The sequence below is a fragment of the Streptomyces daliensis genome (assembly GCF_054782395.1).
Genome location: NZ_BAAGSO010000009.1, coordinates 1 through 57,671, shown reverse-complemented (window position 1 = coordinate 57,671; position 57,671 = coordinate 1). Strand labels below are relative to the sequence as shown.

The window sequence follows — 57,671 nt, the reverse complement described above, 5'->3', positions numbered from 1 at the left end:
ACGACCAAGCCGAGCGATCCGGTGACCGCCACCTAGCCGCGACCGCGGGCCGACCGGTCACCGCCCGGAGAAACGCGGGCAATCCCACCCAACTCGCGGGTGGACGAGGCGCTTTGACGCCCCGTCCACCCGCCTTTTCGTGTGAGGGATATCCCAATGAGGCCCATGGGTCAGCCGGTGCGCTTTTAGTGCAAATGGCTGCAATAGTGGTCAGAAGGATCGTTCGACTCGCCGTTGGTGCCCTCCTGGCGTGTATGTTCCGGGCCGAACAGCCACGGAAGGGACCGATCCGGTGAACAAGAAGCTTGCGGCTGCACTCTCCGGCTGTGCGGCACTCGTACTCGCGCTGTCCGGTTGCAGCGACGACAGCGACAAGAAGACGGACGAGTGGGCCAAGAAGGTCTGCGACCAGGTGCAGCCACAGGTCAGCAAGATCCAGAAGGCCAATGCCTCCATCGACGACGCCTCCCAGCAGAAGAAGTCGTCCGAGGAGGTCCAGAAGACCGACGCGGCTGCCTTCCAGCAGATCTCCGACGCCTACGGGTCCCTCGCCGACGCGGTCGACGACGCGGGCGCCCCGCCCGTCGACGACGGCGAGAAGACCCAGAAGGACGCGGTCAAGGAACTGAGGAGCATCTCGAAGAAGTACAAGGGCCTGAAGACGACCGTCGACGGGCTCGACACCAAGGACCAGGCGAAGTTCGCCGAGGGACTCAAGGGCATCGCCACCAAGCTCGACTCGCTGGGCAAGAGCGGCGACGAGGCGCTCAGCAAGCTCCAGTCCGGTGACCTGGGCAAGGCGATGGCCAACCAGAAGGGCTGCAAGAAGCCCTCGCCCAACGCGTCCCAGAGCTCGTAGGGCCGGACGGCCCCCGTGGCGGCCCGGGCCCCCCCGGGCCCCCGCCCCCCGTCCGCCCCCCTCCCGTCACGACCCACCCGCCCCTCCCGTCACGCCCTGGTCCGCACCGCACCACCCCGTACCGCACCGGCCCGCGACGCCTGCGCGCCCCCGCACCCGCGCGGGCCACGCCTCGGACACAATGGCCGCGTGAGTACCAGTCAGAACCCGAGCCAGGACGCCCGTCAGAGCCGCAGCCAGGGCCAGGCCCAGGCCCCAGGCCACAGCCAGGACCAGAGCCGGCCCCGGAACGGGACCGGAAGCGGGCGGCTCCCGCGCGTCGACGACCCCGGGCGCACCGCGCGCCTGCGCGAGTCGCTGCTGGCCGCCGGGTTCACCGCCGACGGACTGCTGGAACTGCTCGGCGCGCCCGCCTACGCGGCCCTCGCGCGCAGCGAGACCGTCCCCGCGCTGCGCGCCACGCGCGGCGAAGGGCCGCTGGAGTCCCTGGTGCGGCTCTTCCTGCTCCAGCAGCCCGTGCCCCACGAACGCGCCCGCGTCGCGCTGCCCGTCGAGGACGCGCTGGAGGACGGCTGGCTGCTGCGGGCCCCGGCGGGGAACGTACGGGCCAGCGTCGACGTCCGCCCGTACGGCGGCCCCGAGGGCCAGGACTGGTGGATCGTCGCCGACCTCGGCTGCGCCGTCGGCGGCGCGTCCGGGATCGGGCAGCGTGCCGAGGACATCGTGCTCGGCATCGGCGGAGCCTCCACGACGCTCGCCGGGATCACCGTCCGCACCCCTGTCGCACGCGCCCTCGACCTCGGTACCGGGTCCGGCATCCAGGCGCTGCACGCCGCCCAGCACGCGACGCGGGTCACCGCGACCGACGTGAACCCGCGTGCCCTGGAGTGCGCGGCGCTCTCCCTCGCGCTGTCCGGGGCGCAGGCGGCGGAACTGCGCGAGGGGTCGCTGTTCGACCCCGTCGCCGACGAGGAGCCGTATGACCTGATCGTGTCCAACCCGCCCTTCGTCATCTCGCCCGGGGCCCGGCTCACCTACCGGGACGGCGGCATGAGCGGCGACGATCTGTGCCGCACGCTCGTCGAGCGCTCGGCCGCCCACCTGGCGGCCGACGGCTACTGCCAGCTTCTCGCCAACTGGGAGCACAGGGGCGACGAGGACTGGCGCGAGCGCGTGACGTCCTGGGTACCGGCGGGCTGCGACGCGTGGATCGTGCAGCGCGAGGTGCAGGACGTCACCCAGTACGCGGAGCTGTGGCTCAGGGACGCGGGGGACCACCGCACAGATCCGGCCGAGTACGCGGCGCGCTACGACGCGTGGCTGGACGAGTTCGAGCGCCGCGGTACCAAGGCGGTGGGCTTCGGCTGGATCACCCTGCGCAAGTCGGGCGCCGAGAGCCCCTCCGTCGTCGCCGAGGAGTGGCCGCACCCGGTCGAGCAGCCGCTCGGCGAGGAGATCAGGTCGCACTTCACGCGCCAGGACTTCCTGCGCTCCGTGGACGACGCCGCCCTGCTCAAGTACCGCTTCGTGCTCGCCGACGAGGTGGTGCAGGAGCAGGTCGGGCTGCCGGGGGCCGAGGACCCCGAACACGTCGTGCTGCGCCAGAACCGCGGGATGCGGCGCGCCACGAAGGTGGACACGGTCGGCGCCGGGTTCGCCGGGGTGTGTGACGGCTCACTGCCGGCCGACCGGATTCTGGACGCCATCGCACAGCTTGTGGACGAGGACCCGGTGGTGCTGCGCGACCGCACGCCGGAGGCCATCCGCCTCCTGGTGGAGCAGGGCTTCCTGCTTCCTGTCGAGGGCAGTGGGGAGAGCGCAGGGGACGCGGTGGCCGACGGGGCGTAGCGGCGTCGCGCTCCGGCGCGGCTCCCGGGCGCAGTCCGTGCGGCGTTCACCTGGCGTTCGTACAGGGGACCGCTCCCGGTGAAAGGGTGCCCGCCATGGAAAGTGGACCCGCTGTCTTCGCCGGAGCCGCCCTCGCCGTGTTCGGGGCCGGACTGCTGCTGTGGACCTCGGTGCGCGTGCTGTCGCGCCAGCCGGTGGCCGAGGCCGACCACCCGGCCGCCGCGGCAGCGCTCACCGGACTTTTCGGCGTGATTTCGCTCATCACCGGCGTCTGGGTGCTGCTCTCGGGGTGAGGGTCCGGTGAGCATCGGGCGGCAGGATGGATGGTTGTCGGGTTACCGTTCGAGTGGCGTTGCGGACTTTTCCCGTTTGACATGGAGGCGGGAGGTACCGTCACACTCCGCAGCGACACCGATGCCGTACGCCAACTGCCAACCGGAGAGAAGAGCAGAAGTTGTCCCCGACCAGCGAGACCGCAAACGGCGGGCGCCGACTCGTGATCGTCGAGTCGCCTGCCAAGGCTAAGACGATCAAGGGCTATCTCGGTCCTGGCTACGTGGTCGAGGCCAGCGTCGGGCACATCCGCGACCTTCCGAACGGCGCGGCGGAGGTCCCCGCCAAGTACAAGGGCGAGTCCTGGGCGCGCCTCGGCGTCAATGTGGATCATGACTTCGAGCCGCTGTACGTCGTCAACAGCGACAAGAAGGACCAGGTCAAGAAGCTGAAGGAGCTGCTCGCCGAGTCGGACGAGCTGTACCTCGCCACGGATGAGGACCGCGAGGGCGAGGCCATCGCCTGGCATCTGCGCGAGGTCCTCAAGCCGAAGGTTCCGGTCCGCCGGATGGTTTTCCACGAGATCACCAAGGACGCCATCCGCGACGCGGTCAGCAACCCCCGCGATCTGAACCAGCGCCTCGTCGACGCCCAGGAGACCCGCCGCATCCTCGACCGCCTCTACGGCTACGAGGTCTCGCCGGTCCTGTGGAAGAAGGTCATGCCCCGGCTCTCGGCGGGGCGTGTCCAGTCGGTCGCGACGCGGCTGGTCGTCGAGCGGGAGCGCGAGCGCATGGCGTTCCGCTCCGCCGAGTACTGGGACCTGACGGGCACCTTCGCGACGGGGCGGGCGGGGGACGCCTCGGACCCGGGCACGTTCGGCGCCAGGCTCACCTCCGTCGACGGCAAGCGCGTCGCACAGGGCCGCGATTTCGGCTCCGACGGGCAGCTCAAGAGCCCGGACCAGGTCCTCCACCTGGACGAGGCCAACGCCCGCGCGCTGGCAGCGGCCCTCGAGGACACGCGGTTCTCGGTGCGCTCCGTCGAGTCGAAGCCGTACCGCCGCTCCCCGTACGCGCCCTTCCGTACGACGACGCTCCAGCAGGAGGCGAGCCGGAAGCTGGGATTCGGCGCGAAGTCGACGATGCAGGTGGCGCAGAAGCTGTACGAGAACGGCTTCATCACCTACATGCGTACGGACTCCACGACCCTCTCCGACACCGCGGTCTCGGCCGCGCGTGCCCAGGTCACGCAGCTCTACGGCGCCGATTACCTGCCGGACAAGCCGCGCACGTACGCGGGCAAGGTCAAGAACGCGCAGGAGGCGCACGAGGCGATCCGCCCCTCCGGCGACCGCTTCCGCACCCCGGCCGAGACGGGCCTGACGGGCGACCAGTTCCGGCTGTACGAGCTGATCTGGAAGCGGACCGTCGCCTCCCAGATGAAGGACGCCGTCGGCCAGTCCGTGACTGTGAAGGTCGGCGGGCGCTCGGCGGACGGCCGGGACGCCGAGTTCAGCGCGACGGGCAAGATCATCACCTTCCACGGCTTCCTGAAGGCGTACGTCGAGGGCTCCGACGACCCGAACGCCGAGCTGGACGACCGCGAGCGCCGCCTGCCGCAGGTCAGCGAGGGCGACGCGCTCACGGCCGAGGAGATCTCCGTCGACGGCCACGCCACCAAGCCGCCCGCCCGGTACACCGAGGCCACGCTCGTCAAGGAACTGGAAGAGCGCGAGATCGGGCGCCCCTCCACGTACGCGTCGATCATCAGCACCATCCTCGACCGGCGCTACGTGTTCAAGAAGGGCACCGCGCTCGTCCCCTCGTTCCTCTCCTTCGCCGTGGTCGGCCTCCTGGAGAAGCACTTCGGGCGCCTCGTCGACTACGACTTCACCGCCAAGATGGAGGACGACCTCGACCGCATCGCCACGGGCAACGCGGAGGCGGTGCCGTGGCTGCGCCGGTTCTACTTCGGCGAGGGCGGCGGCGCGGCCGACGGCTCCGCCGCCGACTCGGGCAACGGTGACGGCGACCACCTCGGCGGCCTCAAGGAACTCGTCTCGGACCTGGGCGCCATCGACGCCAAGGGCATCTCCTCCTTCCCCGTGGGCGAGGGCATCGTCCTGCGCGTCGGGCGCTACGGCCCCTACGTGGAGGGCCCCGCCGAGACGGAGGGGGAGACCGGACCGCGCGCCGACGTGCCGGACGACCTGCCTCCGGACGAGCTGACCGTCGATCTCGCCAAGGAACTGCTGGCCAAGCCCAGCGGCGACTTCGAGCTGGGCACCGATCCTGATTCGGGCCGCCCGATCGTGGCGCGGGACGGGCGCTACGGCCCGTACGTCACCGAGGTCCTGCCCGAGGGCACCCCGAAGAGCGGCAAGAACGCGGTCAAGCCGCGCACGGCCTCGCTGCTGCGCTCCATGTCGCTCGACACGGTGACGCTGGAGCAGGCGCTCAAGCTGCTGTCGCTGCCGCGCGTCGTGGGGACCGACCCGGAGTCGGGCGAGGAGATCACCGCGCAGAACGGGCGCTACGGCCCGTACATGAAGAAGGGCACGGACTCGCGCTCCCTGGAGAGCGAGGACCAGATCTTCACGATCACGCTGCCGGAGGCCCTGGAGATCTACTCCAAGCCCAAGCAGCGCGGCAGGGCCGCGGCCAAGCCCCCGCTCAAGGAGCTGGGCACGGACCCGCAGACCGAGAAGCCGGTGGTCGTGAAGGACGGCCGCTTCGGCCCGTACGTCACCGACGGCGAGACCAACGCGACGCTCCGCCGGGACGACGACGTCGAGACGATCACCCCTGAGCGGGGCTTCGAGCTGCTCGCGGAGAAGCGGGCGAAGGCCCCCGCGAAGAAGACGGCGGCGAAGAAGTCGGCCGCCAAGAAGACGACGGCCAAGAAAACGACCGCCAAGAAGACCTCGGCTTCCACGGCCAAGAAAACGGCCGCCAAGAAGACGACGGCGAAGAAGGCTCCGGCCAAGAAGACGGCGGCTTCCACCGCGAAGAAGTCGACGACGGCCAAGTAGCGGCGGCGGCTGAGCAGCAAGGCCCGCCAAGAGCAAGGCCCGCCAAGAGCAAGGACAGGCCCCTCGCGTTCCTGCCCCCTTCGGGGTGGGGCGGGGGCGCTCCGGGGGGTGTGCGCCGGGGCTCGCGCGCTCCGGGCGGAGTCGGGTGTACTCCGGCCCAAAGGGTCGGAAGGTTCGGATGGGGCGAGGGAGAACACTTCCTCCCCACAAGCCTCACCTCGCCCGCCCATTTGTTCGGGCGGCGGCACAAGGGGTCCCCCGCTCGCTATACGCTGGCGGGATGACGCGTGCAGAGCAGCCAACGGGCGTGAACCCCCCACCCCCCGACGACGCACTCGCCGCACAGTCCCGCGACAGCGCCGTAGGGGCGCTGCTGCGCTATCCGCCGCTACGACGGCTGTGGAGCGCGCAGTTGACCGGCGGGATCGGCGATGCGCTGGCACTGCTGGTGCTGTTGCTGCTTGCCCTCCAGGCGGCGACGGTGCAGGCAACGGGCGGCAGTCCCCTCTTCGGCGGCGGTTATCGGGGGCTGGCGCTGGTCGTCACCTCCGTGTTCGCCGTGCGGCTGCTGGCCACGTTGCTGTTCGGCGCCGTGCTCCTCGGCCCCCTCTCCGCGCTGGTCACCCCCGCGCGGGGCACCGGCAGGGCGGCCTCGCCGCGCGCCGGTGCCAAGGCCACGGACGGTACGGGCGGCGCGACGATCTCGCTGGAGAAGGGCGAGGGCGACGGCAAGGGCGCCGACGGTGCGAAGGGCGGCGTCGACGCCAAGGGCGGTACGGGCGCCAAGAGTGCCAAGGGCGGCAAGGCCCCCGGAACCGGCGGCACCGGCTCGGCCTCCGTCAGGGGACTGCTCGACCGGCGCTGGACCATGTTCGGCGTCGACGTCGTGCGGGCCCTCGCGCTGATCGTCGCCCCTATGTGGATCGACTGGACCCCGGCCAACGCCTTCGTCCTCGTCCTTGTCACCGTCTTCGTGCTCGGCGTCGGCGAGCGCCTGTGGACCATCGCCAAGGACAGCGCGGCGCCCGCGCTGCTGCCCTCGCCGCCGCCCGAGGGCGCGGCCGTGCGGCCCCTGCCCGACCACCAGGACGCGCTGCGCCGCCTCTGGCTGCGCACGGGCTTCGTCTCGCTGCCCGTCGCCGCGGCCGGGCTGGTCCTCGTCACGCTGATCAGCAACCTGTTCGGCGCGGGCATCGACTGGTTCCACACCCACCAGGCGGCTCTCGCGTCCTACGTCGCGGCCGGACTCTTCGCCGCCGCGGTCTCGATCGTGTACTTCCTCCAGTTCCCCGACACGGCGACCCCGCGTCCCCGCTCGCCCCTGGAGGGCCTGCGCCGTCCCCGTAAGGGTGACGGCACCGACAAGGGGCGCACGGGCGCGATCCCGCTCCTCGTGCTGGCGTCGGCCGCCGTCGGCGGCGCCGTCGCCGCAGCCGTCGCGCTCGCGCCGCTGCGCGCCGCCGACCTCGGCGGCGGCCCGGTCGGCTTCGGACTGCTCGTCCTCGCGCTGACGGGCGGCACGGTCGCCGGTATCCGGCTCGCGCCACGCGTGCTGGAAGGACTCTCGCGCAGGCGCCTGCTCGCGCTGGCCATCGCGCTGACGGGCGTCGCACTGCTCGCCGCGGGCATCGTGTCCGACCCGACGAGCGTGCTGCTGCTCGCCGTGCTGGCCGGCCTCTCGGCGGGCGTCGCGGCCAACACCGGGCACACCCTGCTGGACCAGGAGACGGAGGACTTCCGCCGTGCCCGTACGACCGAGCACCTCCAGGCCGTGGTGCGCCTGGCCATCGCCGTCTGCGCGCTGGCCGGGCCCGCGCTCGCCGCGCTGATCGGGCCGCACCGCGTCGAGCAGGGCGCCTTCGTCATCGACCACGGCGGCGCCGCCTTCACGCTGATGCTGGTCGGCGCGCTGCTGCTGCCCGTCGCCGCGCTCGTGCTCGGCCGCGCCGACGACCGCCAGGGCGTGCCGCTGCGGCGCGACCTGCGCGAGGCGTTCGGCGGTGGCCAGCCGCGCCAGGCCCCGGCCGCCAGCGGCTTCTTCATCGCGCTGGAGGGCGGCGACGGAGCGGGCAAGTCCACGCAGGTCGAGGTGCTCGCCGAGTGGATCCGCGCCAAGGGGCACGAGGTCGTCGTCACCAAGGAGCCCGGCTCGACGCCGATCGGCAAGCGCCTGCGCTCGATCCTGCTCGACGTCTCCTCAGCGGGGCTCTCGCACCGCTCCGAGGCCCTGCTGTACGCGGCGGACCGCGCCGAACACGTCGACACCGTCGTCCGTCCCGCACTGGAGCGCGGAGCCGTCGTCATCTCGGACCGCTACATCGACTCGTCCGTCGCCTACCAGGGCGCGGGCCGCGATCTGTCGCCGACGGAGATCGCCCGCATCTCGCGCTGGGCGACGGACGGGCTCGTTCCGCACCTCACCGTCCTGCTGGACGTCTCGCCCGAGACGGCCCGCGAGCGGTTCACGGAGGCGCCCGACCGGCTGGAGTCCGAGCCCGCCGAGTTCCACGAGCGCGTACGGTCCGGCTTCCTGACCCTCGCAGCCGCCGACCCCGCGCGCTATCTCGTCGTCGACGCGGGCCAGGAGCCCGAGGCCGTCAGCACTGTTGTACGCCACCGGCTCGACGAGGTGCTTCCGCTCTCCGAGGCCGAGATCAAGGCCCGCGAGGAGGCCCGTAAGGCCGCCATCGAGGAGGCGCGCAGGAAGGCCGAGGAAGAAGCCGCGCGCAAGGCGGAGGAAGAGCGCCTGGAGCGCGAGCGCCAGGCGCAGATGGCCCGGCTGCGCGCCGAGGAGGAAGAGCGCAAGCGGCGCGAGGCCGAGCTGGAGAAGGAGCGCGAAGAGGCGCGCCGCGCCGAGGAGGCCCGGCAGCGGGCCGAGGAGGCACGGCGCATCGCCGAGGAGGAGCGCCGTCGGCGCGAGGCCGAGGAGCAGGCGCGCAAGGACGAGATCGAGCGGCAGCGGCGGCTGGCCGAGGAGGAGGCCCGGCTGCGGGCCGAGGCCGAGGAGCGCCGTCTCGACAAGCAGCGCAAGGCCGAGGAGGCGCTGCTGCGCGCGGAGCAGGCGCGCGCGGCGGAGCAGTCGCGGACGGCCGAGCACCCGCTGCCGGGGGACGTACGCGACCCCGACGGTTCGGACGCGGACACGGCGCAGATCCCGCGGGTGGATCCGGAGGCGGCGTCCGGGCACGGCGGCTCGGGCGGTTCTGGTGGTTCTGCTGGTTCTGGTGGTTCTGGCGTGCGGCACTCGATGACCAAGGAGGGTGCCCACGGAGGCTCCCACGGCGCGGAGGAGTCCGACGCGGAGCGTACGGCGCTGCTCCCGCAGGCGGGGCACGCCGGACAGCCCGGACAGCCGGGACGGCCCGCGGCCGAGGACGACGAGACGGCGCTGCTCCCCCAGGTGAACCCCGGCGGCCCGGACGACGGGCCCGAGGGCGAGGACCGCACCCGGGAGATGCCGCAGATCGACCCCGAGACGGGCCGCCCCACGAGGCCGCGCCCCGACTGGGCCGAGGAGACCCCCCTCGACGACGTGCCCACGCTGGCCGACGAACTGCTCGGCGGTCGCGAGTACGGGGACTACGACGAGGACAACGGGAAGAAGCGGCGCCGGGGGCGCTGACCGGTTCTCCGCCGACGGCGGCGGGTGCGGCGCGAAGGCGCGGCGCCCGCCGCCGTCGGCGTTCGGGAGGCGGGGCCGTTGCCGTCGGCGGAGCCGGGGCCGAGGTCAGAGCCGGTGCGTCCGTGGTTGTCAGTGCCGTGCCCCACAATGGACGGCGGCGTGACAGAAGCCGAGGACACGGCGAGCACGGGCACGAGGGAAGATCACGAGGGAAGAAGGGGGCGCTGGCGGACATGGCGGTCTGGGACGACGTGGTCGGCCAGGAGCGGGTGACGGAGCAGTTGAGCGCCGCGGCCCGCGATGCCGACGCCTTTGTCACGGCCGAGGCCCGGGGGAAGGGCTCGGCCGTGCTCTCCGGCTCGTCCATGACCCATGCCTGGCTCTTCACCGGACCGCCCGGCTCCGGCCGCGCCGCCGCGGCCCGCGCCTTCGCCGCGGCCCTCCAGTGCGTGAGCCCGGACCGCGCGCTGGGCGGGCAGCCGGGGTGCGGGTTCTGCGAGGCGTGCCACACGACGATGGTGGGCACCCACGCCGACGTCGAGATCATCCGCACCGATCTGCTCACGATCGGCGTCAAGGAGACCCGGGATCTGGTGCGCAGGGCGCAGATGTCGCCGGCGGGCGGACGCTGGCAGGTCATCGTCCTGGAGGATGCCGACCGCCTCACGGAGGGGGCGGGCAACGTCCTGCTCAAGGCCGTGGAGGAGCCCGCTCCGCGCACGGTCTGGCTGCTCTGCGCGCCCTCGACGGAGGACGTGCTGCCCACGATCCGCTCCCGCTGCCGCCACCTCTCCCTCCGTACGCCCCCGGTGGAGGCCGTCGCCGACGTGCTGATGCGGCGCGACGGCATCGAGCCGGACATGGCGGCGTACGCCGCCCGCGCCACCCAGGGCCACATCGGCCACGCCCGCCGCCTCGCCACGGACCCCCGCGCGCGCACGCGCAGGGAGGCCGTGCTGAAGCTGCCCGCGCGCGTGGACGACGTGGGCGGCGCGCTGAAGGCCGCCCAGGAGCTGATCGACGCGGCGGCCGAGGACGCGAAGGAGGTCGCCGAAGAACTGGACTCCAAGGAGACCGAGGCGCTGCGCGCCGCGCTCGGCGGCGCCGAGGGCAAGCGGATGCCGCGCGGCACGGCCGGGGCGATGAAGGAGCTGGAGGACAAGCAGAAGCGCCGCGCCACCCGCACCCAGCGCGATTCGCTCGACCTCGCGCTGACGGACCTCACCAGCTTCTACCGCGACGTGCTGGCCCAGCAGCTCGGCTCCGACGTCGCCCTCGCCAACGCCGAGGTCCGCGACGTCGTGACGCGCCTCGCCTCCGCCTCCCGCCCCGAGCAGACGCTGCGCCGGATAGAAGCGGTGCTGGAGTGCCGTCGCGCGCTGGACCGCAACGTGGCGCCGTTGCTGGCCGTCGAGTCGATGGCGATGGCACTGCGCGCGGGCTGAGCCCGTACCCCTGGCCTTTTTCGCCGCCCGCGCCCGCTCACTCGTACGGGCCGGGAGCCGCGCATGTCCCGCGCCTGCCCGGATACGCTCCCCTGACGTGCCGAAAACCGAGGGATGGGTTCATGGACTCCAGGCGTCGTCTGCTCCTCCGCACCTCCTGTGCCGCGATCGTGGCAGCCACGCTGCTGGTGTCGGGCTGCTCGTCGGGGGGCTCGGACACGGAGGACCAGGGTGAGAAGTCCGCGAGCCCGGACAAGAGCCAGGGCCAGGGCCAGGGCCGCGAGGCGATCGGCGACGCGGGCGCCAAGCCGCTCGAACCGCTGCCGCGCGCGGTGCCCGAGGAGCTGAAGCCGTACTACGAGCAGAAGCTCTCGTGGCGGAGCTGCGGCGTCCAGGGCTTCGAGTGCGCCACGATGAGGGCGCCGCTGGACTACGACAAGCCCGACTCCGGCAAGGACCTCAAGCTGGCCGTCGCCCGTAAGAAGGCGTCGGGAAGCGGCGAGAAGACCGGTTCGCTGATGGTCAACCCGGGCGGCCCCGGCGGCTCGGCCATCGAGTACGTGCAGCAGGCCGCCGGAATCGGCTATCCGGCGCAGGTGCGCGACCGCTACGACATCGTCGGCATGGACCCGCGCGGCGTCGCCCGCAGCGAGCCGGTGAAGTGCCTGGACGACAAGCGGATGGACCGCTACACCCAGGTCGACCAGACGCCGGACGACCAGAAGGAGAAGGACGCGCTGGTCAAGGCGTACAAGGACTTCGCGGCGAGCTGCGAGAAGGAGTCCGGCGACATCCTCGGGCACGTCTCGACCGTCGAGGCCGCGCGCGACATGGACGTCCTGCGCGGGGTACTGGGCGACAAGAAGCTGCACTACGTAGGGGCCTCGTACGGCACGTTCCTCGGCGCCACCTACGCCGGCCTCTACCCGCAGAACTCCGGCCGCCTGGTCCTCGACGGCGCCATGGACCCCTCCCTGTCGATGCTGCGGGTCAACCGCGACCAGACGGGGGGCTTCGAGACGGCGTTCCAGGCGTTCGCGAAGGACTGCGTGCGGAAGTCCGGCTGTCCCCTGGGCAGCGGGAGCGTCGAGGACGCGAGCAAGCGGATGAGCGCCCTCTTCGAGAAGCTGGACGCGAAACCCGCTCGAACGGGGGAGTCCCGCAAGCTCACCGAGTCCCTGGCGACGACCGGTGTCATCCGTGCGATGTACGACGAGGGCTCCTGGCCCAGGCTGCGCGACGCGCTCAAGCAGGCGGTGAAGGGGGACGGGGCGCAACTGCTGGGCCTGGCCGACGAGTACTACGAGCGCGACCCGGACGGCTCCTACGGCAACATCATGTTCGCCAACCCGGCCGTCAACTGCCTCGACCTCCCGGCGGCCTTCTCCGGCCCGGAGGACGTCGAGAAGGCCGTGCCGGACTTCGAGAAGGCGTCTCCCGTCTTCGGGCGGGGCTTCGCGTGGGCGGCGCTGAACTGCGGCTACTGGAAGCAGCAGCCCACCGGTGAGCCCCACCGCATCACGGCCGAGGGCGCCGACCCGATCCTGGTCGTCGGCACGACCCGCGACCCGGCCACCCCGTACGCCTGGTCCCAGGGCCTCGCGGCCCAGCTCTCCCCGGCCCACCTCCTCACCTACGACGGCGACGGCCACACCGCCTACCTCCGCGGCGGCCAATGCGTCGACGACAAGGTCAACACCTACCTCCTCACGGGCAAGGCTCCGTCGGACGGCACGAAGTGCGGCGCGGGGGAGTGAGGGGCTGAGCCCTGGTGCGGGGCGAGCGGCGCGTGACCGGGGGCTGGGCGGTGGGGGGCCCGGCCCTGGCGGGGCCCTGGTGAGGGGCCTGCCACCGGCTCCCGCACCCCGTTCGGAGCACCCCTGGAAACTGTGTAGACTTATCAGCGCTGCGGCTGCCACGCTGGTCGCCCGCGGCGCTGCCGCCTTAGCTCAGTCGGCCAGAGCGACGCACTCGTAATGCGTAGGTCAAGGGTTCGATTCCCTTAGGCGGCTCGGACGAAGCCCAGGTCACATAGCCCGTGACCTGGGCTTTTTCATGCTCTGGAGAGGGAGGGGCTGGGGGGTGTCGCCCCTGCTCGTGACACCGAATCCACGGAGTGCGCGAAGGGAGCGCATGAGCGCAGAGCTTGTGTGGGGCCAGGGCTGGGCAGGCTCCGGAGCGCGGTTGGGTGAAACTAGCGAACGTCCCCGGCCGACTTGTAGAAACGCTGCAATTTGCTACCAACGGAGCGAGACGGGCGAGGAACCGAGGCCGTGGCTCTATGCTCCGCCGTGTCCTTGTCAGAGATGTTGATCAGTGGTGGCGATCTGCCCGTTCCCCCGGGCCGGGCATCGCCATCCAGCCGAGCGGGACGCAGGGTGGGCAGTTATTCTGACCCCGAAGCGGAGAGGGGGATGATGTGCTGCTGCGACTCCGCGTAGCGAACGTACGGTCGCTACGTGACGAACACGAGCTGTCCTTTGTCGCATCCGGCGAAGAGCCCAGTGCGGCGGCGCGTCCACTGACACTTGCCGGCGGCCAGTCGGTCAGAGTGTTCCCCCTGATCGGCGTCTTCGGAGCCAACGCATCGGGCAAGTCGAACGTACTGGCCGCTCTGACGGATATGCGCAGTGCGGTAGTGAACTCGTACGCGCGCTGGGCGTCGTACGACGGCACAGTGCGCGCCCCCTTCGCGCTGGACGCGAAAGGCGACAACGAGCCAAGCTTCTTCGAGCTGGACCTCGTGCTCGACGGTGTGCGCTGGACCTACGGCTTCGAACTCGGCTCGGAGCGCATCGAGGCAGAGTGGCTGCACAGCTACCCCCGTGGACATCGGCAGGTGTGGCTGGACCGGGATGCTTCGCGGCCCAAGGCCTACGACTGGCCGGGCGCCCGGGTGAAGGACCGGTCTCAACTGGAACGGCGCACCCGCCCCAACGCTCTGCTGCTGTCTACGGCTGGCACGGACAATCACCCCCAGCTCTCTCCGCTCTTTCACTGGTTCCGCCGCAACCTGTGGCTCATCAACCCGGAGGACGAGCGCGCGGAGCGTGAGGCATTCACCACGAGAGAGCTGTCAGGAAAGCGCGCGCGCCGCATCAATGAACTGTTGCGGATCGCCGACCTCGGGCTCACCGGCGCCGAGGTCGCCCAGGAGGGCAAGGAACGGGCGACGGTCAAGCTCATCCATCGCTCTGCCGCGGGGGACGTGGCCTTCGACTGGCGGCACGAGTCGTTCGGCACCCGCTCCTGGTTCGCGCTGCTCGGACCGCTCCTGCTTGCGCTGGACGAGGGCGCCGTGTTGCTCGTCGACGAGCTGGACGCGAGCCTGCACCCGCGGTTCGCGGCGGAGGTCATCCGGCTCTTTCACGATCCGCAGGCCAATCCGAAGGGTGCGCAACTCGTCTTCACCTCGCACGACCCGTCCATGCTGACCACCCCGAGCGGTGGCCGTCTGCTGGAGCCCGGACAGGTATGGCTGACGGAGAAGGACAAGGACGGTGCTACGGAGCTGTATCCGCTGACCGCTGCCTCTCCGGGGGAGGACGAGGACCTCATGAAGTCCTATCTGGCCGGCGCTTTCGGTGCCGTTCCCTCGCTCTTGGAGGGGCAGATCGCCCGGCGGCTGCTGGCAGCCGAGACACAGGAACGGGAGTACGAGGGGGGGCGGAGCTGATGGCACATACGAAGGGGAAGGATTCGCTGGGCCCCGCGCACAAGCCTGGGCGGCGCCGCAAGGTCGTACATGTCTTCACCGAGGGCAAGGTGACCGAGCCCGAGTACATCAAGATCGTCCGGGACCGGGCCGGAGTGACCGGTGTGGAGGTCCGCATCGCGAACGCCTCGGCGCCGGGGTCGCAGCGCAAGCCGGTCAAGCTGGTGGAGGCGGCGGTGCGGCTGATGTGTGAGGAGACCCGGAACGCGAAGCGCAGCAAACTGGAGAAGAAGTTCTGGCCTGCGGTCTGGTGCCTGTTCGACCGTGACCAGCACGACTCCATCGAGTCGGCCATGAAGCAGGCCGACGAGGCGGGGGTACGGGTCGCGTTTTCCCACCCTTGCTTCGAGGTATGGCGGCTGCTGCACCACAAGCATGTGACCGGCACCTTCGGTGGCGTCTGCGACATGGCGGCGGCGCGACTGCCGTTCGCCAACAGTGTGGCGAACCTCAAAGCGGTACTGCCCGAACAGATCCCTGAGGGCAGTTACGCGGAGGCGAAGCAGCGTGCCCTGAAGATGAATGCCGGCCACGAGGAGCATGTGCCGAAGGTGCTGCGTGATCCGTACACGGACGTCTTCGACTTTGTCGAACAGGGGATGGGCGTGACGTCCTACTGACGTGAGCTGACTGGTTCGGGCGAACGGTTTCCGCTGCACCTGGCAGCGGCCGTAAGGTGCCTACGTCGATTCGGGTCGTAGGGAGTCATAGGGTGGCCAAGCTCACGCTCGCGCAGTTGGAGCGGCATCTGTTCGCCGCTGCGGACATTCTCCGGGGCACGATGGATGCCTCCGAGTACAAGGACTACATCTTCGGGCTGCTCTTCCTGAAGCGGGCCAACGACGAGTTCGAGGCCGCCCGCGAGCAGATCAGGGCGGGAGCCGCGGAAGAGCTGGGCCTCTCGGGAGAGGTGCTGGAGGGCTACCTGGAGCAGGAGTCCGCCTACAGCGATCGCGATGTGCTGTTCGTCCCCAAGAACGCCCGATGGAAGTGGATCTCCTCCGCCACCCACAACATCACCGAGGACCGGCTGCGACCGGCGCTCCAGGCGCTGGAAGGGCAGAACAGCAAACTCAAGGGCCTCTTCGACCATCTCGACTTCAACCGGATCGGTGGCTCTGGTACCGCATCGGGCGCGGCGAAACTCGCCGACCAGCGACTGAAGCTACTCATCGCGCACTTCGGCCGCATCCGGCTGGGTACCGACGACTTCGAGTTCCCCGACCTGATCGGTGCCGCGTACGAGTACCTGATCAAGGAGTTCGCGGACTCGGCGGGCCGCAAGGGCGGAGAGTTCTACACCCCTCGTGCCGTGGTCCGCATGATGGTCGAGCTCCTCGCCCCCCGCACGGGCATGCGCATCTACGACCCCTGCGTCGGCTCGGGCGGCATGCTCATCCATGCCAAGGAGTACGTGGAGGAGCACGGCGGCGATACCTCCGACATGTTCTTCGCGGGCCAGGACGCCAACAGCGGCTCCTGGATCATGTCGACGATGAACATGGTGCTTCACGGAGTACGCCGCTTCGACCTGAGTACCGGCGACACCCTCGCCGAGCCTGCGCACGTACCGAGGTCCGACGCGGACCGTTTCGACGGGGTGCTCAGCAACCCGCCGTTCTCCATGGACTACACGCTCAGCGACCTCATGCACGGCGCACAGCGCACCACTTACGGGGTGACGAGCGAGCGCGGCAAGGCCGACCTGATGTTCCTCCAGCACATGCTTTGGGAGACCAAACGGGAAGGGCCCGGCGGCACGGTCATCACGGTCATGCCACATGGCGTGCTCTTCCGTGGCGGCGGTGAGCAGGAGATCCGTACGAAGCTGCTGGACGACGACGCGATCGAGGCGGTCATCGGCCTCGCCCCCAACCTCTTCTATGGCACCGGCATCCCCGCCTGCATCCTGCTGCTGCGTCCGCCAGGCAAGAAGGACCCGGCGCGGGCGGGCAAGGTCCTGTTCATCAACGCGGACCGGGAGTACCACTCCGAGCGGGCCCAGAACGTGCTCCTCCCCGAGCACGCCGAGAAGATCACGTCGACGTATCACGCGTACGCGGAGGTGCCCGGGTTCTCGCGGGTGGTGAGCCGCGAGGAACTCGCCGACAACGACGACAACCTCAACATCCGCCGCTACGTGGACAACACGCCGCCGCCGGAGCCGCAGGACGTGCGGGCACACCTGGTGGGCGGTATGCCGCGCGCGGAGATCGAGGCGAAGAAGGAGCTGCTCGACGCGTACGGGGTGGGGCTGACCGATCTTTTCGCGGAGCGCGAGCCAGTGGACCCCGAGTACGTCGACTTCCTGCCCGAGGGGAAGCGCCCGGACGCGGCCCGGCTCGCCGAACTGGCCCGCCCGCGCGAGGACGCTCTGTGGACGGCGTTCACGGAGTGGTGGGAGGCGGAGGCCCGGCACCTGGAGGAGGTTGCGGCGACTGACGAGCGGCTCGCTGAGCTGACGGCGTCTCAGCGCAAGGCCGCGTTGATGGCGGTGCGTGGGTCGCTGATCAAGTCGTTCGAGGAGCGGCTGAGCAAGGTGGGACTGCTGGACTCGCACGCGCTGGCCGGAGCGGTGGCGGGGTGGTGGTACGAGGCCAAGTACGACCTGCTCGCACTGTCGGAGAACGGGTTCGCGGGAGTGGTGGACGGCTGGATCGAGAACGTCGACACGCTGCTCGCCCCCGAACAGGACCCGAAGACCCGGAAGCTGCGGAAACGGACGACGGCGGAGCGCCGTCAGGCGTACGACCACAAGATCGTCGCCGCGATCGCGCCGGACTTCCTGGAGGAGCTGGCAGACGCGGACGCGCGCAAGGCGGAGCTGGACGCGCGGTGGAAGGAACTGAACGCCGAGCCGTCGGACGACGGGGAGGGCGACGGCGAAGGTGACGAGGGCTCTGTCACACGCGAGGCCGTAACGCTGAGTGCCGAGCAGCTCGCGGAACTCGCCAAGGTGAAGAGGGACCGCGCCAAGGCGGGTGCGGAGATCAAGCGCCTTGAGGCGGACTTCTGGTTCGAGTGGACGCCGGACGCCCAACTGAAGTTGGGTGAGGAGAAGCCCCGGCTGTTCCGAGCGCGCGAGGCGCTGGCGGGAGAGGACGAGCAGCGGGTGGTGCTGGACCTGCTGCGGGGGGACCTCGCGTGCAAGCTGGATGGGCATGTGGTGCGAAAGCGGCGGGAGTTGGTGGACGGGTACGAGGTGTGGGCGGACAAATACGCGGTGTCGTTGACGGAGATTCGGGCGGGGAGGGAGCGTGCGGTGGCGACGCTGGACGGGTTCCTGAAGGAGCTGGGTTATGCGTGAGGCCGCTATTGGTATCAGCCGTGACTCAAGGTGGGTCGAAAGGTCACTTTCCGATGTGACGGAACTATTGCGGCGCGGTACTGCTCCTTCGTATGTGAGTAGCAGCACTGTTCGGGTTATTGGTCAGCGGTGCGTGCAAATTAGTGGATTCCAGGCTGAAGCGGCGCGGTCACATGATCCCGGAAAAATGAGTAGGTCTCTAATCGCTGAGCACGGGGATGTACTGCTCAACTCGACTGGGACGGGGACAATCGGTCGAAGTTGCCTGTTCGACGATAAAGGCATATTTGTCGTTGATTCGCATGTTACGGTTTTGCGGGCTAGGCGGGATCTAGTGGAACCGCGCTGGATCGATCTGATTTTGCGTTCCCCCTGGGGGCAGAGCCGCCTTGAATCTCACTGTTTTGTGGGTTCAACCAACCAGGTGGAACTTTCCCGAGTGGAGCTTGCAGGTACAGTGATTCCGGTTCCCCCTCTGGATGAACAGCGCCGGATCGTCGAGGTGATCGACGCCGTATCTGCTCAGGAGCGTGCTATCGAGGCATCGGTTGCGAAACTTCGGGAAACGAGACGTGCTGCTCTTGACGCGATGCTGGGGGCGCTAAGTTGGGACCACACCTTGGCGGATGTTGCCGATGGTGCTATCCGCAACGGGTTCTCCCCTGTAGAGACTGAGGAATGGACCGGGGTGCAGATGTTGGGACTTGGCTGCCTCTCCGCCTCGGGTTTTGCGCCTCTGCAACTCAAGAATGCTCCGTCAACTGTTACCGCCGATCACAAGGCGGTATTGCAAGACGGGGATCTTCTGATGAGTCGTGCGAATACGCGGGAACTAGTAGGGATGGTCGGCGTATTCCGCGATGTAGGAACTCCGTGTATTTATCCGGACCTCATGATGAGGATTCGCCCGATGAAGGGGTGCTCCACTCGTTTTCTGGCTGCTTCACTGATGTCGACGCGCGGGCGTCGTTACATTCAGTCTATGGCTCAGGGGACCTCTGGAAGTATGGTGAAGATTTCGGCGAGGACTGTCCGAGAGATTCCAGTCCCGCTGCCCAGCCTTGAGGAGCAGAGGAGAGTTCTTTCTGCTCTTGCTTCATTCGATACGTCAGTCGAGACAGAAACAGCGGAGTTGGCTAAGCTGCGCACGCTTAGGCGGGGAATCGTTGACGATCTCTTGGCGGGAAGTGTCTGAGTGCTGCTGAACCGCGGCGACGGCCCTCACCGCGCGGTGAGGGCCGTCGCCGCGGTTCAGCAGCTGGGAGTCAGGCGGAGAGTTCTCCGCTCTTGATGGCCGCGATGAACGATGACCAACCATTCGCTGGGATCACCAACGCGAGGCCGTTCTGGTGCGAGATCCAGGTCGCGTCCATCGGCGGCTCCACGTCCGCCCCCTGATTCTCTCGCCCCCGCCCCGCCCAAGGCGCAGAATGGTTCGTCTGGAGAGAGTGGGCTACGGGCGGGAGGCACGGGACGTGGTGGCGCAGGTGGAGCGGGACGAGGTGGAGCGGCCTATCGTCGCGCAGCTTGAGGCGATGGGGTGGACGCACGTCCCCGGCAAGGAGATCGGCACGCTAGACGCCACGGCGCCGGTGCTCCGCGACAAGCTGGGCGCCGCGTTGCGGCGTATCAACCTCCGCGCGGCCGACAACGAGCCGTGGATGGATGCCACCGACGTGGACCGCTCCATCGCCGAGCTGACCTCCGTCTCGCTCGGGCGGGGCATCGCGCAGGCCAACTTCGATGCCACCGAAATGCTGCTCAGCGGCTACGTTCTCACGGGCCCGTCCGCCGGGCACGGCGGGGCTTCCGCCACGGTGCAGTACGTCGAGTGGCGCCCGGAGGCCGACCGGCTCGCGCTCAATGACTTCACCGTCGTCGATCAGCTCCGTGTCGAGAACCGGTCCGGCGAGGTGTCGATACTGGACCTCGCCCTGTTCGTGAACGGTATCCCGCTCGTCGCCGTCGAGTGCAAGAGCCCCGACCTCGCCGACCCCATCCGCAGCGCCGTACTCGACCTGCGGCATTATGCGGGCGATCCGGTCGTGGAGGACGAGCGTGACGACACCGGCTTGCCCGTGCCCGCCGGCGTCCCGGAACTGTTCCGGACCGTGCAGCTGCTGGTGGCCGCGACGGCTGAGACCGCGTACCTCGGAACCGTCACCTCCGTGCCCGAACACTTCCACCCCTGGCGGAGTATCGAGCCGGAGAGCAAGAGCACGCTCAGGGCAGAGCTGCCCGGCAATGTCAAGAAACTGAACGAGCGCCACAAGCTCGTCGGCGTCGTCCTGCGGCCTGCCGCGCTGCTCAATGTCGTACGTCACTACATCATCCCGCTCCCCGTCGAGACCGAGTCCGGCGGGACGCGGACCGTCAAGGCGATGGCCCGGCACCAGCAGTACCGGGCCGCGGAGAAGGCCGTGAACCGGCTGCTCACCGGCCGGACGCGCGGGGCGCTCGTGCCGGACGACGAGCGTGGCGGGGTCATCTGGCACACCCAGGGCTCCGGCAAGAGCCTGACCATGACGTTCCTCGTGCGACGTGTCCATCTGCATCCCCGGCTCAGCGAGTTCATGGTCGTGGTGGTCACCGACCGGACCCAGTTGCAGGACCAGTTGTCCGCGACCCTCAAGCTGAGCGAGTCCGACGTCGAGACGGCCGAGACCCGCACCCAGATGGAGGGGCTGCTGCGGGACGGTGGACGCCGGGTCGTCTTCGCGATGATCCAGAAATACGGGGGCGGCTTCACCTTCGCCGCCGAGGCTGGAGGCGACGGGGACGACCGGGACCTGCCCGGGGAGTACGCGGAGGCCGAGCGGGCCAGGGCGGCGGGGGAGGCCGAGGTGCCGCCGCCCGTGCCGAAATTCCCCGAGTGCAACACGTCCCCGGACATCCTCGTCCTCGTCGACGAGGCCCACCGCTCGCATACGAACACACTGCACGCCGCCCTGCGCAGGGCCATCCCCAACGCGGCGAAGATCGGCTTCACCGGCACCCCGATCATGACGGGCCAGTTGGACGACACCCGCCGGATCTTCGGGGCCGGATCGGACCGAACGTTCCTCGACGAGTACCGGATGGCGGAAGCCGAGCACGACGGTGTCGTCGTCCGTATCCGATACGAAGGCCGTACCGGTAAGGGCAAGGTTTTCGACAAGGACGGCCTCGACCGGAATTTCGCGGACCTGATCCACGGCCTCACGGACGACGAGAAGCAGAAGCTGCTGCGGAAGTCGCCCACCGCACGCGATGTCGCCGAGTCACAGCCGATGATCCGGGCCAAGGCCGAGGACATGCTGGAGCACTGGGTGACCTGGGTGCTGCCAGGCGGCGGCTTCAAGGCCCAGGTCGCGGCGGTCAGCCGGAAGGCGGCCGTGGAGTATCACCACGCGCTGCGACGGGCCCGCGACGCCCTCATGGTCGACCTCGCGGCTTTCCGGCCGGAGTCGGTGGCGGGGATACCACTGGAGAAGCTGGCCCGGCGAACGCGCTACCTCTACCAGGCGCACCAGTACCGTGCCCTGCTGCGCCGCATTGACTTCGTGCCGATCGTGTCCCCGGGCGAGGAGCGCAAGCGACGCGAGTGGCTGCACTGGACCGACGCGGACTGGCAGAAGGCGTACATCGAACGTTTCCACCAGGCGTTTCCGCATCTGCCGCCCGAGCCCGACTGGGTCACCACCACGCCCTTCAACACGCTGCCGCAGGGCGTACCGGAAGACGCCGTTGCCGATCACCCCTGGTCCCAGGAGCCGGTCGGACAGCCGGAAGGCTCCAGAGCGGCCGGGCCCGATCCCGTACATCCCGAGAGCCCGGTCGCTTTCCTCATCGTGAAGTCCATGCTGTTGACGGGCTTCGACGCTCCGCGTGAACAGGCGCTCTACCTGGACCGGCCGATCCGCGATGCCGAGCTGCTCCAGGCCGTTGCCCGGGTCAACCGGCCCATGGAGGGCAAGGACGTCGGGTACGTCGTGGACTACTACGGTGTCTTCGAGCATCTGGCCGGGGCATTGGCCGAGTACCGGGACGCCGATGTCGACGACACCATGCGGAGCCTCTCCGAGGAGATCAAGGGGCTGGAGCCCGCCGCCCAGGCGGTCCGCGAGTACCTGCGTCGGCACGGGGTCACGGAAGCGGATCTCTCCGATCCCGCCAGGCTGGGTTCCGCCGCGCAGGCTTTCGAGGACGAGACAGTGCGCTTCGGGTACGACGAGGTGCTGCACCAGTTCCTCGCCGTACTGGAACGCGTACTGCCGCACGAGAGCGGCCTAGACCATGTGGCCGACGCCCGGCGGTGGGGGATGCTTCAGAAGCGTGTCCGGCGGCTCTACCGGGACGCACCCGGCGGTACGTTCACCCTGCGCCAGTACGGGCGCAAGGTCCGGGCGATGATCGCCGAGCACCTGGAGGGGCCGGAGATCGAGCAGGTCATTCCGCCCGTCTCGCTCGCCTCGCCCGTCTTCGACGAGAAGGTGCGCGCCTTGCCTCCGCGTGAGGCCGCCGCCGAGATGGGACACGCGCTGCGCTTCCACCTGGAGGAGCGGGTCAAGCGGGAGGACCCCGAGAAGTACGCGCGGCTCTCGGAGCGGCTTGAAGAGATCCTGCGGGAGCTGCCCGAACGCTTCGAGGAGCAGATCGCGGAGTTCGGCACACTGATCGACGAGGCCAGGCAGGAGGACGAGGGCGACCCGGCGCTCGCGGGACTCAGCCCGTTGGAGCAGAGGGTGTACCGGCTGCTCGACCAGCTCCTGGAAGAGAACCCGGGGATCGTACGCAAGCAGCAGGACGCGCGCCGGCTGGTCGTCGCGGTGTGCGACACGGCCACGCAGACCATGGCCAAGGCGTCCTACCAGGGGCAGCACCAGGACATCAGCGCGCTGGCGAACAGCATCCAGAACCAGCTGCTCAAAGGTGGTGTGCAGCCCTCGACCAGCACGGACTGGGCGTCACTACAGGGCATGGCGCAGAGACTCGCGGCGCATGCCGCCGACAACCGACGGCAGTTCATCAGCAGAGACAGGGGAGAATGGGAAGGGTGACCCCACTCGCCGCAGAACGTGCTTACATGTCCCGTCAAGTCTTGACCGAGGGGGATCGGCTCACGGTCGACGGCCTGGTCCTGCGGGTACGGGTCAGCGCCCGCCGCAAGCGGTTCGCGCTGAGTGTGGAACCGGATGCCGGACTCGCCCTGCACACGCCCGAGGGGCGCCCGGCGGCCGACGCGGAGGATTTCGTGCGCGCGCACCGGTCGTGGCTGGTGAGGAAGGCCGGGGTGCGCGAGCGGACCCGCCCGCTGAACCCGCCGAAGCGGCTGATCGATGGTGAGGTCTTCCGCTACCTGGGGCGTACGTATCGGCTCGCGATCTCGCCGGACGCGCCCGCTGAAGGAAGGGTCCGGTTGGTTGCCGGGCGTCTGGTCGTGAGCGAGGAACAGGCCGAGGACCCGGAGCGGGGGCGGGCCGCGCTGGTCGACTGGTACTGCCGTGCCGGACGCGCCTGGACGGCTGGGCGGCTTCAGCCCTGGGCCGCCCGGATGGGGGTGCCCGAGCCTGAACTGGAGGTACGTGATCTCGGGCAGCGCTGGGGACTGTATCGGCCCGGGGAGGATGGCCGGAGACCGGGCCGGATGAGTCTGGGGTGGCCGCTCTTCCAGCTGCCGATGCACCTCGTGGACTATGTCTCCGCACACGAACTCGCTCATGTCCGGGTGCCTGGCCATCGTGCGAACTTCTGGCGGTTGCTGGGGCAGGCGTTGCCTGAGTACGAGGAACGCCGTGTCGAACTCGATGAGCTGGGTCGCCGGATGTGGATGGGGGAGATCGCATAGTCCAGGGCAGAGCGTACGACCCGTTCGTATACCTCGTACGTGGCAGTTGATGGCCGGGCCCCGGGTCTCGGATTCAGCGGACGTTGCTCCTTGTTGCGTTGAAGTGCCGCGCCGAGCACTGGTTGTCCAGGGAGGGGAGGCGCCGCGTGCGACTCGCAGGCGGCGCCTCACACCAATGGTGGGGCCACTAAACAATGGGTGGGTGCGTGGCGGGTGGAGAGCTAACGTGTCGGACGACGGTGGCGCGACCGGTCATTCGGCCTGAGCCCGCGCTTGGTCAGCGATCTCGACCAGTGAGCCCCGTTCCGGCACAAACCACCGGCGCGTGCCCTGCACGGCCTTCGGCGCCTTCTTGTTGGCGCGGCGGAAGATTTCCATTACCAAGGCGGTGGGAGAGTAGCGCAGGCTGTCCAGCTCCCATAGCAGCGGTTTGCTCTTATCCCTGGCCCAAGTGGCCCGGCCTCTGCGCGGGTCCTCGGCGACCCAGGCGGCTAGCGCGGACCGTTCCGGCCCGGTAACTGGCCGGAACTCCAACGTGGTCCCCTCCTCGATCGCCTCCGCCTCCACGATCACGCTGACTGCTCTGGCCTTCCGCGCCCGACCTTCGCTTTCGGATACCTGGTAGTTCTCCGCAAGTTCTGGAACTGGTTTGCCAGCGCGGATTGCCTCGGCCGCCGCTCTCGCTACGGTCTCGTATCGCTCGCTCGATCGGAAGAGGGAGCTGATATGGCTACTGGGCCCAACCTCGGTGTCCACGGTGTAGATGGCTCGCCGGAAGGCATCTGCGGTCACCTGCTCAACTGACCCCCGCAACCGGGCCCACTCCTCTTCGTCGACTTTGTGCCAGCCCGGCAGCGACTGGAACACCAGGTGCGCGATGAGATGAGCGCCCTGGTCAGCGAGTTGCTCGGCCCGGCCCTCGCGTTCCTCGCGTGATTCCCGCAGTTTGTCCTCGACCCCGCGATGCAGCTGGACGCAACGCCAGACAGTCTTCGCTTCGCGACCCTTGAAGATTTCGAAGTACGTATCGTTGTCCCACAGCCTCCGGCTGTCGGACGTGGCGCGGTACGAGATACGGGAATCGGGGTGCGCGCACGCGAGTGCCATGGCAGCTTCTGCCATGTCGCAGCCTTCCCGACTGTCGCGCAGCTTCTCACCGCGCTTGATCACGTATTGCTTGTCCAGCGAGATCTGGAAGCCGTAGCGGAGACGCTCCTGAATACGGTCGAGGGCTCGGAAGTCTTGCTGGATCACGCCATTTTGGGTGTTGGTCGCGATCGTGACCCTACTGTCGAACCCGGCCGGCGTCCCTTGGAGCGGGATGATGCGAATGCCGAGGGATGCCTTCTTCAATGCCTCCGGCGCACGACTGTGCGCCTCCTGGATCGAAGCCACGGTTTGCGCACCGTTGACCACGCTGGCGTCGTCGAGGCGCAGATCGCCCAGCGGCCCCATCATGGGCACCGCGTCGCAGAGCACAGTAATGCCATTGTGGAAATACCAGAAGAGTTCGGGAGTCTTCACCAGGCATTCAACGATCTCGGAGTTAACGGGCGTCAGACCCAGCGGATGGCGAATGTTTCGCTTGAAAAGCCGGTGACGATACTGCGTGTGCCAAGCGGCGATCTGGTCCGCCGTGATGGTGCCGTGGTACGCAGGAAAGGGATCCCTGTGAACCTTAAGGTCCTCGATGCGGGCCTCAAGCTCGACACGCGTGTCGGAACGCACAACGCGTACGAAGTCTCGGAGCCGCATCACTTCGATCTTCATGAAGTCGCGGTTGATCTCGTTGTACTCGCGGGTGAGGTCCGCGCATCGCAGCTGCAGGTTCGGTGAGAGGTCTTCCTCTCCGGCCAGTGCCAAAATCACGGTCAGCCGTACGCCCGGGTTCGCAAGTGCGGTGGCAAGGTCGTCTACCAGCGGCTGGAGTTTATTATTGAACCGGTGGTATTCGCCGTGCTTGACCAGGAGGTCGAGGCCCGCCTTGAGGGAGAACATGGCCTGCTGGTCGAACCCGGCCGTGCCAGCGCTGCTGTACTTCGCTTGCACGATCCACACATGGGGCGATTCGATGTCGACGGCGATGGCATCGATGCCTTCGTCGTCGAACCCGTCGATGACACAACGGGCAGCGCGCTCCGGGTCGCACCCGGTCGCGTCGACTACTGTCAGTGCGGCCAGGGCTCGGGAAAGCCACGTGGAGTCCGGATCGGCAGCGCGCTGCGCCGCCGGATCGCTCATATCGATGAGTCCCGCGAAGCGCTCGCGGAGCTGTGCCTCCACCTGCTTGATGTAGAGATCCCTCACGCGCCGCTCCCCTGTAATCGTGACTCCACGCTGCGGGATCGTATCAATGGGCGGAGTGTGTCCTACGAGTCCGGTATCTGCTTTCACGGGGAGAGAGACTCGGTCAACGTCCGGGGGCACCCCAGCCAGACGTGACGGCCCACCTCGTCCAACTCGGCTCTGTGCGCGTCGCCATTCAGGCGTAGCCCGGCGCAGCAGCCTCCAGCGCTCCGGTCCGTGACCGAGATTCCGAATGTATGCGAACTCGTGCGCGATCACGTAGTCGGCCAGATGGGGAGGCAGTCGGAATGCCGCCCAGCAGCGCCAACTGTCCCCAGGCTCCGCGTCGGTGAAAGATCGGCAGGTACCCCCATCGGCGGCCGACATCGTGTACTACTAGCCTGAACCTTGGTCCGCAGCACGTGGTCTTCGCCAATGCGGGCGGCAGCGGCAACTTGATGCTTAACCATGCCGTCCTGAGCGAATTGGGGTGCAGCGCCACGCCGTCTCTGACGAGGAGTTCGGCAAGGCAGACAGCGAGGCAATGGCCAAGACTGCCATGGACAACAGCGGCCTGCTTCGCTTCTCGGAGAACCGTGCACGCCGTGGTCGACGAGTCGTTATCCACTCACACCGTCTTCGAACGGGACCGGGAGCGCCACGTTGAGCAGTTACTGGCCGTCCTGGGAGGGCATGCGGCAGGGGTTCGTCGCGACCGGACAGTGGTGCGACGGCAAGGACATGGCGACCTACACGGAAGCGACGCTTACGGCAGCCTCGGAACCGCCGGACCTGCTGCACGCCCTGCTGGAGAACGTACGCAGGTGCACGTTGGCGTAAGGTTGCCGCTGAAGAAGCGACGGATTGTAGAGCTCCGACAAGCTGAGCAGGATCGCATCGCGGAAGGCGGCGACGCAGTCAGCTCTACGCGTCCGCGTCCGGATGGGAGCGCAAGGGGAGCGCGGACGCCTTTGGACGCTGCAACACGGCGTACGAACAGCGGCACCGTCACGAGTGCACGACCTGCGCATTCGGCATCACACGCCACCGCGAAACAGCGGCTGGCACGACCGCAACCGTGCTCGTAATGCGTAGGTCAGGGGTTCGATTCCCTTAGGCGGCTCATTTAGAGCCCAGGTCACACGAAGTGTGACCTGGGCTTTTTCGTGTTCCAGCGCCGGGCGGAGGTTCGGCTGCGTGGAACCCGGACAAGGAACCGTCCGTTCCCGGTCTGTTGATCCGAGCCGGTGGTACTGACCCGTACACGGACTGGGGTGGCGAATGAGCCAGGCAGAGCAACTGCAAGACCAGCTCGCGATCGACCTCGCCTGGATGATGGGGGATGCCATCTACGGCCTGCTGGTCGCAACGACATTGGTGCGGTGGGCCTACATGATGTACGTGCGGGTGGTGCCGTGGCGGCGACGTCGCCGTGGTGCCCCGCGCACTCGGAGGCCGGTTGCGGATGCGGCCCCGGCTGGAGGAGGCCATGGCAGAGTTCCGGCTGCCCTTCGCTCTTCGCGCAGCGCTGCAAGAGCGCCTGCTGAAGGCGCAGGTGCTCGCTACGGCAACAGCCGTCGTCATCGGCTGTCCCGCGCTCATCCTCTTCAACCTCACCGTCCTGGACGCGCATGTTGCGGACGGGGAGATCCCAGGGCTGGCCGTGCTGATCACGACCGTTGCCGCAGTTCTGCTCTTCTCCCTGACTGCCGTCGGTGGCGTTGCGCGGAGCCCGAAGAACGTCAGCCAGCTCTCGCCCATCGTGAGTAGGGGCGCCGTTAACGAACGGCGAACCAACCGACGTGTAGCTGATAGTGACGCTCGGGTCTCTGGTTGGGTGTGGCAGCTGTCGAGCGGACTGGGGGTCTGTTTCATAGGCAGTCGCTCATGAAACAGGGGCCCGTCCGCAGGTCGACCTTCAACGGCGTCCAGTGCTCGACCAGGTCGTCCAGGTCCGAAGGAGTACGCGCCACGGTCGTCGATCGTCCTCTCGGGACCTCACCCCGCGCACTTGTACGACCCCGGACTCACCTTGACGAAACGGGCCGAGTGCCCGGCTGCCATGGAGAGTTCCGATGCCTCCCTGTCGAGCCGACCAGGTTGCCATCCAGGCTCGAACTTGGGTCCGAACAAGTTCCGTGCCTGGAGCGTCTGCGCAGCGGCCCTGGCGTGCTGTGAACGGCCAACCGTCGCAACCTGAAGCCATTCACCGGCCTCAGCCACCCGCGATGAACCCGACTGGCGCGAGGGTCGTTTGTGAGTTATAGCCCGGTCATGTTCTTGACCCGCCTAGATGTTCAGGTCAGGGCCGCGTAGTCAATCGAAGGAGTGGTACCGATGCTCGAGGACTCGAAAAGAATGGAGTTCTTGGATGCTCTTGACGATCCCTCAATCAAGTGGCACGCAGTCCAGTCCATGGACTTTGGGGTTCTGGATAAAATCCTACATGAGGGTCTGCCGGCCTCGTATCAGACCGGGGACGGTGAGTGGTGGCAGGTATGCGTGTCAAGGTCCCCCAGTTCAACCGCCAAGGATGGCAAGCTTTATAACTCATTCTTGAGGTATACGATGGAGCCTTCCCGCTTTGCGGTCGCGATACGCACTGACAAGAGCCATCGTCCAGAAAGGTGGTTCTTTCAGGATGAACAGATCACCACACAGCGAACTCCTCCGGCCGACATAGTAGCGGTAGCGGTCAACGATAGAACACTCGCTTCGCCGTTGTCGGCAGTCGAAGTGGACGGCCTTCAGATAAATACCGGCAACCGCGAGTACTTTGAAGGAAATCTTGAATGGATGCACAGTGTCTGCGGTGAAGTGATTGCAAAAGAATTTCGGGAAAAGTGGGCCGGTGCCGGCGTAGGAAATGACCGAGTCCAAAGGGTAATGCTTCGCGAAATCGAATCATATATGCGCACGTCAGGTGGTGGCATTTCCACCGTGGCCGACGCCGTCAAAGACTGCATCGTTCGATCCGGAAGCTCCGCCACCCTTCTTTCCTGGGACGACCAGACCAAAAAAGCCCTAGAGTCCATCACCGAGCGGCTTTCAGCCGGTCAGGCAATCACCTCGTCCCTAAAGGAATTGGTCCAAAGTCGAAGGTCACAGCAAGCGATTGCTGCGGCAGCAAGGCTGCCCACCTCTACTAGCAACATCAGCAATCAGGCCGCCGCTTTCTCCGGTTCTTCAGCGGCGCCCGTCGCAAGGCTGGGCGATCGCCTCAAGTCTTTTGTGAGGAAACCGGCACGAAGACTGTAGTTCCGGTGTCTGTGCCGGCCGGCAGCTCGTGAGGGTGGGGCCGTTCTTCGCACGGCGCACCCACGGCACACTGTTCCTCACCGACCGCATGGCCCCGGCTGGGACACCCACAGCGTTCTTACCGGCACTCCAAGACCGGCGCCACCCGGCTCGGGTTAACGGTGCAGATGAAGTTCCTGCTCTGGCGCGGCCGGTTCCCGAAGATGCGGCTGGAGCTGCTGCGAGTTGGCCGGCTGGCAGGAGTGCAGCCGCACCCACATGGTGAAGCTCACCTCCTGGCTGATCGATGAGATCTGGCACGACGAGGCCGAGGACGTCGAGGCGGTCCTGTCGCAGATCAAGGCCCACCCCGGCAACGTCAGCCTGAACTCGCTGCTGGACGAGAACGCCGAGCTGAAGCAGGTCCGGGCGCTTGCGGTGCCGGCCGATGCCTTCGCCCGGATCGGGCCGCAGGTCATCGACGCCCTGAAGCTGATCGAGCGGCACAAGGACTTCGGGCTCGTCACCCGGCCTCGCGGCCCCCGTCCGTCACGTCCCCGTCCCCGTCCCCGTTCCCGTGGCCATCCCCGTTCTCCTCCGCGTCCCGCAGTGTCTCCGCGTCAAGGACGAAGGGGTGGGGGTCCAGGGGGTTGACCAGGGCGCGGACCCCGTCCGGGAGGAGGGTCACCAGGTCGGTGGCTGTGGTGGAGGCCCAGGGGCAGGGTCCCGCGAAGAGGGCCAGGCGGTCCCAGGAGGTGAAGACCGGGACCACCGGGCCCTCCACCGTTTCTGAGACGAGGAAGCCCGGGTTCTCGGGGCGCTGGAAGTAGAGGCGGGCGTCGCGCAGGGCCGCCAGGTGGGCGGGGGTGGGGCCTGATGGCTGGGCCTCGGCGTCTATCAGATCGCGCAACGACATTGCTTCTCCTCCCCCGTGGTTCCTCGCGGCATGATCGCACAACCGTCCGACGCCCGCGCTGTGAGTTTCCCCGCAGAGGGCCGTGCGGCAGGGGAGGGGGGCCGCTGGGCTCGTTTCTGGCAGGCTCGAAATGGCCGCTGGAGGAAGTCGGTCAGCGGCTTTTCGGCCCCACCGTTCTCGTGCGGCGCGATCAGTTCGCGAGGAGCGGGACGGTGGCGGTATTCGTCTTGCCGGAGCTTCGCGGATGTCAGGGGCGGCGGTTCGGCGAGGTCAGAACGGTGCTTCCATTCCCTGCGCAGGGCTTCTTCTCGGAAGTGCGTCCCCTTTGTGCGGCCGTTACGGAATGGCCTGCCCGGGGCCTCTATGGACACAGTTCCGCCAGAGAGGTGTCCGGGGCGGAGGCGGCCCTTTGCAAGGTGGTGCGCCATGTCGTGATGAGGCGGTCCAGGCGGGGCTTGTCCGGGGTGCCCGTGGATTCGGCGTGGAGGCGGTAGTGGCCCGCCGAGGTACCGAGGGTGAAGTGGATGGCCTCCGTGACGGGGTACGACCACGACAGCAGGAGCCAACCGGCGGGGACGAGCGGGGGGCCGACGTAGCTGAAGGCGAAAGCCGGTTCCGGGGCCGGCGCGGTGCCGCCCGGGTGGCCGGTTCCGGTGCCGGTGCCGGTGCCGGTGACTGGGGACGTGAGGGCCTCGCGCCATGTCGTCGCGGGGGAGAAGGCGCGGGCGAAGGGGTCGGCGAGAACGCGGGGTCTTGGCCGTGTCCGGGCGGGGTCGGCGGCGGCGTCCCGGCCGTCGGACAGGACCGCCAGCGGCGCCGCGGGCTCCCACGCGCCGAACATGGCCCGCAGCGCGAGGTGGGCGACCTCGGCCGGGGTGCGGTCGGTGTCGCGCGGCCACAGGCGCGTCGGCACGGGGTACGAGGAGGAGGCGTGTCTGCGCCGCAGCGGCGAGGGGCCGGTGGCGGCGGGGGAGAGGGCCGCGCCGTGTGCCCGGTGCGCCCTCGCGGGGTGGAGCTGGGGGGAGGGCTCGGGCGGCACGCCGTCGCGGAGCCGCCGCGCGACCTCCGCCAGCAGGTGGCTGACCGTCAGCGGGTCGGCGACGGAGATGTCGCAGCGGATGTCGAGTTCGGGCCCGTCCCAGGGGATCTTCAGCACGGCCCGCAGCCCGCCCACCGTCAGGGCCCATGAGCCGGAACGTGTCCGGTACCAGTCGTCCTCCGGTGCTTGTGCGGGTGGCGGGGGCGCGGGTGTGTGTCCGGGGCCGCTGCCCGCCGGGGTCGTGGCGGGCGCCGTGGTCAGTACGGGCATGGCCCGCAGCGTGGCGCGCAGAGCGTGCCGCAGTTCGCCCGGCTGTACGGCGGGGATGTGCACCCGTACGGCCAGTGTGCGGGGCACGCAGGGGTGTTCCGCGGCCGTCGCACGGGGCATCGGGCCGGGGCCGGGGGAGGTGCGGGGCAGTTCCCGGGCCGACAGGCCCACGGGTAAGTCGGTGGGGTTCATGCGTCGCTTCTCCTCAGCTTCCGCTTGCTCAAGTCCGTCCAGCCTCCGTGACAGCGGACAGAGGGCGCTGAAGGTGCCCGAGGCGCGATCCATTGCCGGGCACCTGGAATTCACGTGCACGGGAAAATCTTCGGTGGAGCACGGTACCGGTCTCGTTCCCTGATCTCGTTCGGTCCTGTTCTCGATCTCGGCCTGATCCGGATGGAAAAGGCCGGAATCCGTCCTCGAATCGCCAGCGACGGTCGGTTATCGGGAATTCCGCGATGCGGGAACGCGGAGGTTACGTGCTGGTCCTGGGCCTGCGGAAGGTCCGGACGCGTACCGTTCCGGGGGCGGGAGACTGCGGTGGCATATGCATTCCAGCGTCACGGTCGGTTTTTTCGGCGACCGCGCGGTACTTAGCAGCCTCGGTGGGAGCGGTGAAGACGCATTCCGGACTCTTTGTCCAACGCAAAACCTCCTTTCGTCCAGGAGTACGGTGACTTCTCGGCAAGCGTAACTATCCTTGCCGCTCCTGACCAGAACTCCCTCCAATGCGCTGGATTCCGCTCGGAAAGTGATTGAAATAGGCACAGAAGAGTACGGTGATTGTTTCGTCGATGTGTCGGCGTAAAGAACGGAACGCCGTGGTGGCGGACGCCGGGCGCACCGCGGAGGCGGCGGACCGCCCGTTCCGGCGACGGCTCCGGCCCGCCGGTCGGGTACGAGGGGTACGGGCACGAGGGTCAGGCGTACGGGGAACGTTGGTAGCGTGGGGTAATCCACGCCCGCGCCGCAGCCCGTGCGCGGCCCTGATGAGGAGCCCCTCCTGTGACCCAGCTCGCGCTAGGACCCTCCTGGCTGGACCCGGACTACCTGATCCAGACATTCGGCCTGATCGGGATCCTGGTCATTGTCTTCGCGGAGTCCGGTCTCCTGATCGGTTTCTTCCTTCCCGGTGACTCGCTGCTCTTCACCACGGGACTTCTCGTCGCGACCGACCAGTATCTGCACTACCCGCTGTGGCTGGTGTGCACTCTGGTCGTGATCGCCGCGGTCCTCGGTGACCAGGTGGGCTATCTGTTCGGGCGGAAGGTCGGGCCCGCGCTCTTCAAGCGGCCGGATTCGCGGCTGTTCAAGCAGGAGAACGTCGAGAAGGCGCACGACTTCTTCGAGAAGCACGGTGCGAAGTCGCTGGTGCTGGCGCGCTTCGTGCCGATCGTGCGGACGTTCACGCCGATCATCGCGGGCGTGAGCCGGATGCAGTACCGCGTGTTCGTCACGTACAACATCATCGGTGGCGTGCTGTGGGGGGCGGGCGTCACGCTGCTGGGGGCCGGGCTCGGGCAGATCGCGTTCGTACGCGACAACATCGAGGCGATGCTCGTCGGGATCGTGCTGCTGTCCGTGGTGCCGATCGTGATCGAGTACCTGCGGGCGCGGCGCGGCTCGAAGAAGGCCGCCGCGGCAGCCGCCGCGGGCGCGGGGCCCGTGCCGGGTGCGCCGGGTGTTCCGGGTGCGCCGGGTGTTCCTGGCGCGGGCGATGCTCCGGGTGCACCTGGTGTTCCGGGTGCGCCGGGTGCGGTGCCTCCGCCCGTTGACCCCTCGCGGGGACGCGGCGGCCGTCACGCCCGCCGCTGACCCTCCGCCACAGTTCTCGGGCCCGCCCCCTCACGGGGAGCGGGCCCTTCTCTTTGCCCCGCCCTAAGGGGTGGACTTGGCCAGGGCCTCGTCTTCCGGCGAGAGTGCCCTCGGGGGTTCCTGGTCGCCGCGGCCACCGGGGAGGATCCGGGCCAGCCAGTGGGAGCGCCCCGCGATGAGCGGAGCGATCACGGCGAGGATCAGGACGTAGCCCGCGATGAACGGCGAGAGCCGGTCGTCGAGCCCGGCCGCCGCCGCCATCGTCGCGAGGATCAGCGCGAATTCGCCCCGCGCCAGCAGGGTGGTCGAGATGTTGGCCGTCGGCTGAGCGCCGAACCCGTACAGCCGTGCCGCCGCCAGCCCCGCCAGGACGTTCATCATCAGCGTGACCACCACGGCGATCAGGACGGGCCACAGCACCGTCGGCAGATCGCCGGGGTCGATCGAGAGGCCGAAGCCGAAGAAGAAGATCGCGCCGAACGCGTCGCGCAGGGGGTGGACCAGTTCGCGGATGCGCTCCCCGGACGCGGTGTTGCCCAGCATGAGGCCGACCATGAACGCGCCGATCGCGTCGGCGACCCCGAACTCCTCTGCGATGCCCGCGACCAGGACCGCCGCGCCGAGGAAGGAGATGACCAGCAGCTCGTTGTCCTTGGTGGCGAAGAGCCTGCCGATGACCTTCGTCCCGTACCGCGCCGCGATGGCCAGCACCAGCAGGAAGCCGAACGCCTTGCCTATCTGGAGCGCGGCCGCCGCGAGGTCCTCCGCGCCGGACAGGACGGGCTGGAGCGCGGCGAGATAGAGCGCCAGGAAGATGTCCTCGACCACGATGATGCCGAGGATCGGCTTCGTCTCTGGATTGCCGATGCGTCCGAGGTCGACGAGGACCTTCGTGACGATCGCCGAGGACGATATGCCCAGCACGCCCGCGAGGACCAGCGCCTCCGACGTCCCCCAGCCGAGCAGGAAGCCGAAGGCCAGGCCCGCTCCGACGTTGAGCGCCAGATAAGCGCCGCCCGCCAGGGCCATCTTGCGCCCGCCGGTCTTCAGATCGTCCATGTGGAATTCGAGGCCGAGATAGAAGAGCAGCAGCACGAGGCCCAGCGCGGAGAGCATCTCCAGGTCGTGCGGGTCCTTGAGCAGGACGAAGCCGGGCGTGTTCGGGCCGAGGAGTATCCCGGCGAGGATGAACAGCGGGATCGTCGGCAGACCTATTCGGTTGCCGAGGCGGGCGAGGACGGCGGCGGCGACGAAGGCGCCGCCCATGGCGAGCAGGGTGTCAGCGTGTCCCATCGGTCACTCACCGCCGAGGGGTGAGGACGGGCGGGGGCCGGGCCGGGCGGGCGTCAGCGAGCGGATGGTTCCTCCTTGGCTTGGCGTCCGGACAACTCCGGTCTGGCGCGACTTCGGGCACTATGTCTCGGTCAAGTGTGCGTCAAGACGGCGTCAATACTTAGTTTAACAAAGGACCCTTCGCTGCAACCCTGCCCTGTGGAAAACATGCGAAGGCCCAGGTCACGGCAGGTGACCTGGGCCTCGTGCGCCTCATGACGCGACGGGGAGACGCGGCAAGGAACGGCAAAGTGCGGGCCCCCGCCCCCGCCCCCGCCCTCGCCGCCCGTGCCGCTCCCGCCCCCTCCGCCCCGTGCTCAGTCCTTCCGCGCCCCCTCCCCGTTCCCCCGCCCCGCCAGCGCCAGCGCCCCCCGCTTCAGCCACGGCCAGGCGAGCAGCACGACGATCACGGCGTACACCGTCACCGCGAACGGGGTGTTCACCAGCCCCGTCACGCTGCCGTCGCTGATCTGGAGCGCGCGCCGAAGCTGCTGTTCCGCCGACGGGCCGAGGATGACGCCGATCACGGCGGGCAGCACGGGCAGCCCGAAGCGCCGCATCATCAGCCCGATGAGGCCGATGACGAGGAGGATCACCAGGTCGATGGCCTCGCCGCCGACCGCGTAGGCGCCGACGCCCGCGAAGAAGAGGATGCCCGCGTAGAGGTACGGGCGCGGGATGCGCAGCAGCTTGGCCCAGACAGGGGCCAGCGGCAGGTTGAGGACGAGCAGCAGCACCATGCCGACGAACAGCGAGGCGATCAGGCCCCACACCAGCTCCGGCTCCCGCTCGAAGAGCAGCGGGCCCGGCTGGATGCCGTACTGCTGGAACGCGGCCAGCATGACCGCCGCGACGGCCGTCGTCGGCAGCCCGAGCGTGAGCATCGAGACCAGCGTCCCGGCCGCCGAGGCGGAGGCCGCCGACTCCGGTCCCGCGACGCCCTCGATGGCGCCCTTGCCGAACTGGTCCTTGTGCTTGGAGAGGCGCTTCTCCGTCACATACGACAGGAACGTCGGGATCTCCGCGCCGCCCGCCGGGATCGCGCCGAACGGGAAGCCGATCAGCGGCCCGCGCAGCCACGGCCGCCAGGTGCGCCGCAGGTCGGAGCGGCCCAGCCAGGGCTGGCCCACGGGGATCGACTCGCCCTGCCCGCGCCGCAGATGGGCCGCGACCCACAGCGCCTCGCCGATGGCGAAGAGGCCGACGGCGACGATGACCACGTCGATGCCGTCCGAGAGCTGGAGGCTGCCGAAGGTCAGCCGCTGCTGGCCCGTCATCTGATCGAGCCCGACCAGGCCCAGGGTGAGGCCGATGAGCAGGGAGGCGAAGCCGCGTACCCGCGAGGAGCCGAGCACCGAGGTGACGGCGATGAAGGCCAGCACCATGATCGCGAAGTAGTCGGGCGCGCCGATGTCCACGGCGAGCGAGGCGACCGTCGGCGCCAGCGCCACCAGCAGCACCGTGCCGATGATGCCGCCCGCGAAGTGGCCGATGGCGGCGGCGGCCAGCGCCTGGGAGCCGCGCCCGGCCTTGGCCATCGGGTTGCCCTCGATGGCGGCGACGACGGCGGCGCTCTCACCCGGGGTGTTGAGCAGGATCGAGGTGGTCGAGCCGCCGAACATGCCGCCGTAGTAGATGCCGGCGAACATGATGAAAGCGCCCGTCGGGTCCAGCCCGTACGTCACGGGCAGCAGCAGCGCGACGGCCATGGCCGGGCCGATGCCCGGCAGGACGCCGATGGCGGTGCCCAGCAGCACGCCGACGGCCGCCCACAGCAGGTTGAGCGGGGTCAGCGCGGTGCCGAAACCGTCGAGGAGTGAGTTCAGCGAATCCACTCAGATCACCCCCATCAGCGGGCCGCCCGGCAGCGGGACGCCCAGCGCGGTGTTGAAGAGCGCGTACGTGGCGAAGGCCAGCACGGCGGCGATCAGCGGGTCGCGGACCGGGTTGCGGGAGCCCAGCGCGTAGGCCGAGCCCCAGAAGAGCAGCGCCCCGGAGAGGGGGAAGCCGAGCGGGTCGATGAGCGCGGCGAAGGCGAGGAAGACGCCCGCGAGGAGGGCGACGGTGCGCCAGTCGCCCGGCTCGTCCAGGTCCACGTCCTCGCCGCCCTCGGCCTCGCCGCGACCGCCGCGCAGCACGTCGACGGCGAGCACGGCGGCGACGAGCAGCAGCGCGCAGCCCACGACGAGGGGCACGGTCCTGGGGCCGACGGGTCCGCGCTGCGAGGAGACGGTGTCCATGGTGACCGCGTCCGTGAGGACGAGGACGCCGACGGCCAGCAGCAAGACGCTGACGCCGAGTTCGGAGCGCCCGCGCAGCTTGGCGCGCAGTCCGCCCGGCGCACTTCCGGGTCCGGGTTCGGGCCGCTCTTGGGTGCCGCTCACTGGCCCAGTCCCTTCAGTACCGTGTCGACGCGCTTGTCCTGGCCCTTCAGGAAGCGGCCGTACTTCTCGCCCGTCAGATACGCGTCGTCCCAGCCGTTCTTGGCCAGCGACTCCTTCCACTCGGGGGACTTGTGGAGCGCGTCGAAGAAGTGGATGAGCTTGTCGCGCTCGGCGTCGGAGAGCCCCGGCGGGGCCATCACGCCGCGCCAGTTGGTGAACTCCACGTCCACGCCCGCCTCTTTGAGCGTCGGCGCGTCGAAACCCTTGATGCGCTCGGGGCCCGTCACGGCGAGCATCCGCAGCTCGCCGGATTCGATCTGGTCGCGGTACTCGCCGATCCCGGAGACGCCGAAGGCGACCTTGCCGCCCAGGACCGAGGCCAGCAGCTCGCCGCCGCCGTCGAAGGGCACGTAGTTGACGGACTTGGTGTCGATGCCCGCCTTGCCCGCCATGAGCATCGGCGCGAGGTGGTCGGGCCCGCCGGCGGAGGAGCCGCCGCCCACGGCCAGCTTGCGCGGGTTCTTCTTCCAGTCCGCGAGGAGCTGCTCGAACGTCTTGTACTTGGAGTCCTTGGCGACGACCACGATGTCCGGCTCCTCGACGAGCCGCGCGATGGGTGTCGCGTCGGCCAGCCCGGAGGGGGAGTGGTTGGTGTGCACGGCGCCGACGACGCCCAGGCCCATGGACATGGCCAGCTTGCCGTTGCCGCGCTCGTTGACCAGCCGGGAGAGCCCGACGGTGCCGCCCGCGCCGGGCAGGTTGAACACCTCGACGTTGTGGCTCAGCCCGGCGTCCTCCGCGTTCTTGGCCGCGGTACGGGCGGTGATGTCGTAACCGCCGCCGGGGGTGTTGGGCACCATGAACTGGAGCCCGGGGATGTTCGTCCCGGTCTCGGCGCCGCTGCCCGTGGTGATCAGCGGGGGGCCGATCAGCAGGAGCAGCGCCGCCCCGAGCGGGGAAAGATAGGTGCGCAGGCGCACGCGGGGGCACCGCCTTCCGGTAATGCGAGGAGCGTGTGGGACGGGCCACATGCTGCACACCCCTTACGGCGGTGTCGCCCCCTGTGCAGCTAAGGAATCTTGTGTTCGTTGTGGTCCTTTTGTTCACGGCATCCCGGCGCGGGCCTCCGCGCGGGCCCCGTAGGGTTCCGCCATGCTCCATCTGCGGATGATCACCCCACGGGACCGTACGGAAACGGTCGTGGAACTGCTGCGTACGACCGTCGGCACGGCGCACCTCGCGGTGCTGGCCGGTGCCGCGCGCGATCCCGAGGGCGACGTCGTCATGTGCGACGTCGCACGGGAGGCGGCGGACGACCTGATCGGCGAGCTGCGCGGTCTCGGGCTGCCCGCCGACGGCTGCATCACCGTCGAGAACATCGACCTGTCCCTCTCCGAACGCGCCGACCAGGCCGAGATCGACGCGCCCGGCGAGGGCGTGGACGCGGTGCTGTGGGACTCGCTGACCGACGCGACGCACGAGGAGTCGCGGCTCTCGGTCACCTACCTGGCCTTCCTCACTCTCGCGACGATGCTCGCGGCCTGCGGTGTGATGCTCGACAGCGAGATCCTGATCGTCGGCGCGATGGTCGTCGGGCCCGAGTTCGGGCCGCTCGCCGGGGTGTGCACGGGGCTGGTGCGACGGGCCTGGTGGCTGGCGTGGCGCTCGCTGGGGGCGCTGCTCGTGGGCTTTCCGCTGGCGATGGTGGCGACGGGCGTGTTCGGCATGGTGATGGATGTGACCGGGGTCTTCTCGGAGGAGCAGTACCACGCGCCGCACCCCGCGACGGAGTTCATCTGGCAGCCCGACCTCTCGTCGTTCGTCGTCGCCCTGCTGGCCGGGGTCGCCGGGATCCTCTCACTCACCTCGTCCAAGTCCGGGGCGCTGGTGGGCGTCGCGATCTCGGTGACCACGGTGCCGGCCGCCGCGAACGCGGCCCTCGCGCTGAGTTACGGGGACCTCGGCGAGACGTGGGGCTCCGCCGTACAGCTCGGCGTCAACATCGCGGGGATTCTGCTGGCCGGAACGGTCACTTTGCTGGCGCAGAAGGCGTTCTGGGCGCGCCAGCGCGCTAAGCGGCCGGCGGTGTCCGGCTGAGGTCACCCCCCCTTGGCGTGGGCCGTCGGCCCCTGGGCCCTGGCCCCTGCGACGCGAAAGCGCCCCGTCACGAAGTGCTCGTGACAGGGCGCTTTTTCGTCCCGGGCCGCGCGGGCTTCCCGGGTCCCGCGGGCTAGTCGTCCAGGCGGGTGGCTGTGACCTTCGGGGCGCTGCCGTGGTCGCCGTCGGCCGGACCTTCGGACTCGGACCCGTCCTCGTCGGACCCGGTGGTGGGGCCGATCCGGATCTCGAAGTCGCCGCCGTACTGCTCGTGACCTGCGACGACGGCCGTCTCGATGGCCTCCTCGCCGCGCTCGCCGATCACGATGAGACGGTCCTGGCGCAGGTCACGCATGAGCGCGACACAGAGCCCGATCATCACGACCGTGAACGGCACGGCGACAAGGATCGTGAGGTTCTTCAACCCCGTGAGTGCCGTATCCCCGCCGCCTCCGATCAGCAGCATGATCGCGGCGACCGCACCGGTCAGCACACCCCAGATGATCACGACGGGCCTGGTCGGCTCCAGCGTGCCCTTCTGGGAGAGGGTGCCCATGACGATCGACGCGGCGTCCGCGCCGGAGACGAAGAAGATGCCGACCAGGATCATCACGACGAGGGTCGTGACGCTCACGATCGGGTACTCCCGCAGCACCGCGAAGAGCTGGCCCTCGGCCGTCGCCTCGTCGGTGAGCTTCGCGCCGTGCTCCTCCAGGTGGATGGCCGTGCCGCCGAAGATCGCGAACCAGACGAGGCTCACGACGCTCGGCACCAGGATGACGCCGCCGACGAACTGGCGGATCGTACGGCCGCGGCTGATGCGTGCGATGAACATGCCGACGAAGGGCGTCCAGGAGATCCACCACGCCCAGTAGAAGACGGTCCAGCCCGAGAGCCAGTCCGCGACGTTCTTGCCGCCGGTCGCCTCCGTGCGGGCCGCGAGCTGCGGCAGGTCGCCGATGAACGAGCCGACCGAGGTGGGCAGCAGGTTCAGCATCAGGATCGTCGGACCCGCGATGAAGATGAACAGCACCAGCAGACCGGCGAGCACCATGTTGATGTTGGACAGCCACTGGATGCCCTTGGCGATGCCGGAGACCGCGGAGGCGACGAACGCCGCCGTCAGCACCACGATGATCAGGACCAGCAGGCCCTCGCTGACGCCGTCGGCCCAGCCGACCTCCTTCACACCGCTGCTGATCTGGAGGGCGCCGAGGCCCAGCGAGGCGGCGGAGCCGAAGAGGGTGGCGAAGATGGCGAGGATGTCGATGACCTTGCCGACGCCGCCGTTGGCGTGCCGCTCGCCGATCAGCGGGGTGAAGACCGCGCTGATCGTCTGCCGCCGTCCGCGCCGGAAGCAGCTATAGGCGATGGCCAGGCCCACCACCGCGTAGATCGACCACGGGTGCAGCGTCCAGTGGAAGAGCGTCGTGGCCATGGAGTGCTCCATGGCCTCGGAGTTGCCGGACGGGTTGGTACCGGGCGGCGGGTCCGCGAAGTGGGTGAGCGGCTCGTTCACCCCGTAGAACATCAGGCCGATGCCCATGCCCGCGCTGAACATCATCGCGACCCATGAGACGGTCTTGAACTCGGGTTCCTCTCCCTCCTTGCCGAGGGTGATCTTTCCGTAACGGCTGAACGCCAGCCAGAGAGCGAAGACGACGAACCCGGAGGCGGCGAGCACGAAGGCCCAACCGCCGTTGTGCATGGTCCAGGTGAGCATCTTCGTCGAGATGTCTTCCAGGGAGCCGCTCGCGACGCCTCCCCAGATGACGAACGCGAGGGTCAGCAGCGCCGTGACGCCGAAGACCACGCGGTCGGTCTGCGGGACCAGGGAGGTCCGCAGGCTCGGTGAGGCGCCCGGCGGCGACTCCTTCTCTGGTGCGTTCCGTTCCACCCGTTCCTCCGGCACGCTGGGACCTTTCATCTTTTGGACAGGGCAAGCACGGGAAGCGGCTACCCGACTTCACGCGCGGCATGTGCTGATGAAGAGTCAACAATACGCAAAGGGACAGCCGTTCGAGGTTTAAGCGCCGAAACCGTGCCGTGGCCCGCCAGCGGGTCCGGTTTCCGCAGCTCAAGAGGGTAATAACCGGCGAGCGGGCGGCTCGGCAACCCCCGTCCTGTACGGGTTCGGATGGGCCGTTCGAATGACCCGGCACCGTCTTCGGGACCTGAAGGGATACGGGTCGAGGGGCGAGGGGAGGCCGCGCGGGCGCGGGGCGCTCAGGTGCCGCGGGTGCCGCGGACCTCCAGCGAGGACAGCAACTCCTCGGTGGCCGCGGCGATCCGGTCGACGGCCAGCTCGAACGCCTCCGCGTTGTGCGCGGCGGGCTGACGGAAGCCGGACACCTTGCGCACGTACTGGAGCGCGGCGGCGCGGACGTCCTCGTCGGTGACGGCCTCCGCGTACGGGGGGCGCAGGGTCTTGATGCTTCGGCACATGCCGTCGACCGTACGCCGACGGCTCGGTGCAGGGGGCGGTTCGGCGGGGAGTAGGGCCGTTCGGCCCCCTCCGGGAGCAGGTCCGCGCGGTCATGATGGAGAAGTGGGGGAGGGGGAGGACCGGGCTGGACGAGCCAACCCCCGGTGCGGCTCGTCCAGCCCGCAGGGCACCCCGGTGGCCATCCCGGTGAGCACCCCGGTCACCTCTCCATCGCACCCGCTCTGACCTGCGGTTATGCTCTCGCTCGCCACTCGAATGGCGGCGAGGTACCGTGAACGGGAGGAGGCGGTTATGCGCACTATGTCTGGAGTGCTCGGCACTCTTCCACCGGATCAGCGGGAGCAGCTCCGTGCGCTCGGCCGGGACGTGGCCTTCGCCGCCGGAGACCGGATGTTCGAGGAGGGCGGCCGGGCCGACCGCTTCTGGATCATCCACACCGGTTCCGTCACGCTCGACATGCATGTCCCTGGGCGGCGTGCGGTGGTCATCGACAGCCTGGGGCACGGCGAACTCGTCGGCTGGTCCTGGATGTTCCCGCCCTTCACCTGGCAGATGGGCGGCGAGGCCGCGAGCCCCGTGCGCGCGCTCCAGTTCGAGGCGGACACGGTGCGCGCCCTCTGCGAGCGGGACAGGGAGCTGGGGCACGCGCTCACCCACTCCGTCGCCGGGGTCATCGGGCAGCGCCTCCAGCGCTCCCGCACCCGGCTGATCGACCTCTTCGGCCCGTACGCGCTCCCGTCGGAGTGAGCCGCGCTCCCGTCGGAGCGGGCCGCGCGCGCACCTTCCGCGCGCGGCCCGCGAGCCGCGCCGCCCGCTCCTGAGCGCGCCCGTCGCGGCCCCGCCGCGTACGGGTGGGCTACTGGGCACCGACCCTCAGCGGGGAGACGCGGCCCTCCACCAGGGCCGCCAGTCCGTTGACGGCGCTCAGCTCGGGCTGGTCTGCGATGTGCACGGCCATGCCCGTGACCTGGCGCAGCCACTCGTCGAGCCCGGGGAGCCGCGAGCTGCCCCCGGCCAGCACCATGCCGCGCTCGGCGAGGTCGGCGACGAGGTCGGGCGGGCAGCGGTGGAGCACGTCGCGGATCGCGTCGGAGAGCGCGGTCAGCGGGATCTGGACCGCGGCCCGTACATCGGACGCGTCGATGCTCACGGTGCGGGCGAGGCCCGTCGTCACATCGCGGCCCAGCACCTCGGACGCCTGGCCCGTCGTGCCGCCGCCGTTGAGCGCGAGGTGCAGGGGGCGGACGGCCTGGCTGGGCAGCAGCAGTTCGTGGTGGTTGCGCAGGTGCTGGACCATGGCGCGCTGGATGGTGTCGCCGCCCATGGCGACGCTGGACGCGGCCACGATCGAGCCCAGCGAGAGCACGGCGACCTGCGTGCTCGTCGCGCCGCAGACCAGGATCATCGTGGCCTCGGGCTGCTCGACGGGCAGCCCGCAGCCGACGCCGGCGGCCGTCGGCGCGTCCACCAGCTCGACGCGGCGCGCGCCCACGCCCGTCAGGGTCTCGACGAGGGCGCGGCGCGCGAGCGGGTCCGCGTCGTACGGGGTGGTGACGGCGGTGCGCAGCATGGCGCCCCAGCGTCGCCAGGCCCGGCGCACCGAGGTGCCCACGAGGGCCCGCAGCATGCGCTGGGCCATCTCGGTGTCGATGACGGTGCCGTTGGAGACGGGGCGGACGACCCGGATGTAGTCGGGCGTGCGGCGGTCCATCTCGTCGGCCGAGGTGCCGACGGCGAAGAGCGCCCCGGTGAAGGTGTTCACGGCGACGACGGACGGCTCGTCGACGACGAGCCCCGCCTGCTTGATGTAGACGCGCGTCCGGCTCGACCCGAGGTCGACGGCCACGGAGCAGCGGCGCAGGTTGTCGAGGCTGTAGGTCACTGAGGTTCCGGTCCTTCCCGATGGGCGGAGAGCGGCCGGGCCGAGCGCGGAGCGTGGCCCGATCATCATCCTGCGTGCACGGGAACGGCCCCGCGCGCCGGGCTGAGCCGGACGGGCGAGGCCGTTTCTGGCGGAGTGTCAGCGGACGGTTCTGGCGGGGCGTCAGCCGACGGTTCTGACGGCCCTGGCGGGTGTCAGCCGACGGGACGGGGCCGCGCCTTCGGAGCCCCCGGTCCCTTCGGTCCCTCCGGCGCCTCCGTCCCCTCCGCCCCGTCCTGCCGCCCGTCGTCCTCGCTGAACTGGGTGCGGTAGAGCTGCTCGTAGCGCCCGCCGAGCGTCAGCAGGTCCTCGTGGGTGCCGCGTTCCACGATGCGGCCCTCCTCCAGCACGAGGATGGTGTCGGCTGCCCGCACCGTCGAGAGCCGGTGGGCGATGACGATCGAGGTGCGCCCGGCCAGTGCCTCGGCCAGCGCCTCCTGGACGGCCGCCTCCGAGGTGGAGTCGAGGTGCGCCGTCGCCTCGTCCAGGATGACGACGCGCGGCCTGGCCAGCAGCAGCCGCGCGATCGTCAGCCGCTGCCGTTCGCCGCCCGAGAGGCGGTAGCCGCGTTCGCCGACGAGGGTTTCGAGGCCGTCGGGGAGCGAGGCGACGAGCCCGTCGAGGCGTGAGCGGCGCAGCGCGTCCCACACCTCCTCGTCCGTGGCCTCGGGGTGGGGCAGCAGCAGGTTGGCGCGGATGGTGTCGTGGAAGAGGTGGCCGTCCTGAGTGACCATGCCGAGGGTGTGGCGCAGGGATTCCGCGGTCAGGTCGCGTACGTCGGTGCCGCCGATCCGCACGGTGCCGGTGTCGGCGTCGTAGAGGCGCGGCGCCAGCGAGGCGATGGTGGACTTGCCCGCGCCCGACGAGCCGACGAGGGCGACCATCTGGCCCGGCTCGGCGCGGAACGAGATGCCGTGCAGCACCGTCTCGCCGCCACGCGTGTCCAGCGTGGCGACCTCCTCCAGGGAGGCGAGGGACACCTTGTCGGGCGAGGGGTAGGCGAAGCCGACGTCCTCGAACTCCACCCCGACCGGGCCCTCGGGCACCTCGACCGCGTCCGGCTTCTCGGTGATCAGCGGCTTGAGGTCCAGCACCTCGAAGACCCGCTGGAAGCTGACCAGCGCGCTCATCACCTCGACGCGGGCGCTGGCCAGCGAGGTCAGCGGGGCGTAGAGGCGGGTGAGCAGCAGGGCGAGGGAGACGACGGCACCGGCGTCGAGGGAACCGCGCAGCGCGAAGACGCCGCCGAGCCCGTAGACGAGGGCGAGCGCGAGGGCCGCGACGAGGGTGAGCGCGGTGAAGAAGACCTCCTGGAGCATGGCCGTACGGACCCCGATGTCCCGCACGCGCCCGGCCCGCTCGGCGAACTCGGCCGACTCCTCGTCGGGCCTGCCGAAGAGCTTGATGAGGGTGGCGCCCGGCGCGGAGAAGCGCTCGGTCATCTGGGTGCTCATCACGGCGTTGTGGTTGGCGCGCTCCCGCTCCAGCCTGGCCAGCCGGGTGCCCATGCGCCGCGCGGGCAGCACGAACAGCGGCAGCAGCACGAGCGCGAGGAGCGTGATCTGCCAGGACAGGCGCAGCATCACCGCGAGCGTGAGCAGCAGCGTCACCAGATTGCTGACGACCCCGGAGAGCGTGTTGCTGAACGCGCGCTGCGCGCCGATGACGTCGTTGTTGAGGCGGCTGACCAGCGCGCCCGTGCGGGTGCGGGTGAAGAAGGCGACGGGCATCCGCTGCACGTGGTCGTAGACGGCGGTGCGCAGATCGAGGATCAGACCCTCGCCGATACGGGCCGAGAGCCAGCGGGTCAGGATCCCGGTCCCGGCCTCGGCGACGGCTATCACCGCGATCAGCACGGCCAGCGTGACGACGGTGCCGGACGCGGCGCCGTCGACGATCGCGTTCATGACCTTGCCCGCGAGGAGCGGGGTGGCGACGGCGAGGAGCGCGAGGACGCTGCTCAGGAGGAGGAAGGCCACCAGTTTGCGGCGGTGGCCGCTCGCGAACCTGAGGATGCGGGCGACGGCGGCGCGCGAGAAAGGGTGTGCGTCCTCCAGTGCGTGGCGCGAGTTGTACAGCGCGTTCCACGCGGTCATCTCCATGCTCATGGCGCTCTCCGGTCCGCTCGGTTCGGTTGTGGTGGTGCGGTGCTTGTGCGGTGCGTCGTCCACGACCGTAGAAGTTGAAGGAAGCTTCAAGTCAAGGCTTCTGTCCGGAGCATGGCACCGAAGCGGGAGCGGCGGTACATAAAAAGGAGGTACATAAAAGGGGAGAGCGCCCGGACCGCTGGTGCCGTGGCCCGTGCCACGGCACCAGTCCGGGACGGGTCCGGTTCAGGTGCGGCTCACCAGCTCGACTTGCGCACCCCCGGCAGATATCCGGCGTGCGCCTGCTCGCGGACGTTGATCCGCGAGAGCCCGAACGCGCGCAGGTGCCCGCGCGGGCGGCCGTCGACGCTGTCCCGGTTGCGCACGCGGGTGGCGCTCGCGTCGCGCGGCTGGCGGCCCAGCTCGCGCTGCGCGGCGAGCCGTTCGTCCTCCGGTGTCCGCGGGTTCCGGATGACGGCCTTGAGTGCGGCGCGACGTGCGGCGTAGCGGGCGACGACGAGCCGCCGCTTCTCGTTCTTCGCGATCTTGCTCTGCTTCGCCATCAGACCCGGCCTCCCCGTGCGCGGATACGGGCGACCGCGGCCTCGATGCCGATGACGTCCACGGTCTTGATGCCCTTCGTGCTGAGCGTGAGCCGCACGTGGCGGCCCTCGCTGGGCAGCCAGTAGCGCTTGCGCTGCACGTTGGGGTCGAAGCGGCGGCTGGTGCGGCGGTGGGAGTGCGAGATGTTCTTGCCGAACCCGGGCTGGCGTCCGGTGAGCTGGCAGTGCGCGGACAAGGGCCGGCCTCCTCTCTTATTGAAAACGATTGTCGTTTGTGTAGAGTAGCCCATATGGCACGCAACGAACTACGGCCCCTGATCAAGCTCCGCTCCACGGCAGGCACCGGCTACACCTACGTGACCCGCAAGAACCGCAGGAACGACCCCGACCGCCTGGAACTGCGCAAGTACGACCCCGTCGCGCGGCGCCACGTCGCCTTCCGCGAAACCCGCTGACCCGCTGCCCCCGCTCACCCGCTCGACCCGCCGACCGGCGAGGAGAACCCCCATGAAGCCCGGAATCCACCCCACGTACCAGCCCGTCGTCTTCCGTGACCGCGCCGGCGACTTCGCCTTCCTCACCCGGTCGACGGCCACCAGCGACAAGACCGTCGAGTGGGAGGACGGCCGTACCTACCCGGTGATCGACGTCGAGATCTCCTCGGCGAGCCACCCCTTCTACACGGGCACGGCCCGCGTCATGGATACCGCGGGCCGCGTCGAGCGCTTCGAGCGCCGCTACGGCAAGCGCGAGCGCGGAGAAGACCTCTGATGGCGGGCGCGGAAGAGGCGGGCGCCCCGCACGCGGGCCCGGGCCTGATGCCCGTCGTCCTCGTCGCCGGGCTGCACGCCGAGGCCAGGCAGGCGGCCGTCGAACGGCTGCTGACCACGGTGCCCACGAGCGTCGCGCTCCACCACGACCTGACGGCAGCGGCGGCGGCCGGAGCCGTGCGCCGCACCGTGCGCTCGGCGCGGGGCGTACTGGACGAGGGCGAGGCGCCGCTCGTCAACGACTGCGCCTGCTGCGCCCTGCGCGAGGACCTGGTGCCCGAGCTGGAACGGCTGGCGGACACGGGCGCGTGCGGGCTGGCCGTCGTCGAGCTGTGGGACTCGGTGGAGCCGCGCGCGATGGCCGAGGTCATCGACGCGCACGGCGGGCCCGGGATGCGTCTGACCGGGGTCGTCACGGCGGTCGATCCCGCGCTGCTGCTCCCGTACCTCGGCAACGGCGACGACCTCGCCGAGGCCGGGCTCGCCGCGGCGCCCTCCGACCAGCGCACGGTGGGCGACACCTTCGCGCGGCAACTGGAGTACGCGCCCGTGCTCGCCCTCGCCGACGGTGCGGAGGAGGCCGAGGGCGCGGACATGGCGCTGCTGGCGCAACTGCACCCCGTCGCCGACCAGGTGCGCGTGGACGCGCCGGACTTCGCCCGCGCCGCGACCGTCGGCTTCGACGTCGCCGCCGCCGCTGCCCGTCAGCACCCCGCCTGCGCGCTGCTGCCGCAGGAGGCGGACGCGGAGGGCGTGGCCACGCTCGTCTGGGAGCGGCGCAGGCCCTTCCACCCGGAGCGGCTGTACGCGGCGCTGGAGGACCTGACCTGCGCGGCAGTCCGCAGCCGTGGCCGCTTCTGGCTCGCCGACCGCCCCGACACGCTGCTCTCCTGGGACGCGGCCGGCGGCGCGCTGTGCGTCGAGAACGCCGGGCCCTGGCTCGCCTCGCTGCCGGACGCGGCCTGGGAGCTGGTGCCGCCGGTACGCCGCGCCGCCGCGGCCCTCGACTGGCACCCCGAGCACGGCGACCGCGGCCAGCACCTGGTCTTCACGGCGCCAGGGCTCGACGTGGACGGGCTGCGCGAGCTGCTCGACTCGTGCGTGCTCACCGACGCCGAGTACGCGGGCGGGCCCGACGCGTGGCGCCGCCTCCCCGCGGCCTTCGACGAACTGCTCGACCCCGTCTCGTAGCGCCGCCCCGGCCGCCCGCCCCCTCACCCCCCCCCGCAAAGGAACAAAGGAACGCACGCGCATGGCCCGTCGAACCCCGCACCACAAGCCCGTCAAGAGCCGCAGGAACCCGCTCGACGCGGCCGGGATCACCTACATCGACTACAAGGACACCGAACTGCTGCGGAAGTTCATCTCCGACCGCGGCAAGATCCGCAGCCGTCGCGTCACCCGCGTCACGGCCCAGCAGCAGCGGCAGTTGGCCCGCGCGATCAAGAACGCCCGCGAGATGGCGCTGCTCCCGTACGCCTCCCGCTGAACGCGGGGGCCGCGCCGACAGGTGAGCCGCAGGCACGCCGCGGGCCCCTCGGGGCGCCGTCCGGAGCATGGTCCGGGCGGCGCCCCTTTTCGTACTCGATCCGCGTCCTTCGCCGCCCTTCCGGCCTTTCCTCCGGGGTGCGTGATGGACCCCGTGTGACGGGTGGTCACCTGTGTGCGACCCGCTTTGACCGGCTGTGATGAGGCCGCGACAGGGTGTCGTGCACGTGCATTGGCACATGCAGAGGCACGTGAACGACGTTATGATCCCCGTCAGTTGGGCGGTTCGGCACTGCCCTGCGCCGCCCCCCACAGCACTAGTCCCGGGAGATCCAAGTGCCTCACGCGTACAACGGCATGGCCGCCAGGGACCTCCCCGAGGTCGCGTGGCAGAAGAGCCGTCACAGCAACTCGCAGGGGACCTGTGTGGAGTTCGCCAAGCTCCCCGGCGGGGACATCGCGGTGCGCAACTCGCGCTTCCCCGACGGTCCCGCGCTCGTCTACACGCCCGCCGAGATGGAGGCGATGCTCCTGGGCGTGAAGGACGGCGAGTTCGACCACCTCGTGCGGGACTGATCCGCTCCGCTCCACCGCGTCGCGCGGAACGCGGTCAGTTCCGTACGTGTGCCCGTGCGGCTGCCCGTAAGCGTGCTCGGGCGTCCTGGAGGACGCCTTTTCCGCGTACGGGGTTGCTCCGGGGCGCGGAATCGCGCCAGAGCGAGGAGGGTGACGGGGAAGGCGACGGGGCGGAGAACCCCGTCACGGATGTCACGGGTCGAGCCGGGCCGTCACGGGTTGAGCCGGAACAGGGCCCAGACGACCTTGCCCGCGAGGGCTCCGGACAGCGGGTGCCAGCCCCAGCTGTCGCTGAACGAGCCGACGAGATAGAGGCCGCGCCCCGACTCGGCGGAGAAGTCCACCAGTTCGTCGTCGCCGCAGGCGCGCGTCTCCGGCGCCTTGTCGCTGGGGTCGCGCACCGCGCACACCAGCCGCGCCGACCAGCGCATCAGATGCAGCCGCACCTGCGGCTCCTGCTCGGGCCGCGCCCCGGCGGGCCCCTCCTCGGCGGGCAGCGCGTGGCGCAGCGCGTTCGTCACCAGTTCCGAGACGACGAGCGCCACGCTGTCGAACTCGGTCACCAGGTCCCATCTCAGGAGCGTCGTCCGCGTGAACTCGCGGGCGCTCTTGACCGCTTCGTAGCGTGGGGGAAGTGCACAGGACGCCGAGCCGGAGACGGCTGTCGGGTCGAGAGGCGGGAGCCCTTGCCATAAAGGCTCTAGCACGGTCGATCCTTCGGTCCCCATGACGAGCCACTCCTGGCGTTCGCGGCAGTGTCGATCCTGTGTGGATCCTGTCGGCTGTGCTCCTCCGGACGGGTCTCGCTGCACAGTGCTGAACGCGTCGCCAACGTGCCTGGCACCGAGTGCACTTGTGCTTTCCCCCATGGTTCCCAATGCCCACAGCAGATGCAAGGGCAGATGCACGTGCACGCGATACTTTCGATCGTCTGTAACCGCACGGGCACGCAACGGAGCGCATTGATGGCACACTGCCCTTCAGGCAGGGGCGGAGGGCTGATCGAAATGGAAACGAAAGCGGCAAGCGGTGTGAATAGCGGCGTCAATGGGGCGAGTAGCTCAAGTGGGTCGATGGTGCGACGCATCCTGCTCGGGTCCCAGTTGCGGCGGCTCCGCGAGGCGCGGGGCGTGACCCGTGAGGCCGCCGGATACTCGATCCGAGCCTCCGAGTCCAAGATCAGCCGGATGGAGCTGGGCCGGGTGAGTTTCAAAGCGCGCGACGTCGAAGATCTGCTCACGCTCTACGGAGTCACCGACGAGGCCGAGCGCGAGCCGCTCCTGGGCCTCGCCCGCGAGTCCAGCATCGCGGGCTGGTGGCACACGTACAGCGACGTGCTGCCCGGCTGGTTCCAGACCTACGTCGGGCTCGAAGGCGCCGCGTCCCACATCAACACCTACGAGGTGCAGTTCATCCACGGGCTGCTCCAGACCGAGGACTACGCGCACGCGGTCGTCACGGCCGGGCACAAGGAGCACATTCCCCAGGAGGAGGTCGAGCGCCGCGTCGCGCTGCGCCAGGAGCGGCAGAAGCTGCTGCTCGGCGAGAACGCGCCGCACTTCCTCTGCGTGCTCGACGAGGCGGCGCTGCGCCGCCCGTTCGGCAGCCGCGCCATCATGGACGCGCAGCTCCGGCACCTGGCCGAGATCTCCGAGCGGCCCAACGTCACGGTCCAGGTCGTCCCCTTCGAGCTGGGCGGCCACCCGGCGGAGAGCGGCGCCTTCACGCTGCTGCGCTTCCCGGAGTCCGACCTGAACGACATCGTCTACCTGGAGCAGCTCACCAGCGCCCTGTACCTGGACAAGCGGGACGAGGTCGCGCAGTACGAGCAGGTACTGGAGCGGCTGGTGGACAACAGTCTGTCCCCGTCCGAGACCCGCGAGCATCTCCACAGAATCCGCCAACTCGCGTAAGAGACAAGTACGATGACATGCCATCAGCACCGAGCTGAGTGGTGCCGCGCCGTGCGGCGCCGCGTCGCCCCTTCCAGCCCCCAGAAGGAATGGCATGTCCTACTTCACGGACTTGGCGCTTCAGTACATCGACGGTGAGTGGCGTCCGGGGAACGGCTCCTGGGACATCATCGACTTCAACCCGTACAACGGGGAGAAGCTGGCGTCGATCACCGTCGCGACCGTCGACGAGATCGACCAGGCGTACCGCGCCGCCGAGCGTGCCCAGGGGGACTGGGCCGCCACCAATCCGTACTCCCGCCGGCTGGTCTTCGAGCGTGCGATACGCATCATCGAGGAGAGCGAGCAGGAGATAACGGAGGCGATCATCGCCGAGCTGGGCGGCACCCGGCTCAAGGCGGCCTTCGAGCTGCATCTGGCCAAGGAGTTCCTGCGCGAGGCGATCCAGCTCGCGCTGCGCGCGGAGGGCCGCATCGTGCCCTCGCCCGTCGACGGTAAGGAGAACCGCGTCTACCGCGTCCCCGTGGGCGTCGTGGGCGTCGTCTCCCCCTTCAACTTCCCCTTCCTCCTCTCCCTGAAGTCGGTGGCGCCCGCGCTCGCCCTTGGCAACGCGGTCGTCCTCAAACCCCACCAGAACACCCCGGTGTGCGGCGGGGCGCTCGTCGCCAAGGTGCTGGAGGAGGCGGGGCTGCCCCCGGGGCTGCTGAACGTCGTCATCACCGACATCGCGGAGATCGGGGACGCGCTGCTGGAGCACCCGGTGCCCAAGGTCATCTCCTTCACGGGCTCCGACAAGGTCGGCCGGCACGTCGCCACCGTCGCGGCGAGCCACTTCAAGCGGGCGATCCTCGAACTGGGCGGCAACAGCGCGCTGATCGTCCTGGACGACGCCGACGTCGACTACGCGGTGGACGCGGCCGTGTTCAGCCGCTTCGTGCACCACGGGCAGGTCTGCATGGCGGCGAACAGGCTCGTCGTGGACCGCAGCGTGGCCGAGGAGTTCACGGCGAAGTTCGTCGCCAAGGTGGAGGGTCTGAAGGTCGGCGACCCGGAGGACCCCAGCACGCACATCGGCCCGCTCATCAACTCCTCCCAGGCCGAGAGCGTCAACGCGCTGGTCGAGCAGGCCGTGGCGGGCGGCGCGACGGCGTTGCTGCGCGGCACGGTCGACGGCAACGTCGTCTCGCCGAGCGTCCTCACCGACCTGCCCGACGACTCGCCCGCGCTGCGCGAGGAGATCTTCGGGCCCGTCGCCGTGATCATCCCGGTGGACGGCGAGGAAGAGGCCGTGCGCGTGGCCAACGACACGCCCTACGGGCTGGGCGGCGCGGTGCACACCGGCGACATCGACCGGGGCATCCGGGTGGCGCGGCGCATCGACACCGGCATGGTGCACGTCAACGACTCGACGGTCGCGGACGAGCCGATCGTCCCGTTCGGCGGCGAGAAGAGCTCGGGGCTGGGGCGGCTGAACGGGGACCAGATGGTGGAGGCGTTCACCACCACCAAGTGGATCTCCATCCAGCACGGCCGCAGCGGCTTCCCCTTCTGATCCTGACTGATTCTGACCGGCCGGATTTTTTGGGCCGGCCGGGCCGGTTTCCGGTCCGCCCCGGCCGTTACCCGTTACCCGTCGGCCGTCACCCGTCCTGCGCCGCCTCCCGGAGGGTGTCACGGAGGTCGGCGGCGCGGGTGAGGTCGTCGCTCAGCGCCGCCCGCTCGGCGGCGCCGAGCCCGTCCTCGGCCTTCCGCACCTCGGCGAGCAGCGAGGCGGCGAGCGCGGGATCGTCGAGCGTGCAGGCGAGGTCGGCCCGCAGGACGAGCGCCTTGAGGCGTTCGGCCGTCGAGGCGGGTGTGGCGGTCGCGAGCGCGTGGTCGAGGATTCTGGCGCCCTGGGCCGCGTCGCCCTTGGCGCCCCTGGAGACGCCGAGCAGCCACGCCTGGCGCAGCGCCCGCGCGAACTTCTCCTTGGGCATGGGTGCGTGGTCCATGCTCTCGCCGTTGGGCTGGCCGATCCGCACACAGTTGCCGCCGGGGTCGGTGAGCAGGAACTGCCGCACGCCGTACGAGGTGTCCTTGAGCTGCCCGAGCCGCGGGACGCCCCGGGTGGGCACGCGGCCGTAGGCGCGCTTGAGACCGGCGCGGAAGGCGGCGTACAGCTCGTCGACCCGCTCGGTCAGTACGTAGCAGGTGCTCCAGGACTCCTCGGGGACCACGGACTTGTGGCCGAAGAACTGAAGCTCGAAGCCGTCGCCTTCGGCGCCGTAGCGGAGCGAGGCGAACGGGTTGGGCCTGGTCTGGAGATGGGTGGTCTCGAAGCCGAGCGTCGCGTAGAAGTCCACGAGTTCCGGGACGGAGGGGCACGGGAGGATCGGGATCGTCTGCTCTCTCTGGTCGCCCATGGGGCGAGGCTAGACACGCCAGCAAGGCTAGTCAAACTTGATTACGTGCGCCGTCTAGTCTGGTCCAGGACACGGGATGACACCTTGTGTCAAGGACCGGGCGCGGAGGCGTGAAGGCGTGAGGACGCGCGGGTGCGGAGGCGCGGCGGCGCGCAGGTGCGGAGAGGGAGACGATGTCGGCGATCCGGCTGCTGGTGCTGGGAGCGGTGCGCCAGCACGGGCGGGCACACGGCTACATGGTCCGCAACGACCTGGAGTTCTGGGGCGCCCACGAGTGGTCGAACGCCAAACCCGGGTCGATCTACCACGCGCTGAAACACATGGCCAAGCAGGGACTGCTCCGCGCCCACGAGACCGCGCCGAGCACGGCGGGCGGCCCGCCGCGTACGGAGTACGAGCTGACCCGCGAGGGCGAGGCCGAGTTCATGAGGCTGCTGCGGCACGCGCTCACGTCGATCGAGGAGAAGCAGGACATGCTGACCTCGGGCGTGGGCTTCCTCGTCGATCTGCCCCGCGAGGAGGCCGTCGCGCTGCTCAAGGAGCGGGTGGCGGCGCTGGAGGCGTGGCGGAGCGAGGTCACGCGGCACTGGCGGCCTGAGGAGGGCACGCCCGCCGAGTGGGGCCACATCGGCGAGATCATGGACCTGTGGGTGCACAACTCCGACAGCGCCGCCGCGTGGACGCGTGGCCTGATCGCGCGGCTGGAGGGCGGCGCGTATGTCATGGCGGGCGAGGGCGAGCGGACCCCGGACGTACTCGCCGAGGGCGTGCCGAACCCGTTCGCGGACGAGTAGCCCCCGGGTCCGGGACCCGGGGCTTCCGGCCTTCGCCGCCGGGGCTTGCACCTCACGTGGCGTGAGGCGGCACCGTGGTCGCCGTAAGGGAAGCGAAGGAGACGGGCATGAGCTACTCCGTCGGCCAGGTCGCCGCGTTCTCCGGAGTGACGGTGCGCACGCTGCACCACTACGACGAGATCGGGCTGCTGACGCCGGGCGACCGCACCCACGCGGGGCACCGGCGCTACAGCGACGCCGACCTGGACCGGTTGCAGCGCGTCCTCTTCTACCGGGAGCTGGGCTTTCCGCTGGAGGAGGTCGCCGTGCTGCTCGACGATCCGGAAGCGGATCCGATGGCACATCTGCGCCGCCAGCACGAGCTGCTGGAGTCGCGGATCGGCAAGCTGCGGGAGATGGCCGAGGCCGTCGAACGGGCCATGGAGGCACGGAAGATGGGGATCAACCTGACACCCGAGGAGAAGTTCGAGGTCTTCGGGGAGTTCGACCCGGACCAGTACGCGGCGGAAGCGGAACAGCGGTGGGGCGGCACGGACGCCTACCGCGAGTCGCAGCGCCGCACGGCGCGCTACACCAAGGACGACTGGAAGAGCTTCCAGGAGGAGTTCGACGGTATCCACCGGCGGATCGCGGACCTCCAGGCGAGCGGCGCACCGGCGGACTCCGCCGAGGCGGTGGCGCTGGCCGAGGAGCACCGGCTGTTCATCACGCGCACCAACTACGCGTGCTCGCGCGAGATGCACGTCAAGCTCGGCGAGATGTACGTCGAGGACGCGCGCTTCACCGCGTACTACGAAAAGATCCGGCCAGGTCTCGCCGTCTACATGAGGGACATCATGCGGGCGAACGCCGCACGCGGCGAGTGACGGCGGACGGCACGCGGCCGTGCGGGGGAGCGAGGGCCCGTCTCGGGGAGGCGGGCCCTCGCCACGTCCGTACGGGCCAGGTCGGGCGCCGCACCCTCGTGGGTCCGTGACCGGGCGGCTCCACGACGGCTCCACGACGGCTTCGCCACGGTCCGTGAACCACAGGGCATCGTCATGTCCCGGACACGGCCGTGCGCGCGAGTCGACGGGCGCCGTGACGGGTGCGTCCAGGGCCGTCCGGGTTGCGCCGCACGGCTGCATCTGGGGCGCGGTCAGGGCGAGGTGCCCTGACGGAGGCGTCGGATCGACGTACGACTGACAGTTCAGCGACATCGGACCGATCCGACCACAGGGCCCCGATCGCCGGGCCCGGCGGCGCGACGGGGGACCGCGCGGCGGATCAGGAAGGGGTACCGGGTGCGGGTTTCGGCTGGACAGTCGCGGGTCACGTGAGTTCACGTGGGCAGAAGTGACCCATGCGCCGAGCGTCCCACCCACCGACCGTCAAAGGCAGTGAAACGGAACCCACCTTATGCTTCGGTTCGTAGGCGAACCCGGGACAGGGCCTGCGCTTGTGCGGGCAGAATCACCCCACCTCCACCACGGTTGGAGGGAACCGCCCGTACCTGACCCGGCGTCGAGCATGTGGCATCAAATGGAGGCTTAACGTCTCAAGAGGTAAGGAGCGGACAGAAAGTGGTCGGGGACCCCAAGCGGAACGGCGGGGCAGGAGAGCCTGCGGACAGCCCGGAGGACGCCAAGCCGCTCTCGGACGAGGCGCACAGCGCGTTCACGCCGCCGCTCGGCGTGCCCATGCCGCCTCCCCCCGAGGACGAGTCCCCCACCTCCGAGTTCGCCGTGCCCGAGGGACTGCTGACCTCACCGCCGCAGGAGTTCAGCAACGCGTTCACGCCGCCCGACGGCATCCCCCAGATCGGCCCGCTCGCCCGTCCTGGCACGCCCTGGCAGGACCGCATGCGGACCATGATCCGCATGCCGCTCGCGGAGCGGCCCGCGCTCGACCGGCCGACCAGGACCGAGGAAGCGGAACCCGGATTCGCCGTCCCGCGCGTCCTCGACCTCACGCTCCGCATCGGCGAGCTGCTGCTCGCGGGCGGCGAGGGCGCGGAGGACGTCGAGGCGGCGATGTTCGGCGTGGCCCAGGCGTACGGCCTGGACCGCTGCGAGCCGACCGTGACCTTCACCCTCATCTCGATCACCCACCAGCCCTCGCTGGTCGACGACCCCGTGACGGTCGGGCGCACCGTGCGCCGCCGGGGCACCGACTACACGCGGCTGGCCGCCGTCTTCCGGCTCGTCGACGACATCACCAAGGGCGACGTCTCCCTGGAGGAGGCGTACCGCCGCCTCGCCGCGATACGGCGTAACCGGCACCCGTACTCCAAGGGCGCGCTCACCATGGCGAGCGGCGCGCTCTCCGGCGCCGCGTCCATGCTCGTGGGAGGCGACGGGCTGGTCTTCGTGCTGGCCGCGCTGGGCGCGATGCTCGGCGACCGGCTCGCGTGGATGTGCGCCGGGCGCGGGCTGCCGGAGTTCTACCAGTTCGTGGCCGCCGCGATGCCGCCCGCCGCCATAGGGGTCACGGTCGCGCTGACCCTTCCGGGCGACTCGTCCCAGTTCAAGGCGGCGGCCGTCATCACCGGTGGACTCTTCGCGCTGATCCCCGGGCGGGCGCTGGTCGCGGCCGTGCACGACGGGCTGACCGGCTTCTACATCACCGCAGCGGCGCGCCTGCTGGAGGTCGTCTACCTCATCGTCGGCATCGTCTGCGGCGTCCTGCTCGTCCTCTACATCGGCGCGCAGCTCAGGGCCGAGCTGGTCCCCGACCAGCTCCAGCGCGAGGAGCGCCCGTTCATCCAGCTCTTCGCGGCCATGCTGCTGGCGCTCGCCTTCTGCGTGCTGCTTCAGCAGGAACGTCACACCGTGCTGCTGGCCACGCTGAACGGGGGCGTCGCCTGGGTGGTCTACGGCGCGCTGCACGACGTCGGGCCCGTGGACACGGTGCCCTCGACGGTGGCCGCCGCCGGACTGGTCGGCCTCTTCGGCCAGTTGCTGTCCCGGTACCAGTTCGCTTCCTCGCTGCCGTACATCACGGCTGCGATCGGGCCGCTGCTGCCTGGTAGTGCGACGTACTTCGGGCTGCTGAACATCGCGCAGGGCGAGATGGACAAGGGGATCCAGCACCTGTCGCAGGCGGCGGCGATCGCGCTGGGCATCGCGATCGGCGTGAACCTCGGGGGCGAGCTGGCCCGGCTCTTCATCAAGACGCCGGGCGTCGACACCCCCCTCCCGGGCCGCCGCGCGGCCAAGCGCACCCGAGGCTTCTAAGGAAACGGTTCCCCTTCGCGGGGTGCGGAAGGAAACGGGGGGTTGCCCCTGCACGCTGGTGTGCCCCTTCACGGGGTGCGGGGTGAAGGCCACACGGGGTGCGTGTTTCTGGTGGGGGTGCGCCCTGCCGGTGCCCCTTTGGGGTTTCGTCAGCGATGCTCAGGCCGGTGGCACGGGTTGTGCCCACCCTCCC

Annotated in this window: 45 protein-coding genes, 1 tRNA gene and 1 pseudogene (1 of these 47 running past the window's edge); 31 read left to right on the top strand and 16 right to left on the bottom strand. The window is 69.6% G+C overall.

Annotated features, from left to right (window positions below; all coding sequences use genetic code 11):
• From ACYVOO_RS02690 to ACYVOO_RS02620, 15 genes are all read left to right on the top strand, one after another.
• A protein-coding gene (locus ACYVOO_RS02690) for a sodium-translocating pyrophosphatase (protein WP_461014034.1) crosses the window boundary here: on the top strand, nt 1–36 show its 3' portion. Its footprint begins 2,373 nt before the window's first position; only the last 36 of its 2,409 coding nucleotides appear in the window; its start codon lies beyond the left edge, outside the window; its stop codon occupies nt 34–36.
• Between the two features lie 256 nt (nt 37–292).
• Entirely contained in the window at nt 293–859 is a 567-nt protein-coding gene (locus ACYVOO_RS02685; protein ID WP_461014033.1) for a small secreted protein, read from the top strand.
• A 345-nt stretch (nt 860–1,204) separates the two neighbouring features.
• Entirely contained in the window at nt 1,205–2,707 is a 1,503-nt protein-coding gene (locus ACYVOO_RS02680; RefSeq protein WP_461014073.1) for a DUF7059 domain-containing protein, read from the top strand.
• A 95-nt stretch (nt 2,708–2,802) separates the two neighbouring features.
• Nucleotides 2,803–3,000: a hypothetical protein gene (locus ACYVOO_RS02675; RefSeq protein WP_453346641.1), complete on the top strand. Its 198-nt coding sequence runs from the start codon at nt 2,803–2,805 to the stop codon at nt 2,998–3,000.
• 161 nt (nt 3,001–3,161) lie between these two features.
• On the top strand, nt 3,162–6,014 hold the full coding sequence (gene topA / locus ACYVOO_RS02670) for a type I DNA topoisomerase (RefSeq protein WP_461014032.1): 2,853 nt from the start codon (nt 3,162–3,164) through the stop codon (nt 6,012–6,014).
• Between the two features lie 280 nt (nt 6,015–6,294).
• Nucleotides 6,295–9,636 (top strand): dTMP kinase, encoded by a 3,342-nt coding sequence (gene tmk, locus ACYVOO_RS02665; RefSeq protein ID WP_461014031.1) that lies wholly within the window; start codon nt 6,295–6,297, stop codon nt 9,634–9,636.
• A gap of 233 nt (nt 9,637–9,869) precedes the next feature.
• Nucleotides 9,870–11,081: a DNA polymerase III subunit delta' gene (locus ACYVOO_RS02660; protein ID WP_461014030.1), complete on the top strand. Its 1,212-nt coding sequence runs from the start codon at nt 9,870–9,872 to the stop codon at nt 11,079–11,081.
• 122 nt (nt 11,082–11,203) lie between these two features.
• Complete coding sequence (locus ACYVOO_RS02655; RefSeq protein ID WP_461014029.1) at nt 11,204–12,838, top strand: alpha/beta hydrolase; 1,635 nt, start codon at nt 11,204–11,206, stop codon at nt 12,836–12,838.
• 181 nt (nt 12,839–13,019) lie between these two features.
• A tRNA-Thr gene (locus ACYVOO_RS02650) sits at nt 13,020–13,093 on the top strand.
• A 407-nt stretch (nt 13,094–13,500) separates the two neighbouring features.
• Nucleotides 13,501–14,757, top strand: coding sequence for an AAA family ATPase (locus ACYVOO_RS02645; RefSeq protein WP_461014028.1), 1,257 nt, complete (start codon nt 13,501–13,503; stop codon nt 14,755–14,757).
• Nucleotides 14,757–15,416, top strand: a complete 660-nt coding sequence (locus ACYVOO_RS02640; RefSeq protein WP_461014027.1) for an RloB family protein — start codon at nt 14,757–14,759, stop codon at nt 15,414–15,416. The genes ACYVOO_RS02645 and ACYVOO_RS02640 overlap by 1 nt, the downstream gene beginning before the upstream one ends.
• Before the next feature lie 92 nt (nt 15,417–15,508).
• Nucleotides 15,509–18,103: a type I restriction-modification system subunit M gene (locus ACYVOO_RS02635; RefSeq protein ID WP_461014026.1), complete on the top strand. Its 2,595-nt coding sequence runs from the start codon at nt 15,509–15,511 to the stop codon at nt 18,101–18,103.
• A complete protein-coding gene (locus ACYVOO_RS02630; protein WP_461014025.1) occupies nt 18,096–19,298 on the top strand; it encodes a restriction endonuclease subunit S in 1,203 nt (400 codons plus the stop codon). Before ACYVOO_RS02635 ends, ACYVOO_RS02630 begins: the two co-directional genes overlap by 8 nt.
• Nucleotides 19,299–19,533: 235 nt before the next feature.
• Nucleotides 19,534–23,142, top strand: a complete 3,609-nt coding sequence (locus ACYVOO_RS02625; RefSeq protein ID WP_461014024.1) for a type I restriction endonuclease subunit R — start codon at nt 19,534–19,536, stop codon at nt 23,140–23,142.
• Between the two features lie 41 nt (nt 23,143–23,183).
• Nucleotides 23,184–23,930, top strand: a complete 747-nt coding sequence (locus tag ACYVOO_RS02620) for a M48 family metallopeptidase (protein WP_461014023.1) — start codon at nt 23,184–23,186, stop codon at nt 23,928–23,930.
• Nucleotides 23,931–24,182: 252 nt separating this feature from the next.
• Here the strand turns inward: ACYVOO_RS02620 and ACYVOO_RS02615 are convergent, their stop codons facing one another.
• On the bottom strand, nt 24,183–26,237 hold the full coding sequence (locus tag ACYVOO_RS02615; protein ID WP_461014072.1) for an AIPR family protein: 2,055 nt from the start codon (nt 26,235–26,237) through the stop codon (nt 24,183–24,185).
• A 168-nt stretch (nt 26,238–26,405) separates the two neighbouring features.
• Nucleotides 26,406–26,603, bottom strand: a pseudogene (locus ACYVOO_RS02610) (M48 metallopeptidase family protein); the annotation flags it as partial.
• A 276-nt stretch (nt 26,604–26,879) separates the two neighbouring features.
• Between ACYVOO_RS02610 and ACYVOO_RS02605 the strand changes: the two are divergent.
• From ACYVOO_RS02605 to ACYVOO_RS02595, 3 genes are all read left to right on the top strand, one after another.
• Nucleotides 26,880–27,056 carry a hypothetical protein gene (locus ACYVOO_RS02605; RefSeq protein ID WP_461014022.1) on the top strand — a complete coding sequence of 59 codons (177 nt, stop codon included), beginning with the start codon at nt 26,880–26,882 and terminating at the stop codon, nt 27,054–27,056.
• Nucleotides 27,057–27,705: 649 nt separating this feature from the next.
• Nucleotides 27,706–28,107, top strand: a complete 402-nt coding sequence (locus tag ACYVOO_RS02600; RefSeq protein WP_461014021.1) for a hypothetical protein — start codon at nt 27,706–27,708, stop codon at nt 28,105–28,107.
• Between the two features lie 446 nt (nt 28,108–28,553).
• On the top strand, nt 28,554–29,474 hold the full coding sequence (locus tag ACYVOO_RS02595; RefSeq protein WP_461014020.1) for a hypothetical protein: 921 nt from the start codon (nt 28,554–28,556) through the stop codon (nt 29,472–29,474).
• A 502-nt stretch (nt 29,475–29,976) separates the two neighbouring features.
• On the opposite strand, the gene ACYVOO_RS02590 is transcribed toward ACYVOO_RS02595, so the two are convergent.
• Both ACYVOO_RS02590 and ACYVOO_RS02585 read right to left on the bottom strand, forming a co-directional pair.
• Nucleotides 29,977–30,369, bottom strand: a complete 393-nt coding sequence (locus tag ACYVOO_RS02590; RefSeq protein ID WP_461014019.1) for an SseB family protein — start codon at nt 30,367–30,369, stop codon at nt 29,977–29,979.
• A gap of 361 nt (nt 30,370–30,730) precedes the next feature.
• Nucleotides 30,731–31,870, bottom strand: a complete 1,140-nt coding sequence (locus ACYVOO_RS02585) for a hypothetical protein (protein WP_461014018.1) — start codon at nt 31,868–31,870, stop codon at nt 30,731–30,733.
• Between the two features lie 810 nt (nt 31,871–32,680).
• Between ACYVOO_RS02585 and ACYVOO_RS02580 the strand changes: the two genes are divergently transcribed.
• Nucleotides 32,681–33,490, top strand: a complete 810-nt coding sequence (locus ACYVOO_RS02580) for a DedA family protein (protein ID WP_461014017.1) — start codon at nt 32,681–32,683, stop codon at nt 33,488–33,490.
• A gap of 63 nt (nt 33,491–33,553) precedes the next feature.
• On the opposite strand, the gene ACYVOO_RS02575 is transcribed toward ACYVOO_RS02580, so the two are convergent.
• The 4 genes from ACYVOO_RS02575 to ACYVOO_RS02560 all read right to left on the bottom strand — a co-directional run bounded on the left by ACYVOO_RS02575 (nt 33,554) and on the right by ACYVOO_RS02560 (nt 38,186).
• Nucleotides 33,554–34,756 (bottom strand): cation:proton antiporter, encoded by a 1,203-nt coding sequence (locus tag ACYVOO_RS02575; RefSeq protein ID WP_461014071.1) that lies wholly within the window; start codon nt 34,754–34,756, stop codon nt 33,554–33,556.
• A 383-nt stretch (nt 34,757–35,139) separates the two neighbouring features.
• Nucleotides 35,140–36,657 carry a tripartite tricarboxylate transporter permease gene (locus tag ACYVOO_RS02570; protein WP_461014016.1) on the bottom strand — a complete coding sequence of 506 codons (1,518 nt, stop codon included), beginning with the start codon at nt 36,655–36,657 and terminating at the stop codon, nt 35,140–35,142.
• Nucleotides 36,658–37,206 carry a tripartite tricarboxylate transporter TctB family protein gene (locus ACYVOO_RS02565; RefSeq protein WP_461014015.1) on the bottom strand — a complete coding sequence of 183 codons (549 nt, stop codon included), beginning with the start codon at nt 37,204–37,206 and terminating at the stop codon, nt 36,658–36,660.
• The gene (locus ACYVOO_RS02560) at nt 37,203–38,186 is read right to left on the bottom strand and encodes a Bug family tripartite tricarboxylate transporter substrate binding protein (protein WP_461014014.1); all 984 of its coding nucleotides are present in this window, start codon (nt 38,184–38,186) and stop codon (nt 37,203–37,205) included. Before ACYVOO_RS02560 ends, ACYVOO_RS02565 begins: the two co-directional genes overlap by 4 nt.
• Nucleotides 38,187–38,358: 172 nt before the next feature.
• On the opposite strand from ACYVOO_RS02560, the gene ACYVOO_RS02555 reads away from it, so the two are divergent.
• Nucleotides 38,359–39,303, top strand: a complete 945-nt coding sequence (locus ACYVOO_RS02555) for a DUF389 domain-containing protein (protein WP_461014013.1) — start codon at nt 38,359–38,361, stop codon at nt 39,301–39,303.
• 133 nt (nt 39,304–39,436) lie between these two features.
• On the opposite strand, the gene ACYVOO_RS02550 is transcribed toward ACYVOO_RS02555, so the two are convergent.
• Together ACYVOO_RS02550 and ACYVOO_RS02545 are read right to left on the bottom strand one after the other, a co-directional pair.
• Entirely contained in the window at nt 39,437–41,230 is a 1,794-nt protein-coding gene (locus ACYVOO_RS02550) for a BCCT family transporter (protein ID WP_461014012.1), read from the bottom strand.
• 299 nt (nt 41,231–41,529) lie between these two features.
• Nucleotides 41,530–41,748 carry a DUF2277 domain-containing protein gene (locus ACYVOO_RS02545; protein ID WP_461014011.1) on the bottom strand — a complete coding sequence of 73 codons (219 nt, stop codon included), beginning with the start codon at nt 41,746–41,748 and terminating at the stop codon, nt 41,530–41,532.
• 292 nt (nt 41,749–42,040) lie between these two features.
• Here ACYVOO_RS02545 and ACYVOO_RS02540 point away from each other — a divergent pair, with 292 nt between their 5' ends.
• Nucleotides 42,041–42,496, top strand: coding sequence for a Crp/Fnr family transcriptional regulator (locus ACYVOO_RS02540; protein WP_453349591.1), 456 nt, complete (start codon nt 42,041–42,043; stop codon nt 42,494–42,496).
• A 109-nt stretch (nt 42,497–42,605) separates the two neighbouring features.
• Here ACYVOO_RS02540 and ACYVOO_RS02535 read toward each other — a convergent pair whose 3' ends face one another.
• The 4 genes from ACYVOO_RS02535 to rpmB all read right to left on the bottom strand — a co-directional run bounded on the left by ACYVOO_RS02535 (nt 42,606) and on the right by rpmB (nt 46,556).
• Nucleotides 42,606–43,631 carry a rod shape-determining protein gene (locus tag ACYVOO_RS02535; RefSeq protein ID WP_461014010.1) on the bottom strand — a complete coding sequence of 342 codons (1,026 nt, stop codon included), beginning with the start codon at nt 43,629–43,631 and terminating at the stop codon, nt 42,606–42,608.
• A 194-nt stretch (nt 43,632–43,825) separates the two neighbouring features.
• Nucleotides 43,826–45,778, bottom strand: coding sequence for an ABC transporter ATP-binding protein (locus ACYVOO_RS02530; RefSeq protein WP_461014009.1), 1,953 nt, complete (start codon nt 45,776–45,778; stop codon nt 43,826–43,828).
• A gap of 236 nt (nt 45,779–46,014) precedes the next feature.
• On the bottom strand, nt 46,015–46,320 hold the full coding sequence (gene rpsN / locus ACYVOO_RS02525; protein WP_453349594.1) for a 30S ribosomal protein S14: 306 nt from the start codon (nt 46,318–46,320) through the stop codon (nt 46,015–46,017).
• Nucleotides 46,320–46,556 carry a 50S ribosomal protein L28 gene (gene rpmB, locus ACYVOO_RS02520; RefSeq protein WP_461014008.1) on the bottom strand — a complete coding sequence of 79 codons (237 nt, stop codon included), beginning with the start codon at nt 46,554–46,556 and terminating at the stop codon, nt 46,320–46,322. Before rpmB ends, rpsN begins: the two co-directional genes overlap by 1 nt.
• A 54-nt stretch (nt 46,557–46,610) precedes the next feature.
• On the opposite strand from rpmB, the gene rpmG reads away from it, so the two are divergent.
• The 5 genes from rpmG to ACYVOO_RS02495 all read left to right on the top strand — a co-directional run bounded on the left by rpmG (nt 46,611) and on the right by ACYVOO_RS02495 (nt 49,154).
• Nucleotides 46,611–46,775 (top strand): 50S ribosomal protein L33, encoded by a 165-nt coding sequence (gene rpmG, locus ACYVOO_RS02515; RefSeq protein ID WP_461014007.1) that lies wholly within the window; start codon nt 46,611–46,613, stop codon nt 46,773–46,775.
• A 52-nt stretch (nt 46,776–46,827) separates the two neighbouring features.
• The gene (locus ACYVOO_RS02510; protein ID WP_461014006.1) at nt 46,828–47,091 is read left to right on the top strand and encodes a type B 50S ribosomal protein L31; all 264 of its coding nucleotides are present in this window, start codon (nt 46,828–46,830) and stop codon (nt 47,089–47,091) included.
• Nucleotides 47,091–48,281, top strand: coding sequence for a CobW family GTP-binding protein (locus ACYVOO_RS02505; protein WP_461014005.1), 1,191 nt, complete (start codon nt 47,091–47,093; stop codon nt 48,279–48,281). The genes ACYVOO_RS02510 and ACYVOO_RS02505 overlap by 1 nt, the downstream gene beginning before the upstream one ends.
• A 61-nt stretch (nt 48,282–48,342) precedes the next feature.
• Nucleotides 48,343–48,579, top strand: a complete 237-nt coding sequence (gene rpsR / locus ACYVOO_RS02500) for a 30S ribosomal protein S18 (RefSeq protein ID WP_453349599.1) — start codon at nt 48,343–48,345, stop codon at nt 48,577–48,579.
• Between the two features lie 335 nt (nt 48,580–48,914).
• Nucleotides 48,915–49,154 (top strand): DUF397 domain-containing protein, encoded by a 240-nt coding sequence (locus tag ACYVOO_RS02495; RefSeq protein ID WP_453349600.1) that lies wholly within the window; start codon nt 48,915–48,917, stop codon nt 49,152–49,154.
• Nucleotides 49,155–49,366: 212 nt separating this feature from the next.
• Here ACYVOO_RS02495 and ACYVOO_RS02490 read toward each other — a convergent pair whose 3' ends face one another.
• Nucleotides 49,367–49,882 carry an ATP-binding protein gene (locus ACYVOO_RS02490; protein ID WP_461014004.1) on the bottom strand — a complete coding sequence of 172 codons (516 nt, stop codon included), beginning with the start codon at nt 49,880–49,882 and terminating at the stop codon, nt 49,367–49,369.
• A 345-nt stretch (nt 49,883–50,227) separates the two neighbouring features.
• Here ACYVOO_RS02490 and ACYVOO_RS02485 point away from each other — a divergent pair, with 345 nt between their 5' ends.
• Both ACYVOO_RS02485 and ACYVOO_RS02480 read left to right on the top strand, forming a co-directional pair.
• Nucleotides 50,228–51,067 carry a helix-turn-helix domain-containing protein gene (locus tag ACYVOO_RS02485; RefSeq protein ID WP_461014003.1) on the top strand — a complete coding sequence of 280 codons (840 nt, stop codon included), beginning with the start codon at nt 50,228–50,230 and terminating at the stop codon, nt 51,065–51,067.
• A 94-nt stretch (nt 51,068–51,161) separates the two neighbouring features.
• Nucleotides 51,162–52,619, top strand: a complete 1,458-nt coding sequence (locus tag ACYVOO_RS02480) for an aldehyde dehydrogenase family protein (RefSeq protein WP_461014002.1) — start codon at nt 51,162–51,164, stop codon at nt 52,617–52,619.
• 88 nt (nt 52,620–52,707) lie between these two features.
• Here the strand turns inward: ACYVOO_RS02480 and ACYVOO_RS02475 are convergent, their stop codons facing one another.
• Nucleotides 52,708–53,469 (bottom strand): bleomycin resistance protein, encoded by a 762-nt coding sequence (locus tag ACYVOO_RS02475; protein ID WP_461014001.1) that lies wholly within the window; start codon nt 53,467–53,469, stop codon nt 52,708–52,710.
• A gap of 173 nt (nt 53,470–53,642) precedes the next feature.
• Between ACYVOO_RS02475 and ACYVOO_RS02470 the strand changes: the two genes are divergently transcribed.
• From ACYVOO_RS02470 to ACYVOO_RS02460, 3 genes are all read left to right on the top strand, one after another.
• Nucleotides 53,643–54,263: a PadR family transcriptional regulator gene (locus ACYVOO_RS02470; protein ID WP_461014000.1), complete on the top strand. Its 621-nt coding sequence runs from the start codon at nt 53,643–53,645 to the stop codon at nt 54,261–54,263.
• Nucleotides 54,264–54,370: 107 nt separating this feature from the next.
• Entirely contained in the window at nt 54,371–55,129 is a 759-nt protein-coding gene (locus ACYVOO_RS02465) for a MerR family transcriptional regulator (protein ID WP_461013999.1), read from the top strand.
• 696 nt (nt 55,130–55,825) lie between these two features.
• On the top strand, nt 55,826–57,478 hold the full coding sequence (locus ACYVOO_RS02460; RefSeq protein WP_461013998.1) for a threonine/serine exporter family protein: 1,653 nt from the start codon (nt 55,826–55,828) through the stop codon (nt 57,476–57,478).
• The last annotated feature ends 193 nt before the right edge of the window (nt 57,479–57,671 follow it).

Coding starts and splice junctions, on each gene's coding strand:
- ACYVOO_RS02675 (WP_453346641.1), top strand. CDS start 2,803: ATGGAAAGTGGACCCGCTGTCTTCGCCGGAGCCGCCCTCGCCGTGTTC.
- tmk (WP_461014031.1), top strand. CDS start 6,295: ATGACGCGTGCAGAGCAGCCAACGGGCGTGAACCCCCCACCCCCCGAC.
- ACYVOO_RS02660 (WP_461014030.1), top strand. CDS start 9,870: ATGGCGGTCTGGGACGACGTGGTCGGCCAGGAGCGGGTGACGGAGCAG.
- ACYVOO_RS02655 (WP_461014029.1), top strand. CDS start 11,204: ATGGACTCCAGGCGTCGTCTGCTCCTCCGCACCTCCTGTGCCGCGATC.
- ACYVOO_RS02640 (WP_461014027.1), top strand. CDS start 14,757: ATGGCACATACGAAGGGGAAGGATTCGCTGGGCCCCGCGCACAAGCCT.
- ACYVOO_RS02630 (WP_461014025.1), top strand. CDS start 18,096: ATGCGTGAGGCCGCTATTGGTATCAGCCGTGACTCAAGGTGGGTCGAA.
- ACYVOO_RS02625 (WP_461014024.1), top strand. CDS start 19,534: ATGGTTCGTCTGGAGAGAGTGGGCTACGGGCGGGAGGCACGGGACGTG.
- ACYVOO_RS02600 (WP_461014021.1), top strand. CDS start 27,706: ATGGCAGAGTTCCGGCTGCCCTTCGCTCTTCGCGCAGCGCTGCAAGAG.
- ACYVOO_RS02595 (WP_461014020.1), top strand. CDS start 28,554: ATGCTCGAGGACTCGAAAAGAATGGAGTTCTTGGATGCTCTTGACGAT.
- ACYVOO_RS02590 (WP_461014019.1), bottom strand. CDS start 30,369: ATGTCGTTGCGCGATCTGATAGACGCCGAGGCCCAGCCATCAGGCCCC.
- ACYVOO_RS02585 (WP_461014018.1), bottom strand. CDS start 31,870: ATGAACCCCACCGACTTACCCGTGGGCCTGTCGGCCCGGGAACTGCCC.
- ACYVOO_RS02575 (WP_461014071.1), bottom strand. CDS start 34,756: ATGGGCGGCGCCTTCGTCGCCGCCGCCGTCCTCGCCCGCCTCGGCAAC.
- ACYVOO_RS02555 (WP_461014013.1), top strand. CDS start 38,359: ATGCTCCATCTGCGGATGATCACCCCACGGGACCGTACGGAAACGGTC.
- ACYVOO_RS02550 (WP_461014012.1), bottom strand. CDS start 41,230: ATGAAAGGTCCCAGCGTGCCGGAGGAACGGGTGGAACGGAACGCACCA.
- ACYVOO_RS02545 (WP_461014011.1), bottom strand. CDS start 41,748: ATGTGCCGAAGCATCAAGACCCTGCGCCCCCCGTACGCGGAGGCCGTC.
- ACYVOO_RS02540 (WP_453349591.1), top strand. CDS start 42,041: ATGCGCACTATGTCTGGAGTGCTCGGCACTCTTCCACCGGATCAGCGG.
- ACYVOO_RS02530 (WP_461014009.1), bottom strand. CDS start 45,778: ATGAGCATGGAGATGACCGCGTGGAACGCGCTGTACAACTCGCGCCAC.
- rpsN (WP_453349594.1), bottom strand. CDS start 46,320: ATGGCGAAGCAGAGCAAGATCGCGAAGAACGAGAAGCGGCGGCTCGTC.
- rpmG (WP_461014007.1), top strand. CDS start 46,611: ATGGCACGCAACGAACTACGGCCCCTGATCAAGCTCCGCTCCACGGCA.
- ACYVOO_RS02510 (WP_461014006.1), top strand. CDS start 46,828: ATGAAGCCCGGAATCCACCCCACGTACCAGCCCGTCGTCTTCCGTGAC.
- ACYVOO_RS02505 (WP_461014005.1), top strand. CDS start 47,091: ATGGCGGGCGCGGAAGAGGCGGGCGCCCCGCACGCGGGCCCGGGCCTG.
- rpsR (WP_453349599.1), top strand. CDS start 48,343: ATGGCCCGTCGAACCCCGCACCACAAGCCCGTCAAGAGCCGCAGGAAC.
- ACYVOO_RS02490 (WP_461014004.1), bottom strand. CDS start 49,882: ATGGGGACCGAAGGATCGACCGTGCTAGAGCCTTTATGGCAAGGGCTC.
- ACYVOO_RS02485 (WP_461014003.1), top strand. CDS start 50,228: ATGGTGCGACGCATCCTGCTCGGGTCCCAGTTGCGGCGGCTCCGCGAG.
- ACYVOO_RS02480 (WP_461014002.1), top strand. CDS start 51,162: ATGTCCTACTTCACGGACTTGGCGCTTCAGTACATCGACGGTGAGTGG.
- ACYVOO_RS02475 (WP_461014001.1), bottom strand. CDS start 53,469: ATGGGCGACCAGAGAGAGCAGACGATCCCGATCCTCCCGTGCCCCTCC.
- ACYVOO_RS02470 (WP_461014000.1), top strand. CDS start 53,643: ATGTCGGCGATCCGGCTGCTGGTGCTGGGAGCGGTGCGCCAGCACGGG.
- ACYVOO_RS02465 (WP_461013999.1), top strand. CDS start 54,371: ATGAGCTACTCCGTCGGCCAGGTCGCCGCGTTCTCCGGAGTGACGGTG.